Annotated in this window: 50 protein-coding genes (2 of these 50 only partly in view); 31 read left to right on the forward strand and 19 right to left on the reverse strand. The window is 68.4% G+C overall.

What is annotated here, in order from left to right; all coding sequences use genetic code 11:
• Positions 1-740, forward strand: partial view of a hypothetical protein gene (locus ACLJPX_RS21745; RefSeq protein ID WP_410601684.1) — the 3' portion only. The gene continues 268 nt to the left of window position 1, outside the view; the window shows 740 of its 1,008 coding nt (coding positions 269-1,008); the start codon falls outside the window, past its left edge; the stop codon is at positions 738-740.
• A 68-nt stretch (positions 741-808) separates the two neighbouring features.
• Here the strand turns inward: ACLJPX_RS21745 and ACLJPX_RS21750 are convergent, their stop codons facing one another.
• The 3 genes from ACLJPX_RS21750 to ACLJPX_RS21760 all read right to left on the reverse strand — a co-directional run bounded on the left by ACLJPX_RS21750 (position 809) and on the right by ACLJPX_RS21760 (position 4,670).
• Entirely contained in the window at positions 809-1,552 is a 744-nt protein-coding gene (locus ACLJPX_RS21750; RefSeq protein WP_410601685.1) for a hypothetical protein, read from the reverse strand.
• Between the two features lie 11 nt (positions 1,553-1,563).
• Positions 1,564-3,381 (reverse strand): substrate-binding and VWA domain-containing protein, encoded by a 1,818-nt coding sequence (locus ACLJPX_RS21755; RefSeq protein WP_410601686.1) that lies wholly within the window; start codon positions 3,379-3,381, stop codon positions 1,564-1,566.
• Between the two features lie 119 nt (positions 3,382-3,500).
• Positions 3,501-4,670, reverse strand: coding sequence for a homogentisate 1,2-dioxygenase (locus ACLJPX_RS21760; protein WP_101611717.1), 1,170 nt, complete (start codon positions 4,668-4,670; stop codon positions 3,501-3,503).
• A gap of 85 nt (positions 4,671-4,755) precedes the next feature.
• Here ACLJPX_RS21760 and ACLJPX_RS21765 point away from each other — a divergent pair, with 85 nt between their 5' ends.
• Both ACLJPX_RS21765 and ACLJPX_RS21770 read left to right on the forward strand, forming a co-directional pair.
• On the forward strand, positions 4,756-5,610 hold the full coding sequence (locus ACLJPX_RS21765) for a hypothetical protein (RefSeq protein ID WP_265737282.1): 855 nt from the start codon (positions 4,756-4,758) through the stop codon (positions 5,608-5,610).
• 157 nt (positions 5,611-5,767) lie between these two features.
• The gene (locus ACLJPX_RS21770; RefSeq protein WP_410601687.1) at positions 5,768-6,406 is read left to right on the forward strand and encodes an IclR family transcriptional regulator; all 639 of its coding nucleotides are present in this window, start codon (positions 5,768-5,770) and stop codon (positions 6,404-6,406) included.
• Positions 6,407-6,410: 4 nt separating this feature from the next.
• Here ACLJPX_RS21770 and ACLJPX_RS21775 read toward each other — a convergent pair whose 3' ends face one another.
• Both ACLJPX_RS21775 and ACLJPX_RS21780 read right to left on the reverse strand, forming a co-directional pair.
• On the reverse strand, positions 6,411-7,082 hold the full coding sequence (locus tag ACLJPX_RS21775) for a DUF998 domain-containing protein (protein WP_410601688.1): 672 nt from the start codon (positions 7,080-7,082) through the stop codon (positions 6,411-6,413).
• Positions 7,083-7,170: 88 nt separating this feature from the next.
• Positions 7,171-7,758, reverse strand: a complete 588-nt coding sequence (locus tag ACLJPX_RS21780; protein ID WP_410601922.1) for a TMEM165/GDT1 family protein — start codon at positions 7,756-7,758, stop codon at positions 7,171-7,173.
• 187 nt (positions 7,759-7,945) lie between these two features.
• Here ACLJPX_RS21780 and ACLJPX_RS21785 point away from each other — a divergent pair, with 187 nt between their 5' ends.
• The 11 genes from ACLJPX_RS21785 (at position 7,946) to ACLJPX_RS21835 (ending at position 23,215) form a co-directional block, all read left to right on the forward strand.
• Positions 7,946-8,899, forward strand: a complete 954-nt coding sequence (locus ACLJPX_RS21785) for a S41 family peptidase (RefSeq protein WP_410601689.1) — start codon at positions 7,946-7,948, stop codon at positions 8,897-8,899.
• 81 nt (positions 8,900-8,980) lie between these two features.
• Positions 8,981-10,492 carry a cytochrome ubiquinol oxidase subunit I gene (locus ACLJPX_RS21790; RefSeq protein WP_101611722.1) on the forward strand — a complete coding sequence of 504 codons (1,512 nt, stop codon included), beginning with the start codon at positions 8,981-8,983 and terminating at the stop codon, positions 10,490-10,492.
• A 434-nt stretch (positions 10,493-10,926) separates the two neighbouring features.
• Entirely contained in the window at positions 10,927-11,934 is a 1,008-nt protein-coding gene (gene cydB, locus ACLJPX_RS21795) for a cytochrome d ubiquinol oxidase subunit II (protein WP_410601690.1), read from the forward strand.
• Complete coding sequence (gene cydD / locus ACLJPX_RS21800) at positions 11,931-15,182, forward strand: thiol reductant ABC exporter subunit CydD (protein ID WP_410601691.1); 3,252 nt, start codon at positions 11,931-11,933, stop codon at positions 15,180-15,182. The genes cydB and cydD overlap by 4 nt, the downstream gene beginning before the upstream one ends.
• Positions 15,183-15,196: 14 nt before the next feature.
• Positions 15,197-16,342: a GAF domain-containing sensor histidine kinase gene (locus ACLJPX_RS21805; RefSeq protein ID WP_410601692.1), complete on the forward strand. Its 1,146-nt coding sequence runs from the start codon at positions 15,197-15,199 to the stop codon at positions 16,340-16,342.
• A 132-nt stretch (positions 16,343-16,474) separates the two neighbouring features.
• Entirely contained in the window at positions 16,475-17,107 is a 633-nt protein-coding gene (locus ACLJPX_RS21810) for an excalibur calcium-binding domain-containing protein (RefSeq protein ID WP_410601693.1), read from the forward strand.
• Positions 17,104-17,736 carry a class F sortase gene (locus tag ACLJPX_RS21815; RefSeq protein WP_101611727.1) on the forward strand — a complete coding sequence of 211 codons (633 nt, stop codon included), beginning with the start codon at positions 17,104-17,106 and terminating at the stop codon, positions 17,734-17,736. Before ACLJPX_RS21810 ends, ACLJPX_RS21815 begins: the two co-directional genes overlap by 4 nt.
• 9 nt (positions 17,737-17,745) lie before the next feature.
• Positions 17,746-18,354, forward strand: a complete 609-nt coding sequence (locus tag ACLJPX_RS21820) for a histidine phosphatase family protein (protein ID WP_410601694.1) — start codon at positions 17,746-17,748, stop codon at positions 18,352-18,354.
• Between the two features lie 42 nt (positions 18,355-18,396).
• Entirely contained in the window at positions 18,397-19,662 is a 1,266-nt protein-coding gene (locus ACLJPX_RS21825) for a haloacid dehalogenase-like hydrolase (protein WP_410601695.1), read from the forward strand.
• Between the two features lie 27 nt (positions 19,663-19,689).
• Entirely contained in the window at positions 19,690-20,907 is a 1,218-nt protein-coding gene (locus ACLJPX_RS21830) for a hypothetical protein (RefSeq protein ID WP_410601697.1), read from the forward strand.
• Positions 20,908-20,989: 82 nt separating this feature from the next.
• Entirely contained in the window at positions 20,990-23,215 is a 2,226-nt protein-coding gene (locus tag ACLJPX_RS21835) for a hypothetical protein (RefSeq protein WP_410601698.1), read from the forward strand.
• On the opposite strand, the gene ACLJPX_RS21840 is transcribed toward ACLJPX_RS21835, so the two are convergent.
• Both ACLJPX_RS21840 and ACLJPX_RS21845 read right to left on the reverse strand, forming a co-directional pair.
• Positions 23,205-24,809, reverse strand: a complete 1,605-nt coding sequence (locus tag ACLJPX_RS21840; protein WP_410601699.1) for a hypothetical protein — start codon at positions 24,807-24,809, stop codon at positions 23,205-23,207. The two genes, ACLJPX_RS21835 and ACLJPX_RS21840, sit on opposite strands and share 11 nt — an antisense overlap.
• A gap of 48 nt (positions 24,810-24,857) precedes the next feature.
• The gene (locus ACLJPX_RS21845; RefSeq protein WP_101611730.1) at positions 24,858-25,484 is read right to left on the reverse strand and encodes a response regulator; all 627 of its coding nucleotides are present in this window, start codon (positions 25,482-25,484) and stop codon (positions 24,858-24,860) included.
• Positions 25,485-25,773: 289 nt separating this feature from the next.
• On the opposite strand from ACLJPX_RS21845, the gene ACLJPX_RS21850 reads away from it, so the two are divergent.
• Positions 25,774-29,805 carry an AAA domain-containing protein gene (locus ACLJPX_RS21850; protein WP_410601700.1) on the forward strand — a complete coding sequence of 1,344 codons (4,032 nt, stop codon included), beginning with the start codon at positions 25,774-25,776 and terminating at the stop codon, positions 29,803-29,805.
• Positions 29,806-30,681, forward strand: a complete 876-nt coding sequence (locus tag ACLJPX_RS21855) for a hypothetical protein (RefSeq protein ID WP_410601701.1) — start codon at positions 29,806-29,808, stop codon at positions 30,679-30,681.
• A 68-nt stretch (positions 30,682-30,749) separates the two neighbouring features.
• Here ACLJPX_RS21855 and ACLJPX_RS21860 read toward each other — a convergent pair whose 3' ends face one another.
• The 3 genes from ACLJPX_RS21860 to ACLJPX_RS21870 all read right to left on the reverse strand — a co-directional run bounded on the left by ACLJPX_RS21860 (position 30,750) and on the right by ACLJPX_RS21870 (position 35,355).
• On the reverse strand, positions 30,750-31,892 hold the full coding sequence (locus ACLJPX_RS21860) for a hypothetical protein (RefSeq protein WP_410601702.1): 1,143 nt from the start codon (positions 31,890-31,892) through the stop codon (positions 30,750-30,752).
• A 9-nt stretch (positions 31,893-31,901) separates the two neighbouring features.
• Entirely contained in the window at positions 31,902-34,424 is a 2,523-nt protein-coding gene (locus tag ACLJPX_RS21865; protein ID WP_410601703.1) for a M14 family zinc carboxypeptidase, read from the reverse strand.
• A gap of 91 nt (positions 34,425-34,515) precedes the next feature.
• Positions 34,516-35,355 carry an excalibur calcium-binding domain-containing protein gene (locus ACLJPX_RS21870; protein ID WP_410601704.1) on the reverse strand — a complete coding sequence of 280 codons (840 nt, stop codon included), beginning with the start codon at positions 35,353-35,355 and terminating at the stop codon, positions 34,516-34,518.
• 186 nt (positions 35,356-35,541) lie between these two features.
• Here ACLJPX_RS21870 and ACLJPX_RS21875 point away from each other — a divergent pair, with 186 nt between their 5' ends.
• Positions 35,542-37,044, forward strand: a complete 1,503-nt coding sequence (locus ACLJPX_RS21875; RefSeq protein WP_410601705.1) for an exonuclease domain-containing protein — start codon at positions 35,542-35,544, stop codon at positions 37,042-37,044.
• Here the strand turns inward: ACLJPX_RS21875 and ACLJPX_RS21880 are convergent.
• Positions 37,041-37,361, reverse strand: a complete 321-nt coding sequence (locus tag ACLJPX_RS21880; RefSeq protein ID WP_101611734.1) for a nucleotide pyrophosphohydrolase — start codon at positions 37,359-37,361, stop codon at positions 37,041-37,043. The genes ACLJPX_RS21875 and ACLJPX_RS21880 overlap by 4 nt on opposite strands.
• A gap of 151 nt (positions 37,362-37,512) precedes the next feature.
• Between ACLJPX_RS21880 and ACLJPX_RS21885 the strand changes: the two genes are divergently transcribed.
• The 5 genes from ACLJPX_RS21885 to ACLJPX_RS21905 all read left to right on the forward strand — a co-directional run bounded on the left by ACLJPX_RS21885 (position 37,513) and on the right by ACLJPX_RS21905 (position 42,244).
• Entirely contained in the window at positions 37,513-38,406 is an 894-nt protein-coding gene (locus ACLJPX_RS21885; RefSeq protein ID WP_410601706.1) for a nitrate- and nitrite sensing domain-containing protein, read from the forward strand.
• Complete coding sequence (locus tag ACLJPX_RS21890) at positions 38,403-39,716, forward strand: hypothetical protein (RefSeq protein WP_410601707.1); 1,314 nt, start codon at positions 38,403-38,405, stop codon at positions 39,714-39,716. The genes ACLJPX_RS21885 and ACLJPX_RS21890 overlap by 4 nt, the downstream gene beginning before the upstream one ends.
• A gap of 198 nt (positions 39,717-39,914) precedes the next feature.
• Positions 39,915-41,471, forward strand: coding sequence for a DUF1841 family protein (locus ACLJPX_RS21895; protein ID WP_410601708.1), 1,557 nt, complete (start codon positions 39,915-39,917; stop codon positions 41,469-41,471).
• Positions 41,472-41,531: 60 nt separating this feature from the next.
• Positions 41,532-41,831, forward strand: coding sequence for a type II toxin-antitoxin system Phd/YefM family antitoxin (locus ACLJPX_RS21900; protein ID WP_233223062.1), 300 nt, complete (start codon positions 41,532-41,534; stop codon positions 41,829-41,831).
• Positions 41,828-42,244: a type II toxin-antitoxin system VapC family toxin gene (locus ACLJPX_RS21905; RefSeq protein ID WP_101611739.1), complete on the forward strand. Its 417-nt coding sequence runs from the start codon at positions 41,828-41,830 to the stop codon at positions 42,242-42,244. Before ACLJPX_RS21900 ends, ACLJPX_RS21905 begins: the two co-directional genes overlap by 4 nt.
• 63 nt (positions 42,245-42,307) lie before the next feature.
• Here the strand turns inward: ACLJPX_RS21905 and ACLJPX_RS21910 are convergent, their stop codons facing one another.
• The 3 genes from ACLJPX_RS21910 to ACLJPX_RS21920 form a co-directional block, all read right to left on the reverse strand.
• Positions 42,308-42,478 (reverse strand): hypothetical protein, encoded by a 171-nt coding sequence (locus ACLJPX_RS21910; RefSeq protein ID WP_168214462.1) that lies wholly within the window; start codon positions 42,476-42,478, stop codon positions 42,308-42,310.
• Positions 42,479-42,894: 416 nt separating this feature from the next.
• Positions 42,895-43,827 (reverse strand): type I pantothenate kinase, encoded by a 933-nt coding sequence (gene coaA / locus ACLJPX_RS21915; protein ID WP_101611740.1) that lies wholly within the window; start codon positions 43,825-43,827, stop codon positions 42,895-42,897.
• A gap of 157 nt (positions 43,828-43,984) precedes the next feature.
• The gene (locus tag ACLJPX_RS21920) at positions 43,985-44,626 is read right to left on the reverse strand and encodes a macro domain-containing protein (protein WP_410601709.1); all 642 of its coding nucleotides are present in this window, start codon (positions 44,624-44,626) and stop codon (positions 43,985-43,987) included.
• 95 nt (positions 44,627-44,721) lie between these two features.
• On the opposite strand from ACLJPX_RS21920, the gene pheA reads away from it, so the two are divergent.
• The 3 genes from pheA to ACLJPX_RS21935 all read left to right on the forward strand — a co-directional run bounded on the left by pheA (position 44,722) and on the right by ACLJPX_RS21935 (position 47,047).
• Positions 44,722-45,630 carry a prephenate dehydratase gene (gene pheA, locus ACLJPX_RS21925; RefSeq protein ID WP_101611741.1) on the forward strand — a complete coding sequence of 303 codons (909 nt, stop codon included), beginning with the start codon at positions 44,722-44,724 and terminating at the stop codon, positions 45,628-45,630.
• Positions 45,627-46,247: a histidine phosphatase family protein gene (locus tag ACLJPX_RS21930; protein ID WP_410601710.1), complete on the forward strand. Its 621-nt coding sequence runs from the start codon at positions 45,627-45,629 to the stop codon at positions 46,245-46,247. Before pheA ends, ACLJPX_RS21930 begins: the two co-directional genes overlap by 4 nt.
• Before the next feature lie 146 nt (positions 46,248-46,393).
• A complete protein-coding gene (locus ACLJPX_RS21935) occupies positions 46,394-47,047 on the forward strand; it encodes a DUF4232 domain-containing protein (RefSeq protein ID WP_101611743.1) in 654 nt (217 codons plus the stop codon).
• Position 47,048: 1 nt separating this feature from the next.
• On the opposite strand, the gene ACLJPX_RS21940 is transcribed toward ACLJPX_RS21935, so the two are convergent.
• The 4 genes from ACLJPX_RS21940 to ACLJPX_RS21955 form a co-directional block, all read right to left on the reverse strand.
• Positions 47,049-47,486, reverse strand: coding sequence for a hypothetical protein (locus tag ACLJPX_RS21940; RefSeq protein WP_101611744.1), 438 nt, complete (start codon positions 47,484-47,486; stop codon positions 47,049-47,051).
• A gap of 59 nt (positions 47,487-47,545) precedes the next feature.
• The gene (locus ACLJPX_RS21945; protein ID WP_410601712.1) at positions 47,546-48,811 is read right to left on the reverse strand and encodes an MFS transporter; all 1,266 of its coding nucleotides are present in this window, start codon (positions 48,809-48,811) and stop codon (positions 47,546-47,548) included.
• A 213-nt stretch (positions 48,812-49,024) separates the two neighbouring features.
• Entirely contained in the window at positions 49,025-49,375 is a 351-nt protein-coding gene (locus tag ACLJPX_RS21950) for a metallopeptidase family protein (protein WP_410601713.1), read from the reverse strand.
• Positions 49,376-49,379: 4 nt separating this feature from the next.
• Positions 49,380-50,381: a septum formation family protein gene (locus tag ACLJPX_RS21955; protein WP_410601714.1), complete on the reverse strand. Its 1,002-nt coding sequence runs from the start codon at positions 50,379-50,381 to the stop codon at positions 49,380-49,382.
• 94 nt (positions 50,382-50,475) lie between these two features.
• Between ACLJPX_RS21955 and ACLJPX_RS21960 the strand changes: the two genes are divergently transcribed.
• Genes ACLJPX_RS21960 through ACLJPX_RS21975 form a run of 4 tightly spaced genes read left to right on the forward strand, consistent with a single transcriptional unit; the run spans position 50,476 to position 53,719 of the window.
• A complete protein-coding gene (locus ACLJPX_RS21960; RefSeq protein ID WP_410601715.1) occupies positions 50,476-51,093 on the forward strand; it encodes a hypothetical protein in 618 nt (205 codons plus the stop codon).
• Positions 51,094-52,260, forward strand: a complete 1,167-nt coding sequence (locus ACLJPX_RS21965) for a glutathionylspermidine synthase family protein (protein ID WP_101611746.1) — start codon at positions 51,094-51,096, stop codon at positions 52,258-52,260.
• Positions 52,261-52,313: 53 nt separating this feature from the next.
• Complete coding sequence (locus ACLJPX_RS21970) at positions 52,314-52,766, forward strand: DUF350 domain-containing protein (RefSeq protein WP_101611747.1); 453 nt, start codon at positions 52,314-52,316, stop codon at positions 52,764-52,766.
• Positions 52,767-52,813: 47 nt separating this feature from the next.
• Entirely contained in the window at positions 52,814-53,719 is a 906-nt protein-coding gene (locus tag ACLJPX_RS21975) for a haloalkane dehalogenase (RefSeq protein WP_410601716.1), read from the forward strand.
• Between the two features lie 100 nt (positions 53,720-53,819).
• Here ACLJPX_RS21975 and ACLJPX_RS21980 read toward each other — a convergent pair whose 3' ends face one another.
• Positions 53,820-55,103 (reverse strand): aspartate aminotransferase family protein, encoded by a 1,284-nt coding sequence (locus tag ACLJPX_RS21980; protein ID WP_410601717.1) that lies wholly within the window; start codon positions 55,101-55,103, stop codon positions 53,820-53,822.
• A 157-nt stretch (positions 55,104-55,260) separates the two neighbouring features.
• Here ACLJPX_RS21980 and serS point away from each other — a divergent pair, with 157 nt between their 5' ends.
• Together serS and ACLJPX_RS21990 are read left to right on the forward strand one after the other, a co-directional pair.
• Positions 55,261-56,529 (forward strand): serine--tRNA ligase, encoded by a 1,269-nt coding sequence (serS, locus tag ACLJPX_RS21985; protein ID WP_410601718.1) that lies wholly within the window; start codon positions 55,261-55,263, stop codon positions 56,527-56,529.
• Between the two features lie 18 nt (positions 56,530-56,547).
• On the forward strand, positions 56,548-57,130 hold the 5' portion of the coding sequence (locus ACLJPX_RS21990; protein ID WP_410601719.1) for a DUF3558 family protein. The gene runs 410 nt beyond the window's last position; 583 of the gene's 993 nt are visible here — the first part of the coding sequence; it begins with the start codon at positions 56,548-56,550; the stop codon falls past the right edge of the window.

Here is a 57,130-nt window from a genome sequence, read left to right on the forward strand (position 1 = left end):
TCACCCACAAGCCGTTCCGCCTGGTGAGCGGGTTGGACGGCGCTGTCGTCGCCGGTTCCCGGGTCAGCGTTCCGCTCGACGACCGGTGGTTCGTCGTCCGGCTGCCCGCCCCGCTCCGCGCGCAACTCGCGGCGCAGCGGAGGCTGTGGGTGCTCGGTCCGTTCTGCCTGCTTCCCGGTGTCATCGCCCCCCGGCGCGGTGCAATCCGGGACGCCCCCGTGAAAGGTTCGCGGCCGCTGCGCGCCGAGCCGGTCACGCCGCGCCGGATGCTCACCCTGCACCGGCGGATGCTCGCGTCGCACTACCTGATCGGTGCCGGGATCACGCTGGTCGCGGCAGGCTTCTCGGTCTGGATCGCCCTCGACCTCCCGGACCGCGGCAACAGCCTCGTGTCGGAGACGCGGGTGCTGGCGGTCCTCTGCTTCCTCGCGGCGATCGGGCTCGCCATCACGGCGCTCGTGTTGGCCCGCCCGGCGCCCGAGCCGCGGTGGACCGAACTGGCCGTCGTGTCCGGACCGGCGTCGGTCAACCTCTTCGGCATGGTCACCGTGCAGGGCCGGACGGTGCTGCCCGACGGTCGTCAGGTCACCGTCCGGGCCGGCGGGTCGGACCCGTCGCTGGCCGCCGGGATCGCCGCGACCGGGCGGTTATGGGTGCTCGGCGTGCCGGTGGCCGGGAAGGCCGCGAAGGCCGGAGTGCCTGGTCACGCGGTCTTCGGACCGGTCAAGTTCGGCCGCTGAAGGGGACTTTCCCCGCATGCCACGCGACGAAAGCTCCCTTCACCGCGTGAGATGAGGGAAAGTCCCCTTCAGCTGAGCGAGCGCCGCGTCGCTTCTTCGGTCTCCACGACGCCCCGCCGGATCCCTTCCAGTTGTTCGCTCAGCTCGCCGATCGTCGTGGTGTCGAGCAGTGAATCGCCGGTGGCGGCCGACAGTTCGGCCGCCCTGGCGACCAGGCCGTCGAGACCGAGTGCGCCGGATCGCAGCTGTGCCAGCAGTTTCCGCCGCGCGCTCGAAAGCCGCGTGTGCACGTCTTCCTGTGCCTGCACGGCTTCGAGCGACTGCAGCAGGTCGCCGCGGATGTCGTCGTCGTCGGCGGTCTTCAGGTCTTTCGTCAGCCGGGCCTTCTCGGCGGACACCGCGCCCAGATCGACCCGTGCCAGCGCCTTCCCGGTGGCGGAAGCGCGACCTGCCAGCCGCCGGAGGGTGTCGACGGTTTCCCGCACCACCGGTTCCATGTCGGCCACCCGCTCGGCGAGCGGGCCGGTGTCGAGCGATCCGGAGATCGACTCGAAGCCGGCGGCCGCGGCCTCCGCCCGACGCAGCCAGTCCGCCTCGGCCGAACCCGGTTCGACGTCGGGGAGGGCCCGCTCCTCGGGCTCGGCGGCGGGTTTCGCGCGGGTGGCGGCGGCGACCCCGGCGCGGGCGGCGAGCACGGTCACGCCGACGCCGATCGCGGCGACCACCGGCAACTGCACCGCCCAGGCCGCCCCCGCCGACGTCGCCGCGAGGAGCAGTCCCCACGGTTCGGCTAGCTCACGGACGAAGCGCATATCCGAGGATCTCAGAAATTCGAGATCACAGCGGTGAAGACCTGGTCGATCGAGTCCGGTTTGGACGAGTCGTACCCCACGCCCTGAGTGGTCTCGGCGATCTCCTTGAGCACGTTCAGGTCCGCGTCGGAGCCGTAAGCGATGGTGAACATCCGCACCGCCTCACCGCCACCCTCGGTCCGCAGCTGCCCGACGAGGTTGGGCAGGTCGATTCCGCCCGGATCCTCGTTCCGGCCGTCGGTGAGCACGACGACGGCGTTGATCGCTTCCGGATCCAGCCGCTGCTTCATGAACTCGTAGGCCGCGAGCGACGAGTCGTAGAGACCGGTTCCGTTCTGCGGGGTCAGCCCGTTCAGCCGCGACGCCAGTTCCTGCCTGCCCGGTTCACCGCCGATCGGCGACACCGCCCGGAGTTCCTTGAAGTCCTTGTCACCGTCGAGTTTCGTCGAGAACATCCACAGTCCGACCTTGTCCGCGTCGCTGAACTGCGGCAACGACGCCACGGCCGCCTGTTTCGCGAGATCCATCTTGTTCTTCCCGGTCCCGCCGACCCCGTCGCCCATCGACCCGGAGACGTCGACGACCAGCAGCACGTTCGCCTTCTTCCGCAGGTCCTTCCACGACTTGAGCACCTCGGTCAGCACCGGCGGGCTCGGCGGGCGGATCAGGTTGAGCTTCGCGTCGGGCTGGGCGCCGTTCTCCGACGTGGTCTGCGAACCGGGCTTCCCGTCGAACGTCCGGAAGCCGATGTCGCTGAACTTCTGCTGCGCCTCGGCGCCCCGCAGATGCGCGAGGAAGTCCGCCGCGACCTGCTTGTGGATGTCGTCGGTCCAGTTCAGCACGGTGAACGGGTGATCGGAGTTGAGCGTGCCGTCACTCGGGTAGATGCCGACGAGCGGCACCTTCGGCGGCGCGTGCTGCCCGCGCTTCTCCGGATCGTTGGTGGGGTTGCCCTGGTTGTAGCCGACGAGCGAGTTCTCCTCGACCGTCACCGCCGAGATGTACGACAGCGCGGCGCCGCGGTCGTCGGCCTTCTGCAGGTTCGTCAGGAACGTCAGGGTGTTGTCGCCGTAGTGGACGATGGCCTGCTCGACGTTCTGCACGAACGTCCGTGCCTCCGGTTTCGCGAGCGCGTTCGCGGTGAGGTCCGAAGACGTTCCTGTCGCGGCGTAGTAGGCGCCGATCGTGGCGTTGAGACCGGACGTCGAGATGTTCGGATTCGTCTTGCCGAGCCGGAACTTCCCCCATTCCGGATGGCCGTACTTCGCCCAGCCCTGCGGATCCGTGGCGAGTGCGGCGAGGTCCTTCCAGCCGATGCCCTTGCCGGGCCAGCCGAGCGCCTCGGCCATCGGTTTCGGCATGGCGAGGACCAGCGGCGCGTTCGCGACCGATTCCGGGTCGCCCTCGGGCACCAGCGCGGGGTGATCGGTGCCGGTGAGGTTCTGGCGCAGCAGGTTCACCCAGCCGGACGCGGCGGGCGTCCAGACGTCCGGCCTCGGCCCGTCCACCGCCTCGTTCCAGCCGCGCGCGAGCGCCTGCATCGCGGTACCGGAGGACTTCGACTGCACCATCACGTCGACACAGCGCCCCGCGACCGTGCGGCCGCTGTAGCCCTTGGCGATCTCGGTGACCACGCCCGCCTTTTCCGGCGAGGACGACACCTGCAACTTGACCGCGTCACCCGTCGTGCACTTCGCTGCCGCGGCCTCTTCGCCGGAGTCGCTCGTGAGCGCGCGCAGTCCGATGATCAAACCGATCGCGACCACCGCCGCGGCCGCGAACGCCAGGACCTTGCGGCCGCCTCGGGACTGACCGGGATTCACGACCATGGAGAACCTCCAGCGGTGGGAACACCGATTATCCGGAGGTTTCAGCCCGCCCGGGGCCGTGTTGCCGAACCGTTGCGGCCATGGCGGTACTTATCCCGCCATGGCCGCGACCGGTGAAATCAGGCGCCAGGGCCCCGGCCGGACCAGGTCCACGCGTAGCGGTGGTCCTCCGAAGCGTCGGCGGCCTCGCCGAGGTCCAGCGGCGCGAAGGTGTCCACCATGACCGCGGTCTCGTCGAAGAACTGAGCGCCGATCGACGCCTCCGCAGCGCCGGGCTGCGGCCCGTGCGTGAAGCCGGACGGGTGCAGCGAGAGCGAGCCGACCTCGATCCCGGAGCCCTTGCGCGCCTCGTAGTTCCCGCGGACGTAGAACATCAGCTCGTCGGAGTCGACGTTCGCGTGGTTGTACGGCACCGGGACCGACTCGGGGTGGTAGTCGACCTTGCGCGGGCAGAACGAGCAGACCACGAAATTCGGGCCCTCGAACGTCTGGTGCACGGGCGGCGGCTGGTGCACGCGGCCGGTGATCGGCTCGAAGTCGTCGATGTTGAACACCCACGGGTACAGGCAGCCGTCCCAGCCGACGACGTCGAACGGGTGGGTCGCGTAGGTGTAGCGCGTCAGCCCGGCGCGGTGCCGCACGAGGACCTCGACGTCGGTGCCGTCGACGACCAGCGGCTCGGAGGGGCCGCGGATGTCGCGTTCGCAGTACGGCGAGTGCTCGAGGAACTGGCCCTTCGCCGAGAGATAGCGCTTCGGCGGGCCGATGTGGCCGCGCGCCTCGATGGTCAGCAGCTTGATCTCGTCGTGGGGGAGCACGCGATAGGTGCACGACGTCGGGATGACGAGGTAGTCGCCGTCACCGATCTCCAGCGAGCCGTAGATCGTCTCGACGGTGGCGCTGCCGCCATGGACGTAGAAGAGCTCGTCGCCCGCCGCGTTGCGGTACAGCGGCGAAGGCTGCGTCGCGTGGACGAAACCGATGGTGACGTCGGCGTTGCCGAACAGCCGCCGCCGGTCGGTGACCGCGTCGGCGTCGCCGAACTTGAGGTCCTGGGTCTTGAAGGCGCGGGGCTTGAGCGGGTGGTTCGGGGTGATCGGGCCGCGTTCGTCCTCGATCGCGACGGCGTCGACGATCGCGGTGGGCAGCCCGCGGTGATAGAGCAGCGCGGAGTCCGCCGAGAAGCCCTCGACACCCATCAGTTCCTCGGCGTACAGGCCCCCGTCGGGCTTGCGGAACGCCGTGTGGCGCTTGTGCGGGATCTCGCCTACCTGCCGGTAGTAAGGCATCGGAATCTCCCCGGAACGTGTCCGTTGTGCGAACGATTTTGTCCTGATGTCGTACGCTACTAGCGTGTCAGTCGTGTCAAGCGCTGTGGAACTCACGCCACCCGGCCCCCGAGGAATCCCTCCCCTGTTCGCGCGGCTCGTCGACGACTCGGCGTTGTTCCCGCCCGGCGAGGCGTCCATGCCCGAAGCGCTGCGTGCGCACTTCGCGTCGAGGACCGGTGAACACTCCGGCGTCCTCGGCGTGTTCCTGTGCCAGGCGTCGAGGCTGCCCGAGCTCATCACCGAACTCATCAAGATCAAACCCAAGGAGCCGCTGCCGCTGTCGCTGATCATCGACACCGGCCTGGGCGGCGTCCCGAAGGCGATCTCGATCGTCGAATCGCGCAGCGAGATCCTCGCGCTGCGGATGGTGGAGATGCCGGCGCCGTCGGACGTCGACGAGGTCTGGCTGGAGCGCGTCTCCGAGTTCGTGCCCGAGGACGTCATCCGGGTGGTCGAGCCACGGCGCGGTGTCGGCTGGCTGGACGGCGTGCGGAAGGTGATCGAGCACGGCAGCTGGCCGAAGATCCGCTGCGGCGGCAAGGCGGGCGAGAACTTCCCCAGCGTCGACGAGGTCGCCGACTTCCTCGCGGTGGTCAGCGGCTCGAGCGGGGCCTCGTTCAAGGCGACGAACAGCCTGCACCGTGCCGTCCGGCATACCGACGAGACCAGCGGGTTCACCCATCACGGGTTCCTGAACCTCATCGTCGCGTCCGCACGCTCCCTTTCGGGCGGCGACGTGCGCGCCGCGCTGGAGTCGACCGACAGCGCGGCCCTGGCCGACGAGGCCAAGGGGATGTCGGAGCCGGCCGCGAAGGCCGTGCGCGGGCTTTTCGCCTCGTACGCGGCGGCCTCGTTCGACGAGCCGGTCGCCGACCTCGGGGAACTCGGGTTGCTGTGACCGTGTTGTCTATCGCGCTGCCGCCATCGCGCTGCCAGAGCGCACGTGGGCGTAGTAGGTCGCCTGTTCTTGAAGGGCGCCCTGCCATCGCGATAGCGGGGCCTCCGGCCAAAAGGGCGCGACCTCAAAAGATCAAAAGACCTCGGTCGAGCCTGCTGTGACCCGCGAAGGGTCGTTGACCCTGGACAGAGGGCTCGCGCTGCTGCAAGCGGTGGCGGACGCCGGGGGCGAGGCGGCGACGATCTCCGAACTCGCCGTCGCCATCGGCGCGAGCCGGGCCGCCGTCTACCGGCTGCTCGTCCCGCTGTCCGAACGCGGCCTGGTGTGGCGCGACGGCAACAAGGTGCGGCTGGGTGTCGGCCTGCTCCGGCTCGCCGGGCAGGTCCTCCCGCAGCTGCGGGAGGCGGCCAGGCCGGTCCTGCACGAGCTGGCGGAGAAGGTCGGCGCGACGGCGCATCTGTCGGTCGCGCAGGGAGACCAGGCGCAGGCCGTCGCGGTCGTCGAACCGACGTGGACGAGCTTCCACGTCGCCTACCGCGTCGGCACCCGCCATCCGCTGTCCGCCGGAGCCGCGGGCAAGGCGATGACGCTGCGTCCCGGCGGCGAAGGCTGGGTGACGTCGTCCGGTGAACTGGAGGCGGGCGCGTCCGGGGTCGCCGCGCCCGTGCGCGGGGTGCCGGGCTTGAAGGCCAGCCTCGGTGTCGTGTCGTTGGAGCCGCTGGACGCCTCCGTGGTGGGTCCCGCGGTCCTGGGGTCCGCCGTCCGGCTGGCCGAGGTGCTGAAACAGCCCGAGTAGCGCGTCAGCGGCCGCTGAGCAGTGGGCGCACCATGGTCGCCAGCAGCGTGAGGTCGACAGCGAACAGCAGCCGCTCGAACAGGCCGAGCGTGATCTCCTGATGCGACGGCCCGGTGAGCATCGTCCAGACGAACCCGCCGAGCACGATCACCACGGCGGCGAAGCTCGCCACCGAAAGCCGCCGGATCGTCGTGCGGCGCGGCTCCCACGGGCAGCGCGCCCGGCCGGGGCGGGTCAGCACCCAGGCAGCGGCGGGAAGCGCGAGGAAGGCCGTCAGCGCGGCGTAGTTGTGGATCTGCCCGGCCAGCGAACGTGCCTGGCCCTCGGGGTCGACGGGCACGAGCGCGAGGACGAAAAGCCCGGTGCACCACACCCCGAGCAGGACGAGAACGGACTCGTAACCGCTGCGGTGCGCCTTCGCGATACCGCCGAGCAGGGCGAGCGAACCGAGCCCCAGCGCCAGGCACATCGCGCCGAACAGCGGCGCCGCCGTCGAACCGGGTGAGAGGTAGCCGTAGACGTACTCGGACAGCGTCTGCCAGATCGGGCTGACCTGGCTGGACAGCCGCAGGTGCAGATCGATCGAGATGGCGACGGCGACGGCCATGCCGAAGATCGCGAGCCTGCCGTGCACGGGGGAGACGGCACGGGCCGCGATGATCTTTGGCAAGGTCACGACCGGTTTCTCCAGGCACGTCGGGGCGGGTGTTCACCTTTTCGTTTCCGAAAGGTTACCCGGCGAACCTGTGAAGAACCCGTGCGCCTCAGAAGACGAGCTGGGTCAGCGCGAACAGAGAGAACCCGGCGAAGACGAAGCCCGCCACGCGCTGGATGAGCTTGGGACGGATGCGGCTCCGGACCTTCGCGCCGATGAAGACGGCGAGCCCGGCGACGGCGACCAGCGCCACGAAGGAGCCGAGTGCGACCGCGAACGGGTTGCCGAAGCGGGCCGTGAGGCTGGCCGTCGCGAGCTGGGAGGCGTCACCCCACTCGGCGGCGAACAGCACGCCGAACGACGTCAGCGCGGAGCGGAAGAAGGTCGCGGGGCTCGGCCCGGAACGCGACGCGTCCTCGCCGCCGTCCTTGCCGGGGCTGAACCCTTCGCGAAGAAGCATGAACGCGCCGATCCCGAACATCGCGGCGACGATCGCGGTCACCAGCGCCTCCGGCAGCAAAGTGAGCACACTGCCGAAAGTGGCGGCGATCGCACATTGCACGGCGAACGCCGCGGTGACACCGGCGAATACCGGCCAAGCGCGGAAACGAGTGGTGAGAACGAGGGTGGCGACGAGTGTCTTGTCCGGCAGCTCCACGGCCAGTACCAGGCCGAACGCGCTGATCAGCGCCAGCATCGAGCTAGACATGATGATTTCCACCCCTTTCACTGCAACGATAAAGGGGAGGTTCGGGAAAGGGCAAGCTGATGGCTTTTCCGAATCGGACGGCATGCGCGGGCGAATTGTATTTCTTGGCCGGGCGGAAAGGAGATTTCGGCAAACCGAATTCTTTTTTCAGTCGCCGCTGGTAGCGTCCGCGAGCATGGACGAGAGAGCGCGGATCGATGACGTGTGCGGACGGTTGCGGAGCCACTACGTGTTCCCCGATGTCGCCGAGAAGCTCGTGGTGTTCTTGCAGGCGAGGCTGGGCGAGGGCGCGTACGCCGGGCTCGACGACAAGGCGTTCGCCGCCGCGGTCACTCGGGACCTGCAATCGGTCAACGGGGACAAACACCTGCGGCTGCGGCATCACGTCGACCCGCTGCCCGAGGTGGACGGCCAGTCCTTCGATCCCGAGGTGTACCGGCACGAGGCCGAACTGAACGGCTTCGGCATCGCGTCGGCGCGACGGCTGTCCGGGAATGTCGGCTACCTGGAGACGAAGCTGCTCTACGGGCCGGACATCGCCGGTGAGGCGCTGGCCGCGGCGATGACCCTGCTCGCGAACACCGACGCGTTGCTGATCGACGTCCGGGAGAACCGGGGCGGTGACCCGATGGCGGTGGCCGTGCTGATCAGCTACCTGGTCGACGAGCCCGTGCACTACAACAGCATTTATCTGCGCGACGGCGACGTGACCAACCAGTTCTGGACGCTGCCGTACGTGCCGGGACGCAAGTTCGGCGCGGACAAGCCGGTGTGGATCCTGACCGGTCCGAAGACCTTCTCCGGCGCGGAGGACCTGAGCTACTCACTTCAGCAGTTGGGGCGGGCGAAGACGGTCGGCGCGGTGACCGGCGGCGGCGCGAATCCGCGCCAGCAGTACAAAGTGGACACCCATTTGGATGTCACCGTCCCGGGTGGACGAGCCGTGAACCCGGTCACGGGGACCAACTGGGAAGGCGTCGGCGTCCAGCCGGATATCCCCGTCGCCGTCGAGGACGCTTTCGATGCGGCGTACGCGTTGGCCCTGGAACACGTGCTGACACTGGGGGATTCGGGCGTGCGGCGGCAGATCGCCGACGAGGCGCGGCTCACGCTCGCCGGCCTCGGCTGAGCCGGGCGTGGGACCTACGTCCCGCTGAGGACAGGACCACTTGAACTGGCGGGTCACCCTCGGGGTGAGCAGGCTTGAGGCGTGGAGGTTCTCGATCTCGCTAGGTGGCAGTTCGGCATAACCACCGTCTATCACTTCCTGATGGTCCCGCTGACCATCGGGCTTTCGGTCCTGGTCGCCGGGATGCAGACGGCCTGGGTCCGGACCGGTGATCCGCGCTATCTGAAGATGACCAAGTTCTGGGGGAAACTCCTGCTGGTCAACTTCGCGATGGGTGTGGTCACCGGGATCGTGCAGGAGTTCCAGTTCGGGATGAACTGGAGCGCGTATTCGCGGTTCGTCGGCGACGTGTTCGGTGCGCCGCTGGCGATGGAAGGGCTCGTCGCGTTCTTCGTCGAGTCGACCTTCCTCGGACTGTGGATCTTCGGCTGGGACAAGCTGCCGAAGAAGGTCCACCTGGCGTGCGCCTGGGCGTACTCGCTGGCCACCGTGGCGTCCGCGTACTTCATCCTGGCGGCGAACTCGTGGATGCAGCATCCGGTCGGGGTCGAATTCGTCGACGGGAAGCCGACGATGAACTCGATCTGGGCGGTGCTGACGAACAACACCGCGCTGGCCGCGATCCCGCACACGCTCGCGGGTGCTTTCTCGGTGGCGGCGGCGTTCCTGGTCGGTGTCGCGGGCTGGCAGTTGTGGCGCAAGCGTTCGGAGGACGACGAGCACCGCGCGGTGTGGCGTTCGTCGTTGCGTCTCGGCGGCTGGACCGGGGTGGTGGCGTTCGCGGTGCTGGCGATCACCGGTGACATGCAGGGCAAGCTGATGTTCGAGCAGCAGCCGATGAAGATGGCGTCGGCGGAAGCGTTGTGCCACACGGAGAAACCGGCGAGCTTCTCGATCATCGCGATCGGTGACGTGAGCGGCTCGAACTGTGAGGACGTCAAGACGTTCAACGTGCCGGCGCTGCTCTCCTTCTTGGCGCACAACGACTTCACGACCGAGGTCAAGGGCGTGGAGAACCTGGTGACGGAGTACCAGGCGAAGTACGGCACGAACTACCCGGACGACCCGCAGCTCGGTTCGCTCGCGGGCAAGCCGATCGATTACGTGCCCAACCTGCCGGTGACCTACTGGGGCTTCCGCGCCATGATCGGCTTCGGCGCGATGTCGGCCGGGATCGGGCTGCTCGCGCTGTGGCTGACCCGGCGCGGGCGCATCCCCGGGCAGCGATGGTTCCCGTGGCTCGTGCTCGGCGGGATCGCGACGCCGTTCATCGGCAACAGCGCCGGCTGGATCTTCACCGAGATGGGTCGTCAGCCGTTCGTAGTGGTGCCGAATCCGACCGGTGTCGACGGAGTGTGGATGTTCACCGCGCAAGCGGTCTCGAAGTTGTCCACAGGCGAGGTATGGACATCGCTGATCGCTCTGACGACCGTTTACGCGGTCCTGGGCGTCGTCGAAGTCTTCCTGATGCGCAAGTACGTCCGCGGCGGTGTCGACGCCGTCATGCCCCCCAAGAAACCGGCCTCGACCAGCAAGAACGACGATCCCGAAGGCGGTGACAGCGATGACGACGCCCTCGCCTTCGCCTACTGATCGCCTCTTTACGTCACCTACCCAGCCCCCCGCCCTTCCCGGGGGACGGCCCCGCACCCAGCGTATCGGGGGTATCGCTCAGGCGGGTTACCCACAGCCGATCTGTGGACAACTTGGGTGGTTGTGGATAACTCAGGGCGATCAGGGGTGGAAGCGCCGGAACGGTCGCCTCGGAGTGATGGGAGGTGTCGCGAATGCCACTTTCGCGACGCTGGATGTCCCGAAAGTGGCTTTCGCGACATGCCGCGCGGCGTCGGCAGGGCAGGGCGACCACGGGCAGGGGCTGAAGGGCCCCTTCACCGCATCGCACGCAGCGAAGGCTCCCTTCACGGAGTGGCATGCGGCGAAGGCTCCCTTCACCGCGGCGCACGCAGGCACCGCGTCGCATGCGGCGAAAGCGTCCTTCAGCCCAGGCCCAGGAAAGTGAGCGCCCGATGACCCTCGAAACGATCTGGTTCTGCGTCATCGCCCTGTTCTGGCTCGGCTACCTCTTCCTCGAAGGCTTCGACTTCGGCGTCGGCATGCTCATGCCCGCTCTCGCGAAGGACAACACCGAGCGCCGCGTCATGGTCAACACGATCGGTCCGGTCTGGGACGGCAACGAGGTCTGGCTGATCGTCGCGGGCGGCGCGATGTTCGCCGCGTTCCCCGGCTGGTACGCGTCGCTGTTCTCGGCCGCGTACCTCCCGCTCCTGGTCGTGCTGCTCGCCCTCATCGGCCGAGGCGTCGCGTTCGAGTACCGCGGCAAGGTCGATTCCGACCGCTGGCGCCGCAACTGGGACCGCGTCATCGGGATCGGTTCGTGGATCCCGCCGTTCGGGGTCGGCCTGCTCCTCGCGACCACCGTCCTCGGCCTCCCGCTCGACGCCGACGGCAACCGGGTCGGCGGCGCGTTCGCCGCCGTCCGGTTCGAAACACTGCTCGGCGCGATCGCGGTCGTCGGGTTCTCGCTGGTCCACGGCGCCGCGTTCCTCGCGCTCAAAACCGAGGGCGACCTCCGCCACCGGGCACGGAACCTGGCCACGCGCCTGCTCCCGGTCGCCCTGCTGCCGTTGCTCGCGTTCCTCGTCGTCGTGCAACTGCGTTCGGGTGACCTGTGGACGCTGCTCCTGATCGGCATCGCCGTCGTCGCCGCGGTCCTCGCCTGGTTCCGCATCCGCGCGGGCCGGGAAGGGCAGGCGTTCGCCGCGCTCGGCGGCGTCATCGCGGCTTCCGCCGTCGCGATCTTCGTCGCGCTGTACCCGAACGTCCTTCCGTCCACTGTGGACGCCGCGAACACGCTGACGATCGCGGGCGAGGCATCGAGTCCGTACACCCTGACCGTGATGACGTGGGTCGCGCTGTTCGGCGCCCCCGCCGTCCTGATCTACCAGGGTTGGACGTACTGGGTGTTCCGCAAGCGCATCGGCACCCGCCACATCCCACCGGTGCACGCACCATGACCGAACTTCCCGGCCGCGACACCCTTTCCGCCAAGGAGTCCACAATGGACCCAGCGCGACCGGGAAAGGGTCCGCTCGGCGCGCTCGCTCCGCTTTCGAAGGCGGCGCGCCGGGCGTTGATCCTCAGTGGGGCACTGTCCTTCGTCAACGCGGTCGTGCTGGTGGGACAGGCGTTCCTGCTGGCCGACGTCCTCTCCGCGGTCGTCCGCGGAATACCGGGGGACCGCACCGCCCAGCTGGCCGTGCTGCTCGCGCTCGTCGCAGGGCGCGCGTTGACCGGCTGGGCGGTGCGGGCAGTCTCCGTTCGCGCGGCCGCCCGCGCGAAGGAAGAGCTGCGCGCGAAGGCTCTCGACCACGCCTTGAAACTCGGCCCGGAATGGATCGCGCGCCGCGGCCACGGCGAGCTGACGTCGTTGACCACCAAGGGACTCGACGCGCTCGACGCCTACTTCACCCAGTACCTCCCGGCACTGGTGACCGCCGCGATCGTGCCGCTCGCCGCCGGCGCCGCGATCCTGGTCGCCGACTGGCCTTCGGCCGCGCTCGTCGTGATCACCGTGCCGCTGGTGCCGCTGTTCGCCATCCTGATCGGCAAACACACCGCCGAGCGGGTCGCCGAAGCCGCCGACGCCGAGCAGTGGTTGTCGGGACATCTGCTGGAACTCGTCCGCGCGCTGCCGATCCTCAGCGCGTTCCGCCGCGCCGAGGCGCAGGCCGAGACGGTCCGGAAGATCTCCGAACGGCATCGCCGCACGACGCTCAAAACCCTGAAGGTCGCGTTCGCGTCGGCGTTCGCGCTGGAACTGATCGCGACGCTTTCGGTCGCGCTGGTCGCGGTCGTCATCGGCGTCCGGCTCGTCTCCGGCGAACTGCCGCTGGCCATCGGGCTCGGCGTGCTGATCCTCGTGCCGGAGTGCTACCAGCCGCTGCGCGCGGTCGGTGCCGCGTTCCACGCCAGCGAAGACGGCGTCGAGGCCGTGCGCCGCGTCGCGGACGTGCTCGCGGAACCTTTGCCGCCCCAAGGATCCGGGACACCTCCCAAGGGTGAGATCCACGTCGGCGGACTGCGCGTCGCGAGGCGTGGCGGATTCGCCCCCGACGGTGAGAGCTTCTCCGTCCGGCCCGGCGAACTGACCTGGTTGCGTGCGCCCAGTGGCGGCGGCAAGTCGACGACGCTGGCCGTCCTGCTCGGCTTCGTGCAAGCCCAAGACGGGACGATCACCGTCGGGGGCACCGATCTCGCCGACGCCGACCTCGACCGCTGGCGTGAGAACGTCGCCTGGGTGCCACAGTCGCCGGTGTTCGGCGGGGGCACGGTCCGCGACGAGGTCGGCGCCGAAGACATCCTCGGCGAACTCGGGCTCGCCGGCCTGGCCGATCGGTCGGTTTCGAAGCTGTCGCAAGGACAACGTCAGCGAGTCGCGGTGGCGCGGGCGCTGGTGCGGATCCGGGCGGGCGCGTGGCTGCTCCTGCTCGACGAGCCCACCGCCCACCTCGACGAGGTCAACGCCGGGCTGGTGATGGCCGCCGTCACCAAGGCCGTCGACAACGGCGCCGCCGCGATCATCGCCGCTCACGAACGCACGCCGGGTATCGACATGTCGACTGACCCGGTGGCGGAAGTCGTCATGACTGAGGCGCGGACGGCGGCCAAGCCGCTGCCGTGGCGAGCTTTGCTGCAGCCGAGGTTCTTCGGCGGAGCGCTGCTCGGCGCCGCGGCCCTGCTCGCCGGGGTCGCGCTGACCGCGCTCTCGGGCTGGCTCATCGCCAAGGCCTCGCAGCAGCCTCCGATCCTGACCTTGACGGTGATGATCGTCGGCGTGCGGACGTTCGGTCTCGGCCGCGCGGGCCTGCGGTACCTCGAACGGCTGGTCACGCACGACGCCGCGTTCCGGATCGCCGGAAGCCTGCGGGTCCGGCTTTGGGAGTCGTTGGTGCGGCTCGGACCCGCACGCGCGCTTCGGGCGGGTGAGGAGCAGCGACGGCTGGTCGGCGACACCGACACCGTGCGCGATCTGCTGCCCCGGGTGATCACGCCGCTGATCGTGGTGGCGCTGGTGGCCGCGGGCGCCGTCGCGGTGCAGGCCGTCGTCCTGCCCGAGGCCGGACTCGCGCTGGCCGCGGCCGTGCTGGTGAGCGCGTTCGCGCCGCTGCTCGCGCTCCGGGCGGAACGCCGGGCGACCAGCGCGCTGGCGGCCGGACGGCGTTCGGTGTCGGCGCAGGTGCTGAGCCTGGTCGAAGCCGCCGCCGAGTCGATCGCGTACGGGACCGACAAAGAGCGACGTCGCCGGATCGCCACGACCGACGCCGCGCTGACCGCCGAAGCGCGGCGGCAGGCCTTCGGCGCCGGCGCGGCCGACGCCCTGATCATCCTGGCGACGGGTGCCGCCACCGTCGTGAGCACCGGGTTCGCCATAAGCGCCGTCGCCGCCGGCGCGCTGAACCCGGTCCTCGCCCCGGTGGTCGCCTTGGTGCCGCTCGCGCTGGCGGACGTACTCTCCCTTCTCCCGCCGGCCGCGCAGCACTGGGACACCCTGCGCCAGGCCCGTCTGCGCCTCGCCAAGTGCGATGAAAGTCCCCTTCATCGCGAAATTCGCAAGGAAGGTGACTTTCCCGGCGTCGGCGGGGTGCGGATCCGGAACGCCGATCTCGGCTGGCCCGGTACCGAGCACCCGGTTCTCACCGGTGTCGACCTCGACATCGCGCCCGGGACGCACGTCGCCGTCGTCGGCCCGAGCGGCGCCGGGAAGTCGACGCTCGTCGCGGCCCTGCTCGGTTTCCTCAAGCCGAGCAAGGGTGACGTCGACGCTCCCGAGAACGTCGCGTGGGCGCCGCAAGAACCGATGCTCGTCTCGACCACCGTCGCCGAGAACCTGCGCCTGGCCCAGCCGACGGCGTCCGAGGACGACCTGCGGAAAGCCTTGTACCAAGCCGTTCTCGAGGACGTCGAGCTCGGCACGATGCTGGACAGCGCGGGCGCCGGGCTGTCGGGCGGGCAGGCGCAGCGGGTGGCGCTCGCGCGCGCCATGCTCGGCGCCGCCCGGGCCGATCTCGTCCTCCTCGACGAGCCCACCGCGCATCTCGACGAACCGACCGCGCGCACCGTCCGCGAACGGCTCGGCGAGGCGCTCGCCGGGAAGACCGTCGTGCACGTCACGCACAACGCCGCCGAGGCGGACGGCGCCGACCTGGTCCTCGAGGTACGAGAGGGTCGCGTCACAGCGCGCGTACTGGCCGGAGCGGACTAATGTCGATAGCGCTCATGGATCCCACCCTTGCCGCGCGCGCTTTGTCCGCCGCCACCGAGATCACCGGCACCGCCCTGTCCGGCGACGACCCGGGCGACGTGCTGGAGACGGTGGTCGCCCGCGCCGTCGAACTGGCCGAGGCCGACCTCGGTCTCGTCATGGTGCGCGCGGACGACGGCCAGGTGGTCGTCGAGGCCGTGCACGGAGCCAGCACGAAGGGCCTTCGGGGGCTGGCTTTCGCCGCGGATTCCGCCGCCGGGCAGGTCGCCCGCGGCGGTGAACCGGTGGTCAGCGAGGACTTCACCGTCGATCCCCGCACGGCGCCGTTCGTGCCGCCGGAACTACAGGGCTTCGGTCCCTTCGCGGCGTCGGCGTTCGGCGCGGGCGGACGCGTTCTCGGCGCGCTCACCGTGTACCGCCGCCACGGCGGCGCCCCGTTCTCCGCCAGCACGGTCGAGGTGCTCACCGCCTTCGCGGCGCAGGCGGGCGTGGTCCTCGCGTTGGCGGAGGGTGCCAACGCCCGGCACCGCGTGACCCTTTACCAAGAGCGCGAACGCATCGCGCGCGAACTGCACGACGTCATCGTGCAGCGGCTCTACGGCGCGGGCATGCAACTCGACCGCGTCCGCAAGAACATGCGGAAGCGGTTCGCGCAGGCCGACGGCGTGCGGCTGTCCGAGGCGATCGACCAGCTCGACCAGACCATCGAAGAGATCCGCGGCACTGTACGCGCCCTGCGCAGCCCGGAACCCGCGAACGAGACGATCACCGCCACCGACCTCGCCGAGTCCGCGCGCGGCGAGGTGCGCATCGCGGGCGAACTCCTCGGCTACCCGCCGACCCTCGAACTGTCCGGAGAACTGGCCGACATCCCCGCCGAGCAGGCGGATCACATCCGTGCCGCGCTTCGCGAAGCACTGTCCAATGTGGTCAGGCACTCCGGGGCGAGCGAGACCCGCGTGACGCTCAGCCGCGATGTGGAAGGCGTCAAACTCCGCGTGCGGGACAACGGATCCGGTGTCCCGCAGGGGGTCGCCAAACGCGGTCTCCGTCATCTCGACGAACGCGCGACGACGTCCGGCGGGCGGTTTTCGATCAATTCGTCGCCGAGTCTGGGCACTTTGGTCGCTTTCGACGTTCCGCTCGACCAAACCGTGTGAAATTAACGGTCTCCGTCGCTCGTTAGAGTGACGATTCGCGTTTTCCGATTAATCCGTAACAGCCTGGTTCGGCGCGCGATTGTAAGGGTATCGAACGCGCCCGGAGCGCGAATTCCCATCGAAAGGACCCCCATGTCCTCGGTTCGTCGCGCCCTCGGCACGGCCGTGATCCTCGCCGGTTTCTCCTTGTTCGGCCCCGCATCCGTCGCGTTCGCGCTGTCGGACGCGCCCGCGGCCGCCGATCTGGACTGCGGGAGCTTCCAGTTCCAGGAAGAAGCGCAGGCCGTACTCGACAAAGATCGATCGGATCCGCATGGGCTCGATCGGGACAAGGACGGAATCGCGTGCGAAACGTTACCGAAGCGGGGAACGACGCCGACGGAAACGATCACGCCCACCGTTCCGCCCATCACGACGGAAACGAAACCGGTGCCGGGCAGTGCGAAATTCGCGGACAAGGACTGCGCCGATTTCCCGTCGCAGGCCGCGGCACAGGCCGAGCTCAAGAAGAACCCGCGTGACCCGCACAAGCTCGACGGCGACAACGACGGGTACGCGTGCGAATCCCGGTTCGGCGAGCCCGCGAAGTCCGGCCAGGTGAAGGTCAAGCCTGTCGGCGGTGTCGCGACAGGCGGCGGTGAGGAAACCGCCGAAGTCAACGGCGGTCTCCTGGAGATCGGCGCGGTCGCGCTCACCGGCACGGCCCTGCTGACCGTGTCGGCCGCGGGCGCGTCCCTCGTCCTCCGGCGGCGTGCCGAGCGATGACCAGGGCTTCTTGGCGCCGGTGGCCGTTTCCGCTGGTCATCGGCACGCTCCTCGGGGTGGTGCTCGCGGCCGCGCTGACCGCCTGCGCCGTCCCGCCGACGGGCAAGGTCGCGTCGCCGGCGGCACCCTCCACGGTGTCTTCGGCGGCGGCTCCGGCCGTCACCGCCCCGCCGCTCGGACCCGCGAAACCGGCGACGCTCGAAATCCCGGCGATCGGGGTCCGCACCGGCGAGATCGTCGACCTCGGCCTGGCCGGTGACGGCACCCTGCAGGTGCCGAACGACGCGATCACCACCGGCTGGTTCACCGGCGGCCCGGCACCCGGCGAGATCGGGCCCGCCGTCCTCGCCGGGCATGTCGACTACAAGAAGGTCCCCGGTGTCTTCGTCCGGCTCAAGGAACTGAAGACCGGCGACGAAGCCGTCGTGCATCGCAAGGACGGGGTCACCGCGGTGTTCACCGTCTACGCCGTCGAGCGGCATCCGAAGGCGTCCTTCCCCACGGAGAAGGTCTACGGCGACACGACCGGACCGGAACTGCGCCTGATCACCTGCGGCGGGGACTTCGATTCCTCGACCGGCAACTACCTCGACAACGTCGTCGCCTACGCGAAACTGACCCGCGCTTAGATTCGAGGGATGCGCACGGTCCACGTCGTCACTCATCCGGAGTCCACTCATCACGTCGATCGCCTGGTCGGCGGCTGGTTCGATGCCGAACTCACCGCCGACGGCGAGCGCGCGGCCGTCGCCATCGCGGAGTCGCTGCGCGCGAAGGTGCCGGACGGCGTGGAGATCCACTCCTCGGACCTGCGTCGCACCGCGCGGACGGCGGAACTGATCGGCGAACGGTTCGGCGTGACACCGGTCCTGGACCGGCGGCTGCGCGAGAAGTCGTACGGGGAGGCCGGGGGCAAGCCGCAAGAGTGGCTGGACCGCCGGTTCGTCCCGCCGCCGCCGACCGGCGAACGGCTGGGGCACGACGAGGGGATCCCGGGTGCCGAAACGAAGGGCGCGATGGCCGCGCGGCTCTACGCGGCGATGGACTCGATCCTGGAAAGCCCCCGCGAGCACCAGATCATCGTGACGCACGGCGGCGCGCTGACCTTCGTCGTCGCGGCGTGGATCCGGATGCCGCTCGAGTCGGCCGGGTACGTCGACTTCCGCGCTTCACCCGGCAGCGTCACGGTGCTTCGTGAGGATGACTACTTTCACAACCGGCAGGTCGTGACTCTCGCCGGAAAATGACAGGATCTCCCCGAACTGTCGACGAAGACGTGGGGAGATCACATGCCGAGGTTCCTGCGAGCCGTGGCCCTTGCCGCCGCCGTCGCGGTCGTTCCGGTGGCCTTACCCGGCACGTCGGCGGTCGCGACCGAGTCCCGTTGCCCTCAGCTACGGCTGGCCGATCACTGGTACGGCGACAACGCCGCGAAGATCCAGAAGGTCATCGACGAACGCGGCCGCTGCGGCGGGAAGCACGGCGAGCGGCCGGTGGCGGTGTTCGACTGGGACAACACGGTCATCAAGAACGACATCTCCGACCAGACCGTCTTCTGGATGATCCGGCACGACAAGGTCCTGCAGCCGCGGAACAAGGACTGGCGCACGACCAGCCGGTTCATGACCGACGCCGGGGCGGACGCGCTCGGCAAGGCTTGCGGCACCGCCACCCCGGCCGGGAAACCGCTGCCGACCAGCAAGAACCTCGCCTGCGCCGACGAGCTCCTGTCGGTGCGGAAGAACGCGAAGACGAGCACCGGCGAAGAGGTCTTCGCGGGGAACAACCGGCGCTACATGGAGGCGGCCTACGCCTGGGTCGCGCAGATCAACGCGGGCTACCGGCCGGACGAGGTCCGCGCGATCGCCCGGCAGGCCAGGGCAGCGGCGCTGCTGGCGCCGGTCGGAGCGACCCAGAAGGTCGGATCGAGCACCCAGGTCGCGTGGATCCGGTACTACCCGGAGATCAAGGACCTGGTCGCGACGCTGAACAAGGCGGGCTTCTCGACGTGGGTCGTTTCCGCCTCGCCGAAGGAGTTCGCGGACGTCTGGGGTTCGGCGATCGGCATCCCGCCGAGCCGCACGCTGGGGATCTACTCGCAGACCACGAACGGCCGGATCAACGGGCACCTCGAAGGCTGCGGCGGGCACGCCGACGGCGCCGACGAGATCATGACCTACATCGACGGCAAGCGCTGCTTCATCAACGAAAGGATCCTCGGGATCCGCGGCGCGAAGGCGATGGAAGCGGCACCGGCGGCCAAGCGGCAGGCGCTCGCCGGCGGCGACGCGACCACCGACGTCACGATGCTGCGCGACGCGACCGGAGTCCGCGTCACGCTCAACCGCAACAAGGACGAGCTGATGTGCCGCGCCTACGACAACGCGGACGGGAAGTGGGCGGTGAACCCGATGTTCATCGAGCCCTTCCCCGCGTTGAACCGCACCTACCCGTGCTCGACGACGGCGTACGAGAACGCCGACGGCACGCACGGCCCGGTGCTGCGCGACGACGGCACGGTCATCCCGGACCAGCGGGACACCGTGCACCCTTGAGCGGACTGGTCGTGAAAGGGGAGAGACATGACCGCGAAGGCGATGATTCTCGGCTATGGCGCTACAACGCTCGGCTTGGCCTTGGTTGTTCTCACTGTCCATGTGGGTTCATGGATGATCCTGCAGGATGGTTTGGCCCGGTTCGGTGCAAGGATTTTTCACGGCGAGGAATTTTACGACACGAGCCGAGTCCGGGAAAAGATCACCCGCGTGGCGTGGCTTGGTTTCGGAATCATTATCGCTCTTGCTCTGGCGGAGATCGTCGCGTTCGGTTTCGCGTCGCTGAGTTGGCGTGTGACCCTGACTCTGCCACTTTTCTTGGGGATCTTGGTCGCCCCGGTGGTTTACGTGTTCGTCTACCTTTTTTCGGTCAGCTGGATGTTCGGGCGAATCCGCTCCCGGATGGACAAGGAGTCCGTGACCGTACCAGGTGTCGAGGACACCGAAGGTCTGATCAGGGAGTTCGCGGTGTCCCGGACCCGCGATCGAGGGCTGTCCTTGTCCTTGATATTCGGCGCGGTTCTGCCCGCGATGTGGGCAGGTGTCGTGTTCTCGATCGGCGTCTTTCCGGCAGGAGGCCGCACCGGCCCCGAGGCCTCGATGCTTGGTCTTTCGGCCCTCCTGAGTGGTGTCGCGGCTCTCTTGTGGATCGCCCTGGTTCGCTGGTTCCTCCGTATTTCGTCTCCGCATCAGGGGTTGATCGACGATTCGTTCTTTATTTTGAACTTTCTCGCCAAGCAGCGGCCGGATGCATCTTATCGGCGACCGCCGCATCTGCCGTGGTCTTTCCGGGCATCCCGGCCGCGGAACCTGATGCATGAAATGGGTTTCGGGCTGGCACGCCACGTCGAACGATATGTCCGTGGCACCGAGCGCCGTCTCACTCCTTATGACTACGAGCGGTTGCGAAGCACCTATCAGGCCATCGCCTGGGCGCTTCGGAGTGAATCCATCGGCGCCGCGCGGAACGCCGAGAACACACAGAGATATCGAGAACTCGTCATCGCGGGATTGACGCTGGTTTCCGTGGAGGAGTTCAACCTGCTTCCTGATCGGTACGCGTCGCTGGTGGCGGACGTGCCGGAGCAGCCCGTCATCCGGCCACGCTGGCAGAGGTGGGTGGAGACGGCCGACACTGTCCTGCAGAGGGGCCGCGCGTTCATCAGCGTTCTGATCCTGCTGGCGGGCATTCTCTTCTTCCTGGCCACCGGCCGGTTGGTCGAGCTGCTGGGTCTCGTCAAGTAGCGGGCAAAGCGAGGTTCACGGTGAGTGACGTGCATGATCCGCGCTGCTAGCGTGTCGGGTACAGCTGTGAGGGGGTTTACAGGTGACTGATCCGTTTCAGGCGGAGCTCGTCAAACAGACCGTCGCTCTGGTCTTCACCAGCGGAGGCAAGGTCGCCGAATATCTCTGGAAGAAGCTGGCGGGACGGCGGGACGGGAAACGGCTGCGTTCCGACCCGGCCGCGTTGGAGGCCGCCGTGCGCCATCTCGCGGTCGAAGACCCGGCTGTGGCGGGAGAATTGCGGGAACTGGTCGAAAGCATGCTCGCGATGAGCAAGGCCCGGCCGCGGATCGTTCCGCGTTCGCCGACCCTGTACGACCGCGTCGGTGCCCAGGCCCGGCTGGGCGGCAGCGGTGTGGTGGTGCTCTCCGGTCCTTCCGGAGTCGGCAAAACGACGCTCGCCGAGCATTACGGGTTGCGCTCCGGCGGCGCGTATCCCGACGGCGCGCTGCTGATCGACCTCGCGGACCATCGCGACGGGCCGGGCGCGCCCTTGAGGATCAGCCAGGTTCGGGAGGCCGTGCTCCAAACGCTGGGGGTGGAACCCAAACTCGTCACGTCGGGTGCGGGTGAACTGAAAACCCAGTACGACGACCTGCTCGGGCCGTTGCGGTTGCTCCTGGTCTTCGACTCGGTCGAAAGCGTCCGTGATCTCCAGGCCTTGGTGCCTCCGTCGCCGATGAGCCTGGTGCTCGCGTTGACGGAAGATATGCCCGACGAGCTCGTGACGCAGTATCCCCGGCACGTACCCCTCAGCAGGCTTGAAGAGGGAGCGGATCGGATGCTCTTCGAAGCGATCGCGGGGACCGATCTGCTCGCCGCCGATCCCGAAGGCGCACTCGAAGTCCTCGCCGAATGTGACCGTTTTCCGGCGACGGTGGTCGCCGCCGCGATCGCGGCGAGGCAACGCGCGGCACTGGCGGCCCGGCCGCTCAAGCTCCTCGCGAAGGAATTGAGCAGCGGGCGCTCCCTCGGTCCCGTGAGCGCCGCCTTCGATCGGGTACTCGCGGGACTCCCACGGCGTGAACAGGATCTTTGCCGGGCACTGAGCGAAATTCCCGGACCGGGCTTCACGCACGAGGCGGCCGCGGCCGTGGCCGGTTGCGAACCGTTCGAGGTCCTCGACGGGTTGGTGCATCTCCAGTCGGTCTTCTTCGTGACCGAGGAGCCCGGCAAGCGGCTTCGGCTGACCAAACAGGCGAGGCAGGCGCTCACTCGCGCGGGTCATACGCCAAGCGACGATGGATTCCCGAGGCTCGTAAGGTTCCACCGCACCCAAGCGGTGCAGGCGGATCAGTGGAAGATGGGCCGCGGGCGGCTGAGGCTGTACGACCAGACGTTGCCGGAGGGCACCCGGCCCTTGGACCTCGCCCCTGGACAGGACGCGGTCGACCTGCTGGTCGCCGAGATCCCGGTCTACCGCGCGCTGGCGAAACCAGCCCACGACGCCGGACTCCATCTCGAGCTGACGCAGCTCTGTGGTGCCCTGGAAATCGTCGGGCTGCACCGAGGACATCTGCGTGAGCTCGCGGAGATCAACAGATGGGGGATCGCGAGCGCGGAAAAACTCGGCGACGTTCCGCTCCAATTGAGGACCATCGCGCAGCAGGCGCGCCTGTATTCGCTGCTCCAGGAGTTCCAGCGGGCAGAGGAGGAGTTCGGCAGGCTGGGGGAGCTCTCGCGCCGGCTGGAGTTCCCCGAAACCGAAACGAATCGCCAGCTCCGCGCGTCACTATGGGAGTTCCGCGGCCTCTTCCACCGAGAACGAGGCCAGTACAGCGAGGCGGCGGCCTGCTTCTTCGAGGCACTGAAGATCAGCCGGACGCTGGGCGGACTTCCCTTCAGAGGGCAAGGGTTGCACGCGAGGATGCTGGCCAACGTCCTGGTACTGGTCGGTGATCTCACCGGGGTGCTCCAGCTGCTCGAGGAAGCGGAATCGAACACGGATCCCGGGAACAAACGTGACCTCGCCCAAGTATGGCTGGTCCGGGCGAAGGCGCTGAGCCGATCGGGAGCGGCGGCCGCCGCGCGGCAAGCGCTCGATCTGTTGCCGGAAGTCTGGCGCATGGTGGTTCCCACCGGGAGCGATCAGTACGAGCTGGAGATCGCCGAGGCACTCGGGGACGCCGCTTGGTACTGCGGGGACTTCGATCTGGCACGGCACCACTGGTCCGGCGTCTGGCGGCGATTGCAGGCGGTCAGGCATCCGCGTGCCGCCGGGGTGCACGCCAAGATCATCAACGGGATGCCGCCACTGATCACCCGGTGAGCGCCGAGCTGACCACGGTCCGGATGTTCTGGCCCCCGCGTATCTGGAAAGAACCAGTCAACGGGAGGTCCTTACTTCTGCGCCAGTACCAGGCGGAGATCGCGGTCAGCGGTTCGCCTTCGGTGACGAGCTCGAAGGATCGCCCTCCCGCGCTCCAGAGCAGGCACCGGTCCGCGCCGATCCCGGCGATGAGCCCGGCATCGGGACGACGACGGGTGATTGCCCGTGCCCAATCGGCGAATTCGGCCCTCTCGCCGGTGAACTCGCAGTAGACCACGTCGGCGCCTTCGAGATCGTCCAGAGTGGACAGTTCTTCGTGGGCGACGATGTGGCGATCGGGTGACGTGGCTTGCCCGGCCTGCTCAGTGGGAAACCGGGCGACCGCCAGCTGGTCCGCGTGCTGCCGGACCTCGACAGAGAATGTCGTCGGCTCCGTCACGTCCGGCACCGGATCAGGGACGGGACGGAAGACCGCGCGGGTGTCCGGCTCCGCCAGACGCATCAACTCGTAGAGAACGGGCCGGAGAAGCTCCGCGCACTTTCCGGAGAACTCGACCGCTTGTTCCGCGACGTCGGTGAGTGGTTTTGTCGCGCAGGCTCGGTCGATCTGCTCGCGCGGATCGCGCTCCGTGTCGAGCCGCGGAGCTCTGGCCAGCAGTTCGGCGAGTGGCGAATCCGGTACCACCGTGGCGGGTTCCCGGCTGCCGATCAGCACCGGGATCTTCGCGGCGGCGGCGTACAGCGCGATGGAGCCTCCGTCCGAGATCAGGATGTTCGCGGCGAGGACGGTCGCCTGCCAGCCACGTTGGGCCGGGATCACGGCGAGACCGGCTCGCCGGGCCCGGGACAACCACGCGCGGATCTGCCAGGGGCTGTGGGCGGCCCAGGCACCCGGATGCACGATGAGGCTGAACTGGTACTCGTCGACGGGGAGCTCGGTGAGCAGACGCGCGGGCAGGCTCGGATCGGTGCCCAGCAGCGAATCCGGCCCCCAGGTCGAGGCCAGTACGACGTGCTTGCGATCCCGAACGTCGAGCAGTCGCCGATAGCGGGCCACGCGATTGAGACTGGCGAGCATCCGGTCGTGGCAGGGATCGCCGACCACGACGGCGTGTGGCTCGGCTTGTGGACAGTTCTGCCGGAGGTAGCGCAGTTGGTTGCCGTGCGACAGGCCGATCCGGCTGGGTACGACGCGACCTTCGTGGACCAGCTGCGCCGGATTCAGGCCCGAAACGACCGCCTGGCGCGGGTAGTGCTTTTGGTGCCCGATGCCGTGTGGAACGAGCAGGACAGGCGCCTTCAGCCGGTGGAGGTCGTCGTTCTCGCTGGCCGCTATCGCCAGGTCGAATCGGGTTTCGACCGCCTGTTCCCAGGGGATGACCTTCGCGTCCAGCGAGGCGAGGAACTCACCGACGCCGGCGGACAGGATCGCCGGTTTCCGCTCGTCGTGGGTGAACACGACCTGGACCCGCGGGTCGTCCTTCAGCAGTGACACGACGTCGAGCAGCCGGGTCAAGGTGGTCACGGTGCGGACGACGACCAGGACGCGATGGGAGAACCGAACCGTGAGCCACTGGTCGAATTCCGGATCCACCGGGACCTTGGCCCAAAACGACGGGGGGGGGGGTACCTTTTTCGCGCACTACCTGTCCCGGCGTGCGATCCACGCCGCGGCCTGCGTGCGCCGCTGCATGCCCAGCTTCGCGAGGACGGACGTCACGTAGTTCTTCACCGTCTTCTCGGCGAGGAACAGGCGTTCCGCGATCTCGCGGTTGGACATGCCCTGTCCGATCAGGTCCAGCACCTCGCGCTCGCGTTCGGTGAGGGAGCCGAGTTCGTCCTCGGGCGGATGCCGCAGCTTGTCCAGCACCCGCGCCGTCGACAGCGGATCGAGCAGCGACCGGCCCGCCGCGACCTCGCGGACCGCGTTGACGACGTCCTGGCCGCGGACCTGTTTCAGCAGGTACCCGGCCGCCCCGGCCATGATCGCGCCGACCATGGCCTCCTCGTCGTCGAACGCGGTCAGCATCAGGCACTGCGGCGCGTTCGGCTTCGAGCGCAGTTCGCGGCAGAGCGCGATGCCGTCACCGTCCCCGAGCCGCACGTCGACCACCGCGACGTCCGGCTCGACGTGCATCGCCACGGCCAGGGCCTCGTCGACCCCGCTCGCCTCGGCGACCACCTCGATGTCGGGCTCGTCGGAGAGGAGGTCACGCAGGCCGCGCCGCACCACCTCGTGGTCGTCGATGAGCAGCACCTGGATCGGCATACCCCCACGTTACTTCGTCGCCCTGGCGACCTGAACCGCTGGACTTGGGCACGCCATGTGAGCGTCTGGCTCCATCTGAGTGATCTTCGTACGGGAGTGTGACATCGCCGCATAGGCGAACGACTCTAAGCCGAGGAGGGGAGTGATCGTCTTCCGAATGCAGCATCTCTCGGTGGTGCGCTTCCGCGCTGTCAAAGGCTGTGGCATTCTGGAGGGCTCGCCGCAGAACGGCGGGCCCTGACGGTAGGCACCCGTCCAGGTCCACCACCGTTCTGCGAGGGGAAGCGGTATGACCGCACAGAGGGATCCGCGACGCCATGCGATCGTCGCGGAGAAGGCGGCTGCTTGGCGGGACAGCCTGATCGACTTCGGGCATCGGAACACGATGCTGTACTTCAAGAGCACCAAGCTGGGCAGCCTTGACCTGAGCAAGGCGGAACCAGCCGCTCTCACCGGGCTGGTCAAGGGCAACAAGACTCGGCTACGCCAGTTGTTCCCGGACGAGGACTCTCACCGGGACGCGCGGACCAGGGCTCGCGATCTCAGCAAGCGGATCCAGCTGTTCGAGGAAGAACAGGGTGTCGACGTAGGCCGGGTGGCGTTCGGACTCGTCAACACCAGTGCGGAACAGCACCGCGGTACGAGCCCCGTCAAGCCACTCCGCGCCCCGCTTTTGCTCTGTCCGATCAGTCTCAAGGCGAGGACGGCGTCAGAGACCGACTACACGCTTGAGATCACTGACGAGGCCGAAGTCAATCCCGTGCTGTTGCACGCCCTCAACCAGCACTACGGGATCGATTTCGATCGAGCGACGCTGACCGAGCGGCTGGAAGCACACCTCGACCCGATGATCGAGCACGATGAGCAGGTCGAACGGGTACATGCGGAGTTGGCCGCGGTCGCGGCCGCGCAGAGAGTCGACCTGACCCTTGAGAACGCGGCCGTCCTCGGAGCGTTCAACTACGCGAAGCTACCCATGGTCGAAGATCTTGCGAACGCTACGGATCTGCTGGTGGAGCACGACCTTGTCGCGGCACTGGCCGGCTATCCGCCCGCCAAGGAGGTCCTGGAGCAGGAAGCCGCGGCCGCGAACCTGCCGCTGGTCGATCAGGTGCCGCCTGCGTCGGAGTTCCTGGTTCAGGACGCGGACTCGTCGCAACACCGGGCCATCATGACCGCCTTGAACGGCCAGCACCTCTTCATCGAAGGGCCTCCGGGGACCGGGAAGAGCCAGACCATCGCCAACATCATCGCCGGCGCCGCGGCCGCCGGAAAGCGAGTGCTGTTCGTCGCTGAGAAGCGCGCGGCGATCGAAGCGGTGCTGAATCGCCTCGACGAGGTCGGACTCGATGGTCTGATCTTCGATCTTCACCAGGACAAGATCAGCAAACGGCGTATTGCCCAGCAGCTCGCGGAGAGCCTTGACCAAGTGGCCAAGGAACCGCCGGTCGAGGTCGACGAGCTGCACGAGAAGCTCGTCCACTCCCGGTGGCGGCTGATCAGCCACTCGCACGAACTCCATCGGCGACGGGATCCATGGGGGCTCAGCGCCTACGAAGTCCGGGATCGCCTCCTCGATCTCTCCACAGTGCAGGAAATCTCGATCTCGTTCCGTGGTGCGCAACTGCACCTGCTGACCAGCGAGACGGTTCGCGCTCTCGGGGAAGACCTCAAGAACTTCGTGGAGCAAGGCGGGCTGAGGATCCTGCGGAATTCCACGCCCTGGGCGAAGGCGCCTGTGCGGACCGAGCAGGATGCCAGGCGCGTGCTGTTCGAGCTCGACCAACTCGCAGGCAAGACGTTGAAGCGCGGGCAGGACAACATGCAGCGGCTGCTCGCTCAGACCGGGTTGAGGAAGCCGCAGGACATCGTCGGCTGGCAGGATGTCCTTGCCCTTCTCGACGCCGTGGAACGGAGCGTGACCGCATTCGGGCAAGACATCTTCGGTGTCCACCTCGATCAGTTCCACTATGCGACCGGGAATCGGGCCGCGCGGGCGCGGTATCCCCAGCCGTTGCCGTGGAAGCAGCGGCGAGACCTCGTGAAGCGGCTCCGAGGAATGTCCCGGCACGGGTTGACCAAGAAGCCCGCCCTGCACGCGGCCTTGGGCGAGGTGCTCCGGCAACGCCACCGGTGGCACGAGCTCGGCGGTGCGCATACGCAGCCGTCCGCGGTGTTGGGGCTGCAGGAGGTCATGCGGGACTACGCGGATCTGCGGCGTCAACTCGCCTCTGTCGCATTGTCGGCGCAAAGGCCGGACCTCGAGTCGGGTCCGGCGGAAGTGATCGAGCAGAACCTGGAAGCGCTTCGAGACGATCGCGAGATGCTGTTCAGGATGCCTGGGCTCAATGCCGCACTTGGTCGTTTCGAGAGTTTGGGGTTGCGGGGCTTCCTCGAACAGGTAGCCGATCGCGACCTCGCCGCCGAGGACACCTGGCAGGCTTTTCAACGAAGTTGGCTGGCGTCGCTCGACGACGAGTTCAAACTCGGCATTCCCGAACTCGCCCAGTTCGTCGCCGAGCGGCAGAACCGGGTCAATACCGAGTTCAGGGAAGCTGATGTCAGGCATCGGGAGACTTCCGCACGACGCGTACGCCGTCAGGTCGCACGGCATGTTCGCGCCGCGAAGGATGACTATCCTGAACAGGCCCGCATCCTGAAACGTCAGGCCAGTCTCAAAACCCGGCATATGCCGACCAGAAAGCTGGTCGAGCAGGCGTCGGACGTGATGCTCGCACTCCGACCGTGCTGGGCCATGTCCCCGCTTGTCGTGAGTCGGATGCTGCCGGCCAAGCGGCTGTTCGATCTGGTCGTTTTCGACGAGGCCAGCCAGATCCGCCCACCGGACGCGATCACGTCGATCATGCGCGGGGACAGGTTGGTCGTCGCCGGGGATGAGAAGCAGCTGCCGCCGTCGGACTTCTTCGATCGTGCCATCTCGGCCGACGACGAGGAGGACGACGACCTCGACGGCAATCTCAGCGACTACGAGTCCATCTTGACCGCGCTTCGACCGGTCATTCCGGCCAGCCAGATGTTGAGCTGGCACTACCGGAGCGCGGATGAACGGCTCATCTCGTTCTCCAACCGGGAGATCTACCGTCAGGGTCTGGTCACCTTCCCGGGGGCCGCGAAGATGAGTCCGGTGTCTCTGGAGTTGGTCGACGGTGTGGTTTCACCAGGGCAAAACGGCTCATCGCCGGCGGAGGTGGAGCGAGTTGTCGAACTCGTGCTGGCGCATTTCCGCGAGCACCCCGGCGATAGTCTGGGAGTGATCACCCTGGGTACGAAACACCAGGCACGGATTCAGCGACGGCTGCTGGAGGTCCGGAAAGAACATCCGCAACTGGACGAGTTTTTCTCCGACGAGGTCGAGCTCGGTCGCCGATTCTTCGTGAAGAACCTGGAGAGTGTCCAGGGTGACGAACGCGACGTGATCATTCTCAGTATCGGTGTCGCCAAGGGAGCGAACGGGCGTATTTCTCGTCAGGGCTTCGGGCCACTCAACTATCAGGGGAGTGATCGAAGGCTGAACGTCGCGGTCACCAGGGCGAAACGGCGGATGGTCGTCGTCTCTTCGTTCACCGCCGACGCGCTGGAACCCAGGACGGACATCACCGGCACCGAGTTGCTGCGCAGATACCTGGAATTCGCACAGCGCCTCGGTGACGTCGACCAGATCGGACGGCCGACGACCGCGACACTCAATGGTTTCGAACGGGCGGTCCACGACGCGCTGCTGGATCGAGGCATCCTTGTGCAGCCGCAGTGGGGCTTCTCCGGTTACCGCATCGACTTCGCGTTGGCTCATCGTGAGGACCCTGGACGGATGATCCTCGCGGTGGAAGCCGATGGCCACCGGTATCACTCGTCGCAGAGCGCGCGGGATCGGGACCGGTTGCGGCAATCACATCTGGAACGGCTGGGGTGGACCTTTCATCGCTTGTGGTCTTCGGCTTGGTTTTCCGACCCGGCCGAGGAGACCGACAAGATCGTCGCTGCCTGGCACCGCGCGCATGACGTCGCCGAGCCGGAGCCAGAGCGCTCGCCTGCCGCGGAGCCGGAGCCTGCGGTGAACAAGCCCTCACGAGGGCCGAAGCCGCAGGTGCCAGCCGGGCTGAGGATCACCGAGTATTCCGAACGACAGCTCATCGAACTCTGCCGTTGGCTGATGACCGATCGCCTCCATCTCGACCGGGATGAACGACTTAAAGAAGCCATGGCAGAACTGGGTTTTCAGAACCGCGGCAAGGTGATCGTCGAGCGGTTGAACAAGGCCATCGAGATCGCGCAGCACCTTGCCGACAAGGAGGAGAACTGAATGTTCCCGCTGGACACGCGTACCATTGACCGGCTCGCCAAGGTCGTCGTCGACCACGGCGGCGCGTACGAACGGAAGGGATATGAGCTGGCGGCGTTGTTCAAGCAGGTCGGGTGGGTCGGTCCGCCGGAATACGACGGCTCACCCAGGATCGCCTGGTTCGTGGAACAACTGACGGACAGGCCTGACGATCAAGCGGCGATCACTCGCCTGATCTGCCGTGTCTGCGACCCTATCGAGTACGACGACGGAACCGTCACTTCTGAAGTGTTCCGCGCCGAGGTCAACGCGATTCTCGAGCCGGAAGGCATGGTGGTCGCCCTCTCCGCCGGCCGCCCTGTTCTCGGGGAGCTGGGGAAAAACGGCGACCAGCCCATCTACTCCGAGCCGCCGGACTTCCGCCGCCGGATCGAGGCGCTCATCGCCGATTCGCGTACCGTGGACATGCTCATGGGGCGCTTGGAGGAAACCCGGATCTGCGAATCGGGCGGCGCGTACACGATGGCCATCATCGGCATCGGAAGCCTGGTGGAAGGCCTCTTACACGCGATGCTGACGGAGCGGGACGCCGATTTGCGAACGAACGGGTTCCCCGACATCACACAGCGTTCCGGTACGCAACAGCAGCGAGGGCGGATGAAAGCCGATCGTGTTTCCCTGCAATTGCTGATCGAGACAGCACATGCGAAGGACTGGATTCAGCTCGACGCGAAGAAGTTCACGGATACGGTGCGAGATTTCCGGAACTTCGTCCACCCTCGTAAAGAGCTGTCGGAACGGCCGCGTTTCGATCGGGACAGTGTCATGTTGTGCTGGGCGCCTGTCCACGCGTTGCTGAACGATTTGGAAGAGAACGTGTCGGCGGTCAACGGATGAGAACAAGGGGGCTGCGCAACCCGCGCAGCCCCCACGGATCGGAGCAGCGTCGGCAGCTCCTGACTCCGTTACTTCGCCACCTCGGTGACCAGCCCTTCCACCAGCGCCGACGGCAGTCCGGCCCGTTCGCCCAGCCATCGCACCCACGTTGGCAGCAGCGCTTGCGCGGCGGGACGGATGGTGTCGTCGGGCCAGTCACCGATCAGGCTGCGAACGTGATCGAGCCGGTCCGGCGACACGGCGAACCAGGTTGCCGGGACGATGCCCTCCATCCATTCGGCGGCCAGGTCCTCGACGACCAGGTCGTCGGGTTCGTTGCCGAACTTCTCGAGGTGCCAGGCGTTGAAGGGCTCGGTCATCACCATCGGGTCGATGTCGGTGAAGTAGGAGTGGCTCGGCGGCAGTCGCAGACCCCGGTTCTTCAGCGCGCTGTCCAGAGTCAGGTAGCGTCGTTCGGCGCGATACCAGTTGTCGAGGGTGACGCGCGATTCGTCGCCCAGTATGTCCAGTGAGCGGTTGACGAGACCGTCCAGACGGCCCGGATCCGTGATCGGCTCGGGCGCCGCCGTCCCGCCGAACCGCTCCCGCCAGGCTGCGGCCGCCTGATCGAGTGAGTCGAAGACGCCGCCGCCGCTGAGACGGGGGATCCACGACGTGTCGACCTCGAACAGGTAGATCGTGGAGGTCGTGTCACCCGGGTAGCCATAAGCCGCGAGCACGCCGAGGCGGGTTCCGTAGCCGTCCTGAAGCTCCCAGACGTCGCCGGTCGCCTTGACCTTCGCAGCCAGTCGAGGCCATTCGGGCAGGACTTCCGACCGCAGCGCCTTTCGCAACCTGCTCGCGCTCGTGCGGACGAACGACTCGAATCCCGGCGGGGCGATCGCGCTCATCCCCTGCAGCAGCAGCCAAAGCTCCAGACGCGGCTCCGCGTTCGCCGCCGCGAGCACGACGGCTTCGAAGAACAGGTCGAAGTCGAGGCCGCCGTTCTCTCCCCGCAGCGCCCGGTGCAGCTCGGCGCCGAGCAGCGAGGCCGTCGCCTGATCGAGTTCGCGAGGGGCTTCCGCCTTGAGGAGAACAGCCGCCTCGTCCAGGACGTTCTCGATCGACTCCGGCATCCAATCCGGCAGGGCCGTCGGCTCCAGAACCGGTGCCTTTGGTGTCCTTGCCGGCTTCTTGTTCTTCTTCGGTTTCCGGCCGCGGGATACGGGCATACCCCCACGTTACTTCGCGGCCGCCCAGTAAACCGCCTTGGCCACCTGCGAATACAAGCCCTTCGGGTGATCACGGAACAGCGGCTCGGTGCCGAACAGCACCACCTTCCCGCCGAGCCCCGAAGTGCCGGACACGACGGCGGCCTGACCCGCCGCCTGCAGCGGCCCGCCCGTCCCGTCGTCTCGGGTCCGCCAATGCCCCGCGACCAGCGGATTCCCGCTCGCGTAGCGCTGCTCGACCTGGACCGAGGAGCCGAGCTCGGTGAACCAGAACGGCCCGTAGACGAACGAGTCCGGCAGCGCGCCGGTCCCCACCGGGCCGGTCCCGTTGACCACCGAAACGACGCCGTTGCCGTCCTCCCAGCCCGCCACCGGACGTGCCGCGAGAAGTCCCACGTCAGTGTTGAACCGCGCGCCCGTGGCACCACGGGTGATCACGCCGCCGCGGGCCAAGAAGGCATTTAGAGCGTCCTTCGCGGCCGGGGTGAGGTCGGTGTACCGCAGTCCCGAAGAGACGAACAGCAGGTCCACCTTGGACCAGTCGAAACCGGCGTTGAGCACCGCCGCCGACACCGGCCGGACGTCGAAGCCCATGTCCCGCAACGCCTTCAACTCGTCCGGGCCGACGGCTCCCGCGATCGTCTTACGGCTCAGCGGGGTCGCCGCGCCGCGAGCCTCGGTGAACCGGACGCCGTAGCGGTCCGCCACCTCGGCGGCGGCCGGTCGCGCCGACGCCGGGACGACGATCGTGCCGTCCTCCGCGCGTCCCAGAGCGAAGCCGCGGTTCAGCAGGTCGTTGACGGCGCTGACGTCCTGGCCGTCGACGAGCTTCAGCGCGAGGTCCCGGCCGGGCGCGGCGTCGATGCCGCCGGTGGGCGACGCGGCGGTGACGTCGTGCGCCCGGACGTCGAGCCTCCCCTGCTTGACGATGTCGACCGACGCGCCCCACAACAGGCGATGGCTCCAGCCGGAGATGTCGTACATGACCGGCACCTTCGCCGAGATGTCGCTGCCCTGTTCCAGCATCACGTTCGCCAGCCCGCGCTTCGGCTGGTGCATGTCCACGAGGTACGAACCGGCCGGATACCGGCGCCCGGCCAGCGAGAACGGGCGATCGGCCTGCCGCACGCGGACGTCGTTGGCCACCAGATGGTCGACGAGCCGCGAAGCCGCAGCACCCGAGCGCTGGTCCGCGCCCGCGGGGATGACGTACGCGCGCGGGAATTCGGTGCGGTAGCGGTCTTCCGGTCCGAAACCGGGCACGAACCCGTCGGGGATCTCGCGCTGCGCCTCGCCCGCGCCGCCGCGGCGGAACATCTCGATCTGGTTCGCGATCAGCTCACCGCGGTTGCGGTCGACGTAGGTCAGCGTGCTGCCGATGGTGGCCTCGACGACCTCGGTGTTGATCACCGAGCGCCGCCGGAGTTCCGCGACGGGCTGCGTTTCGTAGTCCGCGTTGTTGACCCGCATCGGGATCTCGATCGTGAACGACACCGCGCCGTGGTACATCGCGTACTGGGCCGTGTAGATCGGCGCCCAGCCGTCCCAGCTGCCGGGGTCGTAGTCGCGGAACGGGATCTCCGGTTTCGCCGTCTCCGGTCGTCCCAGCGCCTTGACCGCCTGCTCCATGCCGAGACCGTTGGCGTACCCGTGCTTGATGTAGAGGTCGAAGTCGTAGTTCTGGCCGTGCGGCGGGGTGGTCGGCTCGATGAGCGTGTTCTCGACGTAGCCGTGTTCGTCCAGCATCATCAGCGGCTGCTTGCCGATGGCGATCCCGCGCATGGCCCGCACTTCCGGCTGTGACGCGGTGACGAAGTCGCGGTTGGGATCGAAACCCTGAGACGTCTGCCGCGTGCCGGCGACCCGGCCGTCCGGATTGGCCGTGACGTTGAAGTAGAAGCGGTTCCGCTTCAGCAGTTCGGCGGTCTTGGGATCGTTCGACGTCGCCAGCTTCTCGATGACGCGGAGCGCGCCGTCGGTGCCTTCCCATTCGTTGCCGTGGATGTTGTTGTTGATCCACACCGGCGCCTTGTAACCGTGGCGCAGGAACGGGTCGCGCGCGGCGCGGGCCGGGTCGTTCTCGATCAGCGACCGCCACGCGTCCTGCCGCCGCGTCTCGAAGGGACTCTCCGGCGCGGTGACCGTCACCAGGTAGAGGTCACGGCCGAGGCCCGACTGCCCGGCGATCTCGACCGAGACCCGGTTGCCGCGTGCCTGCAGCGCGTTCAGCTTCGGCGCGATCGTGTGATACGGCGCGAGCCCGAGTTTGATCGACTTGTCGGCCGGGTTCTCCGGGTACACCCGCAGCTTGGTCTTGCGCGGATAACCGGAGTGGTCGCCCGCGACGTTCTCGCCCGCGGCGGCCCGCGCGGCACCCATCGCCGGGTCGGTCGCGGCGACGTCGTTGCGTTCCGGCCCGTTGCCGGGGTCCCGGTGCGGCGCCGACGGCGGTGGTGCCGCGTACGCCGGCGCGGCGACCGCGCTCAGGGAAAGCATCAGTGCCAGGACCGCGGTGCGAGCCGAACGCGACAAGGGCCACCTCCAGGGACGTCGGCACAGTGTTTCGGCTCGCGAAAGAGGTCACAAGACCCGAAAGGTGGCTAACCGGGCGCCGGGGAAACGGCTACTCGCAGGCCACGCCGTCGCCGTCCCGGTCGAGTTTGCGGCTGTACCCGGGCTGGCCCGCGTACAACGGCGCTGCCCCTGCCGCCCGCGCGGCGGCGCAGTTCGGGTAGTAGGCGGCCTTGGGCGGGTCCGGTTCCTCCGCCGCGGGCGGAGGGGTGGTCTTCTTCGTGGTGGGCTCGGCCCGAGTGGTCGTCGGCGGCGCCGCGACGGGCTGCTGCGGTGGCGCGACGGAAGTGGGCGGCGTGTCGATCTTGCCGAGGCACGGGGGACCCCAGAGCCCGTTCCCGGCCGTCCGCGCGGCGGCTTCCGCGGCCTGGAGCGCGACACCGACCGTCTTCTCGACAGCCTTGCTCGCGTATTTCGCGTATCCCGCTTTGAGTGCGGTGGTGGAGTAATCGCCACCGTTCACCATGCTGACCGAAGCCAGCGCGACACCGGCGTCATCGGACACGGCTTGAATGACGACTTCCTGTCCCGCAAGTGTGTTCTTTGCCCACGTGACGGTTTCCGTGGCGAAACATCCATTGGTGCTCGGAGGGGTCGCCAAACCGAGAACATGGATGATTTTCTCGCCACCGGGGCCGGTCACCTTGATCGTGCCGGCATCCCTCACCTCGGCCACCCGGTACGTATTCGGAGCGGTGGACGAAGACGTCGTCGGGCTCGGCGTCTGTTCGACGCGAACGGCCGCGGCGGCAGGCGGTTCCTGTTGTGGCTGCGGTGTTTTGCCGAAGACGGCGCCGAGTACGAAGAGGACGGAAAAGGCGGCGAGAACGATCATCATCCAGCGAGGCATCCGCTTCTCACGAGAAGGCCGTTCGGTGGGATCGGTGTGCATGGGCGTCCTCGGAATTCTTGCCTCGGGTGGGCTTTGCCGGTTTTTGTCGTTCATCCACCGAATGTCGTTACAAGCCCGGATATTTCGTCACGAAGCGGCCACGAACAGGTCACCGTCGGCGTTCGGGCGTTACGCGGGCGACGGCGTCGCGATCCACCGGTAGATGCTTCGAGAAAAGGAAACGAAATGGCGGAGACAGTCGAAAACCTCGTGTTGACCGGAGACGGCCGGTTCGCCGTGGGCACGACGGAGTTCACCGCCATCGATTTCGAGACCACCGGCCTGCATCCGGGACACGTGGTCGAGGTCGCGGCCGTGCGTGTCCGCGCGGACGGCACGGTCCTGCGCGAGTTCTCGACGCTGGTCAATCCCGGCCGCGGCGTGGACCCCGGCCCGGCCCACGTGCACCGGATCACCCGCCGCGAACTCGACAACGCTCCGTACCTCGGCGAGGTGCTGGGCGATTTCCTCGATCTCTGCCAGGGCAGTGTCCTGGTCGCGCACAACCTGCCCTTCGAGGCGCGGTTCCTCGGCGGGGAATTCGGCAGGCTGGGCGCCCGGGTCCCGGCCATGCCGGGGGTGTGCACGCTGGCCGCGGCGCGACGCTCGCTCCGGCTGCCGAACTACCGCCTGGCCACGGTCGCCGAGGCGGTCGGTGTCGGCGAGTTCGCGGCGCACACGGCGCTCGCCGACGCGTATGTGTGCGCGCGGATCGTGACGACCCTGGTGACCACGCACGGCCTCAGGTTCGCGTCCCCGCCGGTGTTCCCGGAACTACCGCGGTTCGCGCCGTCCGCACGCCTCTCGCCCCGCCGTGCGATGGTGCCGAGCGGCGGCACCTGGATGGCGGACTTCGTCGACCGGGTACCCGAAGCCGCTTTCGGCGCGCCCGGCTCGCTGCGGGACGCCTACGTCGAACTGCTCGGGAACGCCTTGGCCGACAGGCACATCTCGGACGCCGAAGCGAGGGCCCTCGTCGCCGCGGCTTCGGCGGCGGGGATGTCGGACGCGGACCTGCACCGGGTGCACACCGGGTTCGTCCGCGCGATGCGTGAGCTCGCCGAGAGCGACGGCGTCATCACCACCGAGGAAGAGCGGGATCTGCGCACCGTCGCGGCGGCACTGAGAGTGCCGGAGGTGCTGCACGGACTCCAGGCCACCGCGACCTCGTCCGGCGGGCGCCGCCGCGTCCTCGTTCTCGGCGACGGGCTGGCGGAGGACGGCTTGCGCGCCGCGGTACTCGACGCGGGGCTCCAACTCGCGAAGAAGCTCACCGCGTCGGTGACCCACCTCGTCGTGGGCTCCGGGGTTCCGCCTGCCGAGCCGCGGATCGCCAGGGCGGGCGAACTCGGTGCGAGGATGCTCGGAATCGCCGAGGCACGCCAAGCGCTGGGTCTCGTTCCCCAGCCGTCGACCGCGCCTGTCCCGGTCCCCGCACCGATTCCGGTCCCCGCGCCTCCGGCGCACTGGCCCGCCCATGACAGGCGGACCGGCGTCTTCACGCCTCCGCCGCGGACGCCGTCCGTGCTGCTCTGGGCCGGACGGGTCCTGATGGGGCTCGGAATGCTGCTCATGTTCATTACGGTGCTCGCGCTGTTCGGCGGAGCGGGACTCGCCGCGGGCGTCTTCGTCGGCGTCCTGGGCGTCGGCGGGCTGCTCGGCGGCTGGCAGATCGCCGTCAGGGCCTAACTTCCGGGCGCCGGGAAACGGTGCTCGTTCCGGTCGATCTTCGCGTTGGCCGCTTCGATCAGGTCGACGTCCAGACTGTTCGCCAGCTGCAGCAGATACAGCGTCACGTCGGCGATTTCGTCGACGACGTTGTGCGCCAGTTCAGGGTCGGAACGCCACTTCGCGGACTCCTCCGGAGTGAGCCACTGGAACAGCGAAGTCAGCTCGCCGACTTCGCCGGACAGCGCCATGACCAGGTTCTTCGGGGTATGGAACGGTTCCCAGGACCGTGCCGCGGCGAAGTCGCGGAGGCGCTGGTTGAGATCGTCGAGTGTCACGTGCCGTGCCTACCAGATCGTCACGGTGCGCTAACCGCCGTATGGCGGACGGGCGTTGACGTGCAATTTGCAACTTGCATAGCGTCGCTCCGCGTCGGGGACCCGATCCGGAAGGAAAGCCTTGACGTACCAGCGAAGCCTTCGCTCTCGCATGCTCTCCATCGCCTTCGTGCCGAGCGCGGCCTTGGTCCTCGTCGCGTTGTTCATCGGCGGATTCCTCGTCCAGCAGGCCATTCAGGACCGCGACGACGCCGAAAACGGAGCGATCGTCATGGCCGACGCGAGCCGGGTGATCGCGTTGCTGCAGAGAGACCGGGCAGTCGCGTTGAAGGCGCCGGGCAGCCGTTCCGCCATCTACACCGCGTACGCCGATCGCATCGACACTTCGCTTTCCTCCCTGCGCGAGATCGCGCGGGCCGCTCCCGACGCCGAGGTCGGCTACCAGCAGACGATCGCCGTCGAGCTGCTCACCGCCGTCGAAGGGATGGACCGCAGCGACTCCCTCGCGGTCGCCGGGATCGACGACGAGGGCCGCCTCGACTACGCCGCGGCGGTCGGCGCCTATCGGTCCAGGCTCGACGCCGTCGCCGGAAAGCTGACGGAAAGTAGTCGCCGGATTTACCGGGAGCTCATCGGCAGCGAGGACTGGAGCCGGTTCGGCGCGGTCGAAACCGCGTTGAGCGCGGCCACGCCGCCGCCCGTCGGGCAGGACGCGTGGCGCGTCGCGGCCGGCGTCGTCGGCCGCTCCCTCGGCGACCTCGCAGCCCGCCAGATCGAGTACTCCGCGCAGCTCGCGATCGACGGCGGCCGCCGGGTGCTGAGCGGCGCGCTCGCCGCCGCCGCGTCGATCTCGCTGCTCGCAGGGGTGGTGATGGCGATCGTGATGCTGCTCGCCCGGCGGCTCCCGATCCCGGTCATCCGCTGCCCTTCGCGTGTCGAAGCGACGCCGCTGACCTGGTCACACCTGGTGAGCGATTACGCCGGAAAGAGCACGCTGTTGGCCCACACGCGTCGGCGAACCGGTCGGGCAGACTTGTCCGGGTGAGTTCCACGACGGATCTGCGCCCCTACCTGCGCACCTTGGACGCGGAGACGCTGGCGGACCTGCTTCATGCCCATGCCGAGCGTGACCCTGTGTTACGACAAGCCCTGGAAAGCCGATTCGTCACCCAGGGGAGTGACCTCGCCGAGGCGCACCGCCTCCTCGACACCGCCGTGATGGCGGGCAACGTCGAGTACGCGGCGAAAGTCGGCTCCGTTCTCGACACCCTTCAACGGCTCCTCGACGCCGGCAGCCGGGCCGATCTCGCCCCGCTCGCCCGCCGGACGGTCGACGACATCAGCGAGATGCTGGAACAGATCGACGACGCCTCGGGCGAGGTCACGGACCGGTTGGACCGGGCCGTCGAGCTGTACGCGCGGGCCTGCGCCGCGCGCCCGCCGGACCCCGAGAGCCTGGCCGCCTGGATCCTCGAGGTGGAGTTCGACGGTCCGGGATGGCCGGTCATCGAGTTGGCCGACTTCGCCTCGGCGTTGGGGGACAAGGGGATCGCCCGGATAAAATCCACTGTGGACGATGTGCTCGCGGAGCACCCGTCCGGGGTGAAACGCGAGACGGCCGAGCGGCTGCGCGAAGAGCTCGCGGAGGTGTCCGGCGACGTCGACGCGCTGGTCGCGATCCTCGCCGCCAAGCCGCCGCGGGTCGACGTCAGCCTCAAGATCGTGCGCGTCCTGCGCGCGGCGGGACGGCACAGTGAGGCCATCGCGCACGCGGCGCGGGCGCTCACTCACGACAAGAAGGAAGAGGCGCCTCCAGTCGAAGAGGAGCCGGTTCCCTTGTCTCGCAAGGATTTCGACGAGAGTCCCGGCAGTGCGACGTATCTCGCGCTGCGTCAGGAGTCGCTGGAAACGGGACGGTGGGTCGCGCAGCGGAAGACCGCGCTGGCCAGGCTGCGCGAACTCGCCGCCGAGAGCACGGAGGCCGCGGACGAACTCGTCCGCGCGCTGCTCGGTGAGGACCGGGCCGACGAGGCGTGGCGGGCGGCGGTGCGTTTCGAAGCCTCTTTACCGGTGCGCGTCGAACTCGCGGATTCGCGTTCCGTAGCCCATCCGGCCGAAACCATTCCCATATACCGGGACCATGTCGAAGAATTGATCACGCATAAAGATCCGAACTCCTACCGCGAGGCGGCCCGGCAGCTGCGCAAACTCCGCGCGGTGCACAAAAAGGCTGGTACGGCTGAGGAATTCAGCTCGTACCTCGGCACGTTGGTGGAAATACACAAACGCAAGACGCGGTTGATCGCCGAGATCAAGGCGGCGAGGATCGCGATTCCGAAAACGATTCGGGCGTAACCGCTTCCGCCGCCGGTCGTTATTCGAAGTGAACCGAGGAAACCCGGCGGAGAAGGTCGAGCCACACTGGTGGGCCGACGAAGTCGCGGTGGTCCTGAACCGGTGTCCGCCCGCGCCCTCCCCGCGACCGGGACCCCGCGTTGCGCGCCCAGGACCACCGCGACGAGCCCGATCGGGTCCGCGTGAAAACATGTCGCCATGAGTCCGGTCAGTCGTGCCCGCAAGAAGGCAGCCCAGCCCTCCACCCCGAGTGTGACGGGCCTCTTCAAGGACGTCCTCCGGGACTTCTCGACCCTCGGTGCCGAACCCGAGGTGCTCGACGTCGAACTGCTGACCTCCGAGGTGCTCGGCCAGTGGTGGGAGATCGAGGTCGAGGAGGGTGAACAGCCGCTGGGCCTGGAGCTCATCGCGTTCGCCGAGCGGAAGATCACCCCCGCCGCGGCCGCGCTGCTCGCCGGGATGCGGGTGTTCGCCGAGACCGAAGAGGAGCGCGAGGCGGCCGCCTCGGCGCTGAACACCGTGCTGGGCCGCGGGATCCCGGAGCCGGAGTGGGCGGCGGACCTGGCCGCGGTGACCGTCGGGGACTGCTGGCGGACCGGGGACGTCTTCGGTGACGAGTCCTCCCTTCTCTGCGTCTTCTCCCGCGGCGGCGCTGAGCACGGGCTGCTCGCGCTGGTCGACTTCACCGAGGGTGGCCGGATCCGCGACGTCGTCGTGGTCGACAAGCCGCAGGACGTGCTGGCCGAGATGCGGCAGCAGGCCGCCGACGACCCGGAGCTGGTCACGCTGGAGCAGGTGCTGCCCGAGCGCGCCCACCAGCTGCTCGCGGACGGGCTGGCCGCGACGGACGTCGTCGAGGAGCCCGACGTCAGCGAGGACTACGCGCGCTTCCACGCGATCGCGCTGGGCTGGATCCGGGCGCTGCCCGCCGCCGAGCCCTCGCCCGAGATCACCGAATGGCCCGAGCAGGTCCGCGACGAGGTCGTCGCCGACTTCATCGGATCCGGGCTCGTCGAGGACACCGAGGCGACCAGGTTCTACGCGCGCCTGCTCGTCGACTACGGCTGCGAGACCGAGCCGGGCAGCCCGCTGCGGGTCGGACCCGAGAAGCTCGCCCGGTTCCTCGAATCACTGCTGGACGGCGAGTTCGAGGTCGACGAGGCGTACGAGGACGCGCTGGAGCCCGCCCTGCTCGGCTGGGTCACCTGGGCCGCCGACCGCGCCGGACTGCCCGAGGCCGCCCGCGTGGCGTTGCTGGAGAGCGCGACCGAGTTCCTGGAGGAGTTCGCGCAGGACGAGGACTCCACGCTCGACGTCTACTTCGACGGCTCCGAGGGCATCGAAGACCCGGCGGAACTCGCCGAGGCCCTCGAGCGCCGGATGTTCGCCGTCCCGACCGTCTACACGGAGATCGGCGACGAGGAGCTGGAACTCGAGCCCGTCGACCCCGAACAGCGCCGCCTGCTGGTGATCGGCGAGCACCCCGAGTACCACGAGGCGCTGGCCGAGGAGACCTTCGACGGCGAGCCGAGGATGCGGCTCGCGCTCAAGACCACGATCGTCGACCAGCTCTGGGACGACGAGCCCGCCGAGGTCTGGCAGGCCGTCCGGCGGCTGAGCGAGACCGGGCAGGAGCGCGACGAGATCTTCGATCGCCTCGTCGACGCGCTGTCCGCGCAGCTGAGCGAAGCCGGCGAGCACGAGATGGACTACGACGTCGACGACTACCGGAAGGCGCTCGGCGACCTCGCCTGACGGCCCGTCCCCACCCGCCACCTCCTTGCCATCCCTCCCCAATCCGTCTAGTCTGTCTAGATGGAAGCAGCAACCTGGCAAGTGCAGGACGCCAAGCAGCGGCTGAGCGAGCTGCTGCGCCGGGCCGCGGCCGAGGGGCCGCAGTTCGTCACCAAACACGGGGAGGAGGTGGCCGTGGTGCTGGACATCATGGATTACCGCAGGCTGGCCGGAGGCGGTGAAGCCGTCGATTTCAAACTCGTGCTCTCCGGTGAGCAGCACCATCCCGAATACGGGGAGGCGCTGGCCGACGTGCTCGAGGAGATCGCCGCCGAACGCGCGGAGGACCTGCCGAGGGACGTCACGGAGGTGAGCGGGTGAGCTTTCTGCTGGACACGAACATCGTGTCCGAGGCCCGGCGCCGCACGCAGAACCCGGGTTTCGCCCGGTGGTGGGGCGGGGTGTCGTCGAGCAGGCTCTATCTGAGCGTGCTGACGGTGGGGGAGATCGAGAGGGGAATCCACAAACTCAGGCATCGAGGGGATCAAGACCGGGAGCGGGCGGACGCGCTCGCCGACTGGCTGGCCGGGCTCACCGCGCAGTTCTCGGAACGGATCCTTCCGGTGACCGCCGAAATCGCGGCCGAATGGGGCCGACAGCACGCGCCGCGGAAAGTGCCGTCCGTCGACGGGCTGATCGCCGCGACCGCCCGGATCCACGAGCTGACCCTGGTCACCCGGAACCTGGCCGACATGGCCGGACTCGGCGCACAGGTGCACAACCCGTTCGACTGAGTTGCCGGTGGTGCTCGCCGAAGGAACACGATCCAGACGTCCGGACGCCTGGATCGGTGGTGCTCAGCCCAGCGGTGCCGCCGGGGTGCTCTTGCTCTCCGTGACTTGCGACTTCTTCCGGCGGCGGTCCCCGCGGGCGTCGTCGAAGTCGACGACGAAGGCGCCGGCGGCCATGGCCACCAGGAGTGCGAGTCCGAGAATCGAGCCGACCCAGGTCAGGATGATCGAGAACATCGTGAGCCTCCTCCCTGCTCAAGGTCCTTTTCGAGACCTCTTGAACCCCTGACACAAGGGTCGCCTCGGGGGGCTGTAGCCGGTATCGGCCAACCGGTTACACGTACTGAGCGTGGATCGGCCGATCGGCCGAGGAAACCTACCCGCCGGTCGCCGTGCGCGACCGCTCGCCACTGTCGGCTCGCCGGTGGTGCGAAGGCTGGTACTTGTGAGGGAACAACCGGAATCCGCCCGTGTGATCGGCTTCCGGCTAAGTGATCTTGGATGTCACCGTGAACGCTCGCCGTGAGTAGAGATTCCGCGCGTGCCCGGTTACGCAGCGTTCCCGTTCAGGGCTCGGGCAGCGCTGGGTCCGGTTGCACGAACACACACGCGGGCACCTCACCCACCCAGGTCACTGGCGCACCCCGACCGGCTCAGAGCTTGCGCAGCCGGACCCGGTTGATCGTGTGGTCGGCGTCCTTGCGGAGGACGAGGGTCGCGCGAGGCCGCGTCGGCTTGATGTTCTCCATCAGGTTCGGCTCGTTGATCGTGCGCCACAGGTGGCGCGCCTCGGCGCGTGCCTCGTCGTCCGGGAGACCGGCGAAATGGTGGAAGTGCGACGCGGGGTCCGCGAACGCGGTGTGCCGCAGTTTGAGGAAGCGCTCGACGTACCAGCGCTCGATGTCGGTCGTCGGCGCGTCCACGTAGATCGAGAAATCGAACAGATCGGAGACGGTGAGCCGGGGGCCGGGCTGGAGGACGTTCAGTCCTTCGAGGATCAGGATGTCGGGTTGCTGAACGACCTGCTCCTCGCCGGGAAGGATGTCGTAGGCGAGGTGCGAGTACACCGGCGCGCTGACCCGTTCCGCCCCGGACTTCACGTCGGTGACGAACCGCAGCAGGGCCCGCCGGTCGTAGCTCTCCGGGAAGCCCTTGCGGTGCATGATCCCGCGCCGGACCAGTTCCGCCCGCGGGTGGAGGAACCCGTCGGTGGTGACCAGGTCGACCCTGGGGTGATCCGGCCAGCGGGCGAGCAGGGTGCGCAGGATGCGCGCGGTGGTCGACTTGCCGACGGCGACGCTTCCGGCGATTCCGATGACGTACGGCACCTTGGTGCCCCGACTGTCTTCACCGAGGAAGGTGGTGGTGGCTTCGTACAACCGTTGCCGGGCGGCGACCTGGAGATTGATCAGCCGGGAGAGCGGCAGGTAGACCTCGGCGACCTCCGCGAGATCGACCTGCTCGCCGAGACCGCGCAGCCGCAGCAGTTCAGCGGCCGTCAGCGGCAGGGGCGTCGACCTGCGCAACTCGCGCCACTGCTCACGGTGCAGCTCGACGTAGGGACTGAGCTCACGGACCCGCGGCATCGCACACTCCTCGCCCGTCGCCAGCGCTGGCGCCGTACAAAACCGTGTAGACGAGTTCTCGGCGGGAAAGCGTGCCTCGAACCGGATGAAGCCGCTTTAACGGTAGGGCTTACGGCTCGTGAACGCGCTGCGATGTGATGTAGCCCGCTTCGGGGCGTTACCGTCCGTTACGGGGACGGCCGGGGGTGAAGACCTCGTCCCACGCCGCGGCGACCTGCCGGGCGCACGAGGCGGGAGCGACCCCGCCGACGCCGGTACCGAGTCCCGGCATCGCGATCGTGTGCACCAGATCACGGACCCGGCCCTGGTCGAGCCTGCCGTCGCGCCACTGCTGGAACACGGCCCGGGCGGCCAGGTACGGGTGCACGGTGTCGCGGGGGAGGCGTTCGCCGGGTTCCCGCATCGTCGGCGCGCTGATCAGCCAGGCGGGCTCGGCCTCGCCGGTGGGCACGATCACGGCTTCGCCGATCGGGAGCTCCCCGCCGTGGTAGGCGAGGACGGCGCTGCGCACGTTCTGCTCGACGCCGGGGTAGGCGCGGGCGTAGACGGCGTCGATGCCGCCCCGCATCCAGCCGTAGGAGTTCGCGGGGCTGACGACGGCCTGGGCGACGACGTCGAGCACCGACCCGCGGTGCACGAAGACCCGTCCGTCCACCGTGTCCGCGACGGTGGTCCAGGCTTGCGCGAGCAGGTCATCGACGGCGCACAGCACCAGCTCCGGGGTGGGATGGTCCGGCAAGGGGGCAAAGGAGGAGTCGGCATCCTCGTGGCCGGTGTGCGTGCCCGGTTCGGCGGTCACGCGCTAAGCATGGCAAAAAAAGCCACCCGGCGTAACCGGTGCGCGTACCGGCTGTCCGAGTGAAAGTCCGTGCGCGGCGTGCGTAATCTGGCGGGGTGTCACGGATCGCTTACTTCGGCCCCCAGGGAACCTTCACCGAACAGGCCGCGCGCCGGCTCGCCCCCGGCGAGGAGCTGATCCCCGCGGAGACCATCCCGGCGGCACTGGCCGCGGTCCGCGCCGGACGGGCCGACGCGGCCTGTGTGCCGATCGAGAACTCCGTGGAGGGCGCGGTCACCGCCACCCTCGACAGCCTGAGCGAGGCCGAGCCGCTCGTCGCGGTGGCCGAGGTCTTGCTGCCGGTCCACTTCAGCGTGCTGACCCGGCCGGGGACGACCGAGATCCGCACTGTGGCGAGCCATCCGCACGCGCTCGCCCAGGTCCGTCACTGGGTCGAGGCGAACCTGCCCGGCGCGCATCCGGTCGCGACGTCGTCCACCGCCGCGGCCGCGGTCGCGGTCGACGCGGGCGAGTTCGACGCGGCCGTCACCGCGCCGGTCGCCGTCGAGCACTACCCGCTGGAGGTGCTGGCCACCGAGGTCGCCGACGTCCGCGACGCCAAGACCCGGTTCCTGCTGGTCCGCGCGCCCGGCGAGCTGCCGGAACCGACCGGGGCCGACCGCACGTCGATCGTCGCCGCCGCGACGAACCGCACCGGCGCACTGGCCGAACTGCTCACCGAACTGGCGGTCCGCGGGATCAACCTGACCAAGCTGGACGCCCGTCCGACCAGGAACAACTTCGGCGAGTACCGCTTCTTCATCGACTTCGAGGGACATGTGACCGAGCCCCGGATCGGGGACGTGCTGGCCGCGTTGCGCCGCCGGTGCCGCAACGTGCGGTTCCTCGGCTCCCACCCGCGGGCGGACAACGGCACGACCGAGATCGAGCCGGGCGCCGCCAACGAGGATTTCACCGACGCGATCGACTGGGTCGCTTCGGTCAGGAAGGGAGCACAGGCGTGAAACTCCTCCTCGTCCGTCACGGCCAGACCGACGGCAACGTCCGGGGCGCGCTCGACACCGCGCTGCCCGGTCCGCCGCTCACCGAACTGGGCCGCGAGCAGGCCCAGCAGCTCGCTTCGAGGCTGGACGGCGAGCCGGTCGTCGCGGTCTACGCCTCGCAGGCGGTCCGTGCCCAGCAGACCGCCGCGCCGCTGGCCGCCAAGCTCGGCATCGACGTCCAGGTCGTCGACGGCGTGCACGAGGTCGCCGCCGGCGACCTCGAAGGCAAGACCGACAAGGACTCGATCACGACTTACATGAGCGTCGTGCGCCGGTGGACCCTCGGCGAACTCGACCCGCCGATCCCCGGCGGTGAGACCGGCGCGCAGGTCCGCACCCGGATGCTCGACGCGGTCGCCCGGCTGCGCGCCAAGCACGAGCAGTCCGACCCCGACGGCACGGTGGTGCTGGTGAGCCACGGTGGCGCGATCCGGCTGGGCGGCGAGTGGCTCGCCGGGAACGTCACCGCCGAGGTCGCCAACCAGGGCCTCATCCCGAACACCGGCGTCGTCGAACTCGTCGCGACCTCCGACGGCTGGACCTGCCTCACCTGGGCGGAAGTCCCCGTCGAACGCTGACCTCGAACGTTTGCCTCCGCTCCCGCCGGGGAATACCCCCCACGAGATCAATTAACACCTTGTGGGGAATTAACCGCAGGAGCGCAACCTCCGCGGCGGACAACACGTCTACTTCAGTGGTGGGTCACCCGGCTACAGGGAGGCGAATGACCATGGTTCGTTCGAAGATGATCTCCATCGGCGGTCTCATCGCGGGTACCGCCGGGCTCCTGCTGCTCAGCGCTTGCGGTTCGGAAACCGCACCCGTCGCGCAGAGTTCGTCCGCGTCGCCGTCCAGTTCGGCACCGGAGACGTCCGTCGCGCCCAGTGCGAGTTCGTCGAGCCCGGCACCCGCTTCGCAGCCCGCCCAGGCACCCGCCCCGGCGCAGAAGAGCGACGGGCTCTGCAAGGCGGGCGACGTCAAACTGTCCGTCGGCGGTGGCGACGCGGCCGCGGGGACCGTGTACCGGAAGCTCGTCATCACCAACACTAGCGGGCACGCGTGCACCATCCAGGGCTTCCCCGGCGTCTCCTACGTGACCGGCGCGGACGGCCACCAGGTCGGTGAGGCCGCGTTCCGCGACGGCGCCAAGGGCGAGCCGGTCCAGCTGAACAACGGCGACAGCGCGTCCGCCGACATGGGCTTCGTGAACGTCCGCAACTACGACGAGGCGGCCTGTAAGCCCACCGAGACCCGAGGGTTGCGGGTGTACCTGCCGCAGGAGACGGCGTCGAACTTCGTGTCGGTGCCGGGGCTCGGCTGTGCGGGGAAGATCCCCGGCAACCAGCTGACCGTCAAGACGGTCCACAAGGGAGCATGACCTAGAGCTGGGTGCAGAGCTGTTCGGCCTGCGCCAGATGGCGCTGGCCGGAGATCTGGTTGAAGTGCAGGCTGAACACCATCCGGCTGACCCCGTCGATGTGCTCGGCCAGCGGCCGGTAGGTGTCGTTGGCGGCCGCCGCCGCGGCGGAGAGTTCGCGGGCGGCCGTCATCCGGTGCAGGATCTCGGGGGCCAGCACCGCCACGGTCCGCTCACCGGGCGCTGCGTCGGTGGTGTCCGGGATCGTGCCGACCCTGGCCAGGGCGTTGCACGCCTCCTGTGCGTCTTCCAGCGCTCCCGCGTTGACGCTCGACAGAGCCCACAGCATGCCCATCACGCCGGCGCCGATCACGAAACCGGCGACAGCGGTGAGCACTTGCGGGCGTCTGGAAGGTTCTGTCGTCCCCACGCCGGCCTCCGGCACCAGTGTCTGCTGCATCGCGGACCTCCCTCACCAGCACGGGTGATGGGCTATTTCAGCACCAAAGGCCTTTGTTTTCACTGGTCTTGGTGGAGAACCCGCACCTCCGTGGCCGATTCGTCATCGAACGCGCCTTGCCGTGACGAGACGAACGCGAAACCGGCCACACCGAACAGCAGAAGCCCGGACGTGAGGAACGTCCGGGCCGGGGATCCGAGGGCGTGGGTGAGGACCCCGCCGAGCAGGGCGCCGACCGGGATCGCGCCCCAGACGACGGTGCGCCACACGCCGAGGACCCTGCCGAGCAGTTCACCGGGGACGAGCGTGTGCCTCGCCGTCCCCAGCACGATGTTCACCGAGACGACGGCCGCCGCGAACAGGCCGAACAGCGCCGCCCCGGCCATCGGCGAACTCGTCAGCCCCATGCCGGTGAACGCCACGCCACAGCAGGCGGTGCCCCCGAGGAGCACCGCGCGGCGGCTGAACGTCTTCACCAGTCGCGGGGCGATGCCCGCGCCCAGCAGGCCGCCGATGCCTCCGACGAACGCGAAGAGCCCGAAGGCCGCTTCGCTGAGGCGCAGGTGCTCGATCGCGTACAGCACCAGCTGCGCCTGCGCGAGTTCGCTGACCAGGCTGATCAACCCGGCGACGACGACCAGGCGCATCATCAGCCTGTTGTGCTTCAACCAGCGGAAACCCTCCGCCAGCTCGGTGCGAAGGTCCGCGCGGGCGCCCTGGTCGGCGGAAGGGCGAGCCCGGTAGCTCCCGGCGAGCCCGATCAGCACGACCGCCGCGATCGCGAAGCCCACCGAGTTGAGCAGGAACGGGAACGTCGCGAAGAGCGCGAAGGTGGCGCTGCCGACAGGCCCGCCGAGGAAGGTCTGGCCGACGATCTCGCAGGCCTGGAGCTTGCTGTTCGCGCTGTCGAGGGAACCCTTGTCGACGACCGCCGGGATGAGCACATTCGCGGCGCTGTCGGCGACGACCTCCGCGACGCCGATGAGCAGGGCGGCGGCGTAGACCACCCAGATCGTCACCCCGCCTGCCGCGACCAGGGCGGCCATGCCGCCGACGACCACCGCGCGGGCGCTGTTCGCGAGGATCATCGCGCGCCGCCGGTCGATCCGGTCCAGGAGCGCGCCCGCCGGGAGCGCGAACAGCAGCCACGGCAGGAACTGGGTCGCCGAGAGACCGGCGATGAGCAGCGGATCGCGGGTCAGGGTGACCGCGAGCAGCGGGAACGCGACCTTGCCGATCCCGTCGCCGAGGTTCGACGCCGCACTGGACGCGAGCAACCAGCGCAAGCGCCGGTCGCCCCTCCTGCCCGTCGTCGTCTCGGCCATGCACGCCTCCCCAGGCTTTCGCCGGCGCCGGCCGACGACAACGTGTCGAAAAGTTTAGCGGGGTTGTCGCCCAAAGTGGCTGACTTGTTACGCCCAGTTAAGAATCCGAAGAACCCTTGGTGCCCGACGCACAAAAATCACCGACCATGCCGCTTCCGGCACGGAATCCGCCGGGAAGGAGCAAGGGACCTTTGCTATCGCCTGTCCCGCGGTTCAGCCCCAGCCGAGTTCGTGCAGGCGCGCGTCGTCGATGCCGAAATGGTGGCCGACCTCGTGGACCACCGTGATCAGAACCTCCTCGACGACATCCTCTTCGGTGTCGCACATCTGCAGCAGCGGCCGCCGGTAGATCGAGATCCGGTCCGGCAGCACCCCGCCGTACTCGTGGGTCCGCTCGGTCAGCGCGACCCCGTGGTAGAGCCCGAGGATCGTGGGCGACTCCTCGTTGAAGTCCTCGACGAGTACCACGACGTTGTCCATGGCGTCCGCGAATTCGGGCGGAAGCTCGTCCAGCGCCTCCGAAACCAGCTCCTCGAAGCGCTGCTGCGTCATCTCGACGGGCACGCGATCACCCGCCGGTCTTCGGGGCCGAAGACGACGCCGGCGGGGCACCGCCGTCGGAAGAGGGCGGGGCCTCGCCGTTGCCGACCTTGACGCTCCCGGTGACGGGCGCGAGCCCCTTGTTGTCCGGCAGGGGCGCCGCCACCTTGCAGTTCACCAGCGTCGACCCGGCGTCCCAGCTCTCCTGCTCACGGACGTCCCAACCGATGATGAGCTTCTTCGCCGCCAGGTCCGCGTTGCCGGTGTAGTCCTGCGCGGCCGTCGAGCATTCGGTGTCCAGCCAGGTGTTCTGCTGTTCCTGTGACGGGTAGCCGTCCTTGAACTTCGTCTTGAGGTCGAGTGTCGCGATCATCTCGTAGGAGTGCGGCTGGGCGCAGTCGATCGGGTCGCCGAAGCTGTTGTTGAGCAGCGCGAGGCAGGTGCCGGGCTCCCACACCGCGGACTGGTCCTGCTCCTTCGCCGGTCCCTTGGTCGGCTGGAGCTTGCCGCCCTGACCAGCCCATTGCAGGCCGCACCGCAGCTGCCGGTCGCCGTCCTCCCACTGTGCGGGAGTCGGCCGGAGCAGGTTCATGCTCAACTTGCCGTACGGATCCAGCGTGCGGCCGAGGTACGGCTTGACGTCGACGGTGCAACGCGACCGGGAGATCTCCTGCCACTGCTCCAGGTTCGGGCTCGGCACGCCCGCCGGGTACTGCGCGCCGATGTCGACGATGCTGGTGACCTCGAACAGATGGGACTCCGTGCACGCCACGCGGCGCGCGTCGTTGGCGTCCGGGTTGTTCCAGGTCAGGCAGGTGCCTGGGGGAGATTGGAACGCTTCGACCGCCGCGGGTGACAGTTTGGGGGCGCCGCCGCCCGCACCGCCCTCCGGGCCCACGTTCCACGAGAACGCCACACTCAGCGAAAGCGCGATGATCGCGCCCACGAACACACCGGCCATGACGAGCCGGGTGCGCAGGGTGCTCAGCGCGTTTCGCGGATAACGGAACCGCTCGGCCTGTTGAGACATCCACTCCATGATGCCCGCGCCGCACGTAAGGTGCGCATACCGGGTGGTTAGTGTTGGACACGGGTTCGGGCCGGCGGGCGATTACGGAGCTTCGATGACGCAGGATGACAACCAGGGGGCGGAGCGGCCCCAGGAACCGCCGAAGCGCGGTTCGATGCGGTTCCAGGACGACAGCACGCAGGCGCGGCAACCGTCGTTGGCCGAGCAGCGGGCACGACAGCAGGCGCTGGCCGAGCAGGAGCGCCAGGAGGTGCTCGACGCCGAAGCCGCGCGCGCCGCCGAGAAGAAGTCTTCGACCAAGAAGAAGATCCTGATCGGCACGGGTGTGACCGTCGGCCTGGTCGGGCTGGTCGCGACGTTCTACACCGTCGCCAAGCCGGAAGAGGTCACGGCGGTTTGCGCCGCCAAGGACACGGATATCGTCAACGAAGATCAGAACTGCGACGAGAACTACGTCCGGTCGCATGGCGGCTATGTCAGCGGAGGGTTCTTCTTCCTCCCCATCGGCGGCTTCGGTGGGCCGATGCAGAGCTACCGCTACAACTACGGCGGGACCGGTCAGGTCGGGCAGCGGGTGTCCGGCGGTTCGTACACCGCGCCCTCGAACGCGAACGTCAACACCAAATCGGGCAAGTCCGTCCAGCGCGGCGGGTTCGGCATCAGCGGCAAGAGCGGTACCTCCGGCGGTACCGGCAAGAGCGGGGGCTCGTAGTTGTATCGGGATTCCAAGCCGCCCCGGCGGGACTGGCAGAACATCGTCGAAGAGCAGGGGCTGGTCTTCGGCACCCCCGCTCGTGACGGCGCCGGCAAGTCCAGGCCGTACTGGGACGAGTCGGTCCACTACGTCTTCGAGATGGACGAGATCCTGTCCGTCGAGGCGGACGTGGAACTGCTGCACTCGATGTGCCTCGAAGCCGTCGACAACGTGATCACCACCGAGCAGTACCACCGCTTCGGCATCCCCGAGTGGGTCTGGCCGCATATCGCCGAATCGTGGAAGCGGCAGGATCCGCACGTCTACGGCCGGTTCGACCTGCGCTACGACGGCAAGAGCCCGGCGAAGCTGCTCGAGTACAACGCCGACACCCCGACCTCGCTGCTCGAGGCCGCGGTGCTGCAGTGGCACTGGAAGACCGCGGTCTTCCCCGAGGACGACCAGTGGAACTCGATCCACGAGAAGCTGGTCGAGCGCTGGGGCGAGCTCGCCGAGAAGCTGCCTTCGAACGAACTGCACTTCACCTGGTCGTCCGCCGATCCGTCCGGTGAGGACCACGTGACGACGGCGTACCTGCAGGAGACCGCGGCCGAGGCCGGGCTCGACACCGTCGGCCTGTCGATCGAGGAGATCGGCTGGGACCCGGTGCTCAAGCGGTTCGTCGACCTCGAAGAGGCGCAGATGGCGACCGTGGTGAAGCTCTACCCGTGGGAATGGGTGGTCGACGAGGAGTTCGGCCGCTTCGCCGTCGAGACGATGCCTCGCACGCTCTGGGTCGAGCCGCTGTGGAAGATGATCCTCTCCAACAAGACGCTGCTCGCGATCCTGTGGGAGAACTACCCGGGCCACCCGAACCTGCTGCCCGCCTTCGCCGACGACCCCGGTCTGCTGACCGAGTACGTCCGCAAGCCGAAACTCGGCCGCGAGGGCGCGAACGTGCAGATCGTCGCCACCGGGTACGAGACGCAGACCGACGGCGTCTACGGCGCCGAAGGCTACGTCTACCAGGCGTTCGACCCGCTCCCGGAGTTCCAGGGGTACCGGCCCGCGCTCGGCGCGTGGATCGTCGGGGACCACGCCGCCGGCCTCGGGATCCGCGAAACCGCAGGTCTCGTTACGGACGACGGTGCGGCATTCGTCCCGCACCGCATCGTCGAGACGTGATAGAAGCAACCGCACAAACCTGACATTCTCGACTTGCACCTCTGGAGAACCCTGTGACGACCACCCTTGCGCTGTCCGACACGTTCGGCTCCGACCTCGTGCGAGGGATCGGCGCGATCCTGCTGTACGGCGTCGTCGGCCTGCTGCTGATGTTCGCCGGGTTCTGGGCGATCGACTGGACCACGCCCGGCAAGCTGGCCCAGCTGGTCAGCCGCGGCCTGCCGAACGCGGTCATCGTGACCGCGTCGGGCCTGCTGTCGATGGCGTTCATCGTCGTCGTGGCGATCGCGAACTCCGCCAGCGACCTGACCGAGGGCCTCATCACCTCGCTGGTCTACGGCCTGCTCGGCATCGTGGTGCAGGTCCTGGCCGTCCGGCTGCTGGAGTGGGCGACCCGCATCGACGTCCGCTCGACCATCGAGAGCGAGAAGTTCGCCCCGGTCAGCGTCGTGGTCGCCGCCGCGCACCTCGCCCTCGGCCTGGTCGTGGCCGTCGGCATCTCCTGACCTCACGAAACCGGCATAGGCGCACGATTCCCACTAACGTGGGTGTCGTGCGCCTTTTGAGGACACCGGACGACCGGTTCTCGGACCTGCCCGATTTCGATTTCGAACCGCGCTACGCGGAACTCGTCGACCTTCACGGCGGCGTGATCAGAGTGGGTTACGTGGAGGCCGGACCCGCGGATGGGCCGCCCGTTCTCCTGTTGCACGGCGAGCCCACCTGGTCCTACCTCTATCGCAAGGTCATCCCGGTGCTCGCCGACGCCGGACTGCGCGCCATTGCGCCCGACCTGGTCGGCTTCGGCCGATCCGACAAACCCGGCGACATGGTCGACCACACCTACCAGCGGCACGTCGAGTGGATGCGCGCGTTCGCCTTCGACGTGCTCGACCTCACCGAGGTCACCCTGGTCGGCCAGGACTGGGGCGGCCTGATCGGCCTGCGGCTGGTCGCCGAAAACCCCGATCGCTTCTCCCGGGTCATCGCGGCCAACACCGGCCTCCCCACCGGCGACACCGACATGCCGGAGATCTGGCACAAGTTCCGCGACACCGTCGAGAACGCCCAGATCCTCGACGTCGGCCGGTTCGTCCAGTCGGGCTGCCAGACCAAGCTGTCCGAGGAGGTCCGCGCCGCCTACGACGCGCCCTTCCCGAACGAGATGTACAAGGCCGCGCCGCGCGCGATGCCGTCACTGGTGCCGGTCACCCCGGACGATCCGGCCTCGGCCGCCAACCGGGCCGCGCTGAAGGTGCTCGCCGAACTGAACAAGCCGTTCCTGGTCTCGTTCTCCGACGGCGACCCGATCACCGCGCCGTGGGGCCTCGAACTGCGGGGCTCGATGCGCGGCGCTCGCGAACTGGAGCATCCGACGATCACCGGCGCCGGTCACTTCCTGCAGGAGGACGCCGGCGTACGGCTGGGCGAGGTCATCGCGCGCTTCGTGAATTCCTGAGTCCCGAGTGCTATGAAAGGCCCGTTACTTGCAAATTTTGCAAGTAACGGGCCTTTCATAGCGTTGGTCGGGGGGTTACGGGAAGGGGGTGAGGGAGGGGTCAGGAGATGGCGGTTAGTGCGTCCACGATGATCCCCAGGCCCTCCGCGGCCTCGTCGGCGGTGAGCGTCATCGGCGGCGCGATCCGCAGCACGTTGCCGTGCAGCCCGCCCTTGCCGATCAGCAGCCCGCGCGCCTTGGTCTCCTCCATCATCCGCGCCGCGGCCTGGGTGTCCGGTTCCATGCCGCCCGGTTTGACCAGTTCGACGCCGATCATCAGGCCCTTGCCGCGGACGTCCCCGATCAGCGGATGCCCCGAAGCGCGCAGGCCGGACAGTAGTTCGTTACCCCGGGCGAGCGCGTTGGCCTGGAGGTCGTGGTCGGCGATGTGGTCGAGGACCGCCGCCGCGCCCGCCATCGCGACCGGGTTGCCGCCGAAGGTCGAGATCGAGTTCGCGGTCAGGCAGTCGACGAGGTCGCCGCGGGCCACGAGCCCGCCGATCGCGAGGCCGTTGCCGAGGCCCTTCGCGAAGGTCATCGCGTCGGGGACGACGTCGTGCGCCTGGATCCCCCAGTAGTGTTCCCCGGTCCGTCCCCAGCCGGTCTGGACCTCGTCGGAGATGAACAGGATCCCGTACTGGTCGAGGACCTCCTTCATCGCCTTGAACAGGCCGTCCGGCGGTGAGCTGAACCCGCCGACGCCCTGGATCGGCTCGGCGATCATGCAGGCGACGTCGCCCGAGGTGCCCGTCTCCAGCACGTCGACCAGGTCCGCGACGCACGCGTCGATGTACTCCGTGTCCGAAAGCGCCCGGAACGGGCTGCGGTACCGGTAGCCGCCGTGGACGTAGCTCACCTTCACCGGGCTGAGCGACGACGCCGACCAGCCGCGGTTGCCCGTGATGCCGACCGTCGCGAACGACCGCCCGTGGTACGAGTTCCGCATCGCCAGCACCTGGTTGCTGCGCCGGTACTGGGTGGCGAGCATCAGCGCGGTGTCGTTGGCCTCGGTCCCGGAGTTGGTGAAGAACACCTTCGCGTCGGGGATGCCGGAGAGCTTCGCGATGCGCTCGGCCAGTTCGACCTGCGAGCGGATCAGGTACAGCGTCGAGGTGTGCAGGATCCCCGTGTCGAGTTGCTTGCGCACGGCGTCGCTGATCGCCGAGACGTCGTAGCCCATCGAGTTCGTCAGGATGCCCGCGAAGAAGTCGAGATAGCTCCGCCCGGTCGAGTCGATGACCCGGCGGTCCTGCGCGTGCACGATCTCGATCGGCTCGTCGTAGTAGAGCGCCAGCCAGGACGGCAGTACCGCCTTGTGCCGCGCCAGCAGGTCCGCATCGGTCATCGCGTTTTCTCCGTCCGCAGCAGGGAGATCTCAGTATGGGGAGGGCCCGAAACGGGCGACAACGATCAGACTGTCGGGTTATCCGCGGCGGCCCGCACAGTCTGTACGGGGAAACTGCCTCGAAGGGCGCTCGGCGCTAGGACTAACCTCTGCAATCGTGATTGACCCCAGGACTCTGCGCGATGACCCGGACGTCGTGCGCGCTTCGCAGCGCGCCCGTGGCGAGGACGAAGGAGTGGTCGACAAGCTGCTCTCCCTCGACTCCCGCCGCCGGTCTTCGATCGCCGCCGCCAACACGCTGCGCGCCGAGCAGAAGTCGCTGGGCAAGCTCGTCCCGAAGGCGCAGGGCGAGGAGCGGGCCGAACTGCTCGCCAAGGCGAAGGGACTCGCCGCCCAGGTGAAGGCCGCCGAGGTCGAGCAGACCGAGGCGTCGGAGGAGTTCGATCAGCTGCACCGCCTGGTGCCGAACCTGGTCCACCCCGAAGCCCCCGAAGGCGGCGAGGACGACTACGTCGTGCTCAAGCACGTCGGCGAGCCGAAGAAGTTCGACTTCACGCCGAAGGACCACCTCGAACTCTGCGAGGGCCTCGGCGCGCTCGACATGGAGCGCGGCGCGAAGGTCTCGGGCTCGCGGTTCTACTTCCTCACCGGCATCGGCGCCCAGTTGCAGCTCGGCCTGCTGAACATGGCCGTCGCGCAGGCGACGGCGAACGGGTTCACGCCGATGATCACGCCGAGCCTCGTCCGGCCTGAGATCATGGCGGGCACCGGCTTCCTCGGCGCGCACTCGTCGGAGGTCTACCGGTTGCGCGACGACGACCTGTACCTCGTCGGCACCTCCGAGGTCCCGCTCGCCGGCTACCACGCCGACGAGATCCTGGACCTGGCGAAGGGCCCGAGGCGCTACGCGGGCTGGTCGTCCTGCTACCGCCGCGAGGCCGGTTCGTACGGCAAGGACACCCGCGGCATCATCCGCGTCCACCAGTTCGACAAGGTCGAGATGTTCGTCTACACGCGTCCCGAGGACGCCGAAGCCGAGCACGCGCGCCTGCTGGACTGGGAAGAGCAGATGCTCGCCAAGATCGAGGTCCCGTACCGGGTGATCGACACCGCCACCGGCGACCTCGGCACGTCCGCGTACCGGAAGTTCGACTGCGAGGCGTGGGTGCCGTCGCAGGAGACCTACCGCGAGCTGACGTCGACGTCGAACTGCACGACGTTCCAGGCCCGCCGCCTCGGCATCCGCTACCGCGACGACGACGGCCGCCCGCAGACCGTCGCCACGCTGAACGGCACGCTCGCCACCACGCGGTGGATCGTCGCGATCCTGGAGAACCACCAGCTCGAAGACGGTTCGGTCCGGGTGCCGGAAGCGCTTCGCCCCTTCCTCGGCGGAACCGAGGTCCTCACACCCACATCGAAGTAGGGACCGGAGGAGGGACGCATGCGGTATCGGAATTCGCTCGCGATCGGGCTGGCGGTGCTGGCGCTCGGCGGCTGCACGTCGACGATCGGCGGGTCGGCCTCGCCGGTCCCGGGACAGGGGCCGGTCATCACGAAGGCCGAGCCGTGCGCGCTGCTGACGCCGGAGCAGGCGGCCGCGCTGGGCGTCACGTATCCGGGTAAGGAACGCCCGGCGAAACCCGAGCAGAAGATCGCCGCGGTCTGCCGGTTCCCCGAACTGGAGGACGCGCCGGACGGCGTCGCGCTGGAGGTTTCGCAGAGCAAGGACCTCTCGGCGGAGGACTACTACGCGGGCGCGCTGCCCGGGGAGAAGTTCGGCGTCGGCGGATTCACCTGGACGCGGTACGCGACCATCCTCGGGCCGAGCTACTGCTCGCTGACCACGGAACTGGACGCGAAGACGTTCGTCGAGGTCTCCAGCGACGCCCCCGGCAGCGACAACTCCAAGGCCTGTGACCTGGCGAAGGCCGCGCTCCCCGCGGTCGCCTCGCATCTGCCCGGCGGGCAGCCGAGCCCGGAGATCACCGCGCCGCCGGGGCAGAAGCCGGTCGAGCCGTCCGGTC

Source organism: Amycolatopsis sp. lyj-90 (assembly GCF_046549035.1).
GTDB lineage: Bacteria > Actinomycetota > Actinomycetes > Mycobacteriales > Pseudonocardiaceae > Amycolatopsis.

Coding starts and splice junctions, on each gene's coding strand:
- ACLJPX_RS21750 (WP_410601685.1), bottom strand. CDS start 1,552: ATGCGCTTCGTCCGTGAGCTAGCCGAACCGTGGGGACTGCTCCTCGCG.
- ACLJPX_RS21755 (WP_410601686.1), bottom strand. CDS start 3,381: ATGGTCGTGAATCCCGGTCAGTCCCGAGGCGGCCGCAAGGTCCTGGCG.
- ACLJPX_RS21760 (WP_101611717.1), bottom strand. CDS start 4,670: ATGCCTTACTACCGGCAGGTAGGCGAGATCCCGCACAAGCGCCACACG.
- ACLJPX_RS21780 (WP_410601922.1), bottom strand. CDS start 7,758: ATGCTGGCGCTGATCAGCGCGTTCGGCCTGGTACTGGCCGTGGAGCTG.
- ACLJPX_RS21785 (WP_410601689.1), top strand. CDS start 7,946: ATGGACGAGAGAGCGCGGATCGATGACGTGTGCGGACGGTTGCGGAGC.
- cydB (WP_410601690.1), top strand. CDS start 10,927: ATGACCCTCGAAACGATCTGGTTCTGCGTCATCGCCCTGTTCTGGCTC.
- cydD (WP_410601691.1), top strand. CDS start 11,931: ATGACCGAACTTCCCGGCCGCGACACCCTTTCCGCCAAGGAGTCCACA.
- ACLJPX_RS21805 (WP_410601692.1), top strand. CDS start 15,197: ATGGATCCCACCCTTGCCGCGCGCGCTTTGTCCGCCGCCACCGAGATC.
- ACLJPX_RS21810 (WP_410601693.1), top strand. CDS start 16,475: ATGTCCTCGGTTCGTCGCGCCCTCGGCACGGCCGTGATCCTCGCCGGT.
- ACLJPX_RS21815 (WP_101611727.1), top strand. CDS start 17,104: ATGACCAGGGCTTCTTGGCGCCGGTGGCCGTTTCCGCTGGTCATCGGC.
- ACLJPX_RS21820 (WP_410601694.1), top strand. CDS start 17,746: ATGCGCACGGTCCACGTCGTCACTCATCCGGAGTCCACTCATCACGTC.
- ACLJPX_RS21825 (WP_410601695.1), top strand. CDS start 18,397: ATGCCGAGGTTCCTGCGAGCCGTGGCCCTTGCCGCCGCCGTCGCGGTC.
- ACLJPX_RS21830 (WP_410601697.1), top strand. CDS start 19,690: ATGACCGCGAAGGCGATGATTCTCGGCTATGGCGCTACAACGCTCGGC.
- ACLJPX_RS21845 (WP_101611730.1), bottom strand. CDS start 25,484: ATGCCGATCCAGGTGCTGCTCATCGACGACCACGAGGTGGTGCGGCGC.
- ACLJPX_RS21850 (WP_410601700.1), top strand. CDS start 25,774: ATGACCGCACAGAGGGATCCGCGACGCCATGCGATCGTCGCGGAGAAG.
- ACLJPX_RS21855 (WP_410601701.1), top strand. CDS start 29,806: ATGTTCCCGCTGGACACGCGTACCATTGACCGGCTCGCCAAGGTCGTC.
- ACLJPX_RS21860 (WP_410601702.1), bottom strand. CDS start 31,892: ATGCCCGTATCCCGCGGCCGGAAACCGAAGAAGAACAAGAAGCCGGCA.
- ACLJPX_RS21870 (WP_410601704.1), bottom strand. CDS start 35,355: ATGCACACCGATCCCACCGAACGGCCTTCTCGTGAGAAGCGGATGCCT.
- ACLJPX_RS21875 (WP_410601705.1), top strand. CDS start 35,542: ATGGCGGAGACAGTCGAAAACCTCGTGTTGACCGGAGACGGCCGGTTC.
- ACLJPX_RS21885 (WP_410601706.1), top strand. CDS start 37,513: ATGCTCTCCATCGCCTTCGTGCCGAGCGCGGCCTTGGTCCTCGTCGCG.
- ACLJPX_RS21895 (WP_410601708.1), top strand. CDS start 39,915: ATGAGTCCGGTCAGTCGTGCCCGCAAGAAGGCAGCCCAGCCCTCCACC.
- ACLJPX_RS21900 (WP_233223062.1), top strand. CDS start 41,532: ATGGAAGCAGCAACCTGGCAAGTGCAGGACGCCAAGCAGCGGCTGAGC.
- ACLJPX_RS21910 (WP_168214462.1), bottom strand. CDS start 42,478: ATGTTCTCGATCATCCTGACCTGGGTCGGCTCGATTCTCGGACTCGCA.
- coaA (WP_101611740.1), bottom strand. CDS start 43,827: ATGCCGCGGGTCCGTGAGCTCAGTCCCTACGTCGAGCTGCACCGTGAG.
- ACLJPX_RS21935 (WP_101611743.1), top strand. CDS start 46,394: ATGACCATGGTTCGTTCGAAGATGATCTCCATCGGCGGTCTCATCGCG.
- ACLJPX_RS21940 (WP_101611744.1), bottom strand. CDS start 47,486: ATGCAGCAGACACTGGTGCCGGAGGCCGGCGTGGGGACGACAGAACCT.
- ACLJPX_RS21945 (WP_410601712.1), bottom strand. CDS start 48,811: ATGGCCGAGACGACGACGGGCAGGAGGGGCGACCGGCGCTTGCGCTGG.
- ACLJPX_RS21955 (WP_410601714.1), bottom strand. CDS start 50,381: ATGTCTCAACAGGCCGAGCGGTTCCGTTATCCGCGAAACGCGCTGAGC.
- ACLJPX_RS21960 (WP_410601715.1), top strand. CDS start 50,476: ATGACGCAGGATGACAACCAGGGGGCGGAGCGGCCCCAGGAACCGCCG.
- ACLJPX_RS21980 (WP_410601717.1), bottom strand. CDS start 55,103: ATGACCGATGCGGACCTGCTGGCGCGGCACAAGGCGGTACTGCCGTCC.